This window comes from Pseudomethylobacillus aquaticus (assembly GCF_003730115.1).
Classification (GTDB): domain Bacteria; phylum Pseudomonadota; class Gammaproteobacteria; order Burkholderiales; family Methylophilaceae; genus Pseudomethylobacillus; species Pseudomethylobacillus aquaticus.
The window spans coordinates 57,066-114,736 of sequence record NZ_RJVP01000007.1; the positions used below are offsets into that span (position 1 = coordinate 57,066).

54 protein-coding genes, 3 tRNA genes and 1 CRISPR repeat array (2 of these 58 cut by a window edge) are annotated in these 57,671 nt (G+C 57.5%); of the genes, 25 read left to right on the forward strand and 32 right to left on the reverse strand.

The window, feature by feature from the left end; genetic code table 11:
• On the reverse strand, positions 1-97 hold the 5' portion of the coding sequence (locus tag ED236_RS11280; RefSeq protein ID WP_123238089.1) for a zinc-finger domain-containing protein. The gene continues 92 nt to the left of window position 1, outside the view; only the first 97 of its 189 coding nucleotides appear in the window; it begins with the start codon at positions 95-97; its stop codon lies off the left edge, out of view.
• Between the two features lie 62 nt (positions 98-159).
• Entirely contained in the window at positions 160-1,074 is a 915-nt protein-coding gene (locus tag ED236_RS11285) for a branched-chain amino acid transaminase (protein WP_123238170.1), read from the reverse strand.
• A gap of 234 nt (positions 1,075-1,308) precedes the next feature.
• On the opposite strand from ED236_RS11285, the gene ED236_RS11290 reads away from it, so the two are divergent.
• The 9 genes from ED236_RS11290 (at position 1,309) to ED236_RS11330 (ending at position 11,108) form a co-directional block, all read left to right on the forward strand.
• A complete protein-coding gene (locus tag ED236_RS11290; protein ID WP_162299619.1) occupies positions 1,309-2,163 on the forward strand; it encodes a PfkB family carbohydrate kinase in 855 nt (284 codons plus the stop codon).
• 169 nt (positions 2,164-2,332) lie between these two features.
• Positions 2,333-2,929 carry an SCO family protein gene (locus tag ED236_RS11295; RefSeq protein WP_123238091.1) on the forward strand — a complete coding sequence of 199 codons (597 nt, stop codon included), beginning with the start codon at positions 2,333-2,335 and terminating at the stop codon, positions 2,927-2,929.
• A 99-nt stretch (positions 2,930-3,028) separates the two neighbouring features.
• Complete coding sequence (gene ccoN, locus ED236_RS11300) at positions 3,029-4,474, forward strand: cytochrome-c oxidase, cbb3-type subunit I (RefSeq protein ID WP_123238092.1); 1,446 nt, start codon at positions 3,029-3,031, stop codon at positions 4,472-4,474.
• A gap of 48 nt (positions 4,475-4,522) precedes the next feature.
• Entirely contained in the window at positions 4,523-5,257 is a 735-nt protein-coding gene (ccoO, locus tag ED236_RS11305; protein WP_123238093.1) for a cytochrome-c oxidase, cbb3-type subunit II, read from the forward strand.
• Positions 5,258-5,268: 11 nt separating this feature from the next.
• A complete protein-coding gene (locus ED236_RS11310) occupies positions 5,269-5,454 on the forward strand; it encodes a cbb3-type cytochrome oxidase subunit 3 (RefSeq protein WP_123238094.1) in 186 nt (61 codons plus the stop codon).
• Positions 5,451-6,392 (forward strand): cytochrome-c oxidase, cbb3-type subunit III, encoded by a 942-nt coding sequence (ccoP, locus tag ED236_RS11315; RefSeq protein WP_123238095.1) that lies wholly within the window; start codon positions 5,451-5,453, stop codon positions 6,390-6,392. Before ED236_RS11310 ends, ccoP begins: the two co-directional genes overlap by 4 nt.
• Before the next feature lie 84 nt (positions 6,393-6,476).
• A complete protein-coding gene (gene ccoG, locus ED236_RS11320) occupies positions 6,477-7,907 on the forward strand; it encodes a cytochrome c oxidase accessory protein CcoG (protein ID WP_123238096.1) in 1,431 nt (476 codons plus the stop codon).
• Positions 7,908-7,911: 4 nt separating this feature from the next.
• The gene (locus ED236_RS11325) at positions 7,912-8,694 is read left to right on the forward strand and encodes a FixH family protein (protein WP_240032135.1); all 783 of its coding nucleotides are present in this window, start codon (positions 7,912-7,914) and stop codon (positions 8,692-8,694) included.
• 11 nt (positions 8,695-8,705) lie between these two features.
• Positions 8,706-11,108, forward strand: coding sequence for a heavy metal translocating P-type ATPase (locus ED236_RS11330; protein WP_123238097.1), 2,403 nt, complete (start codon positions 8,706-8,708; stop codon positions 11,106-11,108).
• A 708-nt stretch (positions 11,109-11,816) separates the two neighbouring features.
• Here ED236_RS11330 and ED236_RS11335 read toward each other — a convergent pair.
• The 13 genes from ED236_RS11335 to cas3 all read right to left on the reverse strand — a co-directional run bounded on the left by ED236_RS11335 (position 11,817) and on the right by cas3 (position 27,691).
• On the reverse strand, positions 11,817-12,071 hold the full coding sequence (locus tag ED236_RS11335) for a hypothetical protein (RefSeq protein ID WP_148042298.1): 255 nt from the start codon (positions 12,069-12,071) through the stop codon (positions 11,817-11,819).
• A 139-nt stretch (positions 12,072-12,210) separates the two neighbouring features.
• On the reverse strand, positions 12,211-12,444 hold the full coding sequence (locus ED236_RS11340; protein WP_123238099.1) for a hypothetical protein: 234 nt from the start codon (positions 12,442-12,444) through the stop codon (positions 12,211-12,213).
• A gap of 429 nt (positions 12,445-12,873) precedes the next feature.
• Positions 12,874-13,179 carry a phage virion morphogenesis family protein gene (locus tag ED236_RS11345; RefSeq protein ID WP_205125682.1) on the reverse strand — a complete coding sequence of 102 codons (306 nt, stop codon included), beginning with the start codon at positions 13,177-13,179 and terminating at the stop codon, positions 12,874-12,876.
• Positions 13,113-13,316 carry a phage virion morphogenesis family protein gene (locus ED236_RS12815; protein ID WP_148042299.1) on the reverse strand — a complete coding sequence of 68 codons (204 nt, stop codon included), beginning with the start codon at positions 13,314-13,316 and terminating at the stop codon, positions 13,113-13,115. The genes ED236_RS11345 and ED236_RS12815 overlap by 67 nt, the downstream gene beginning before the upstream one ends.
• A 313-nt stretch (positions 13,317-13,629) precedes the next feature.
• Positions 13,630-18,906: a CRISPR direct-repeat array (repeat unit 29 nt; unit sequence CGGTTCATCCCCGCGTCTGCGGGGAACAC).
• A gap of 60 nt (positions 18,907-18,966) precedes the next feature.
• A complete protein-coding gene (gene cas2e, locus ED236_RS11355; protein WP_123238102.1) occupies positions 18,967-19,263 on the reverse strand; it encodes a type I-E CRISPR-associated endoribonuclease Cas2e in 297 nt (98 codons plus the stop codon).
• The gene (gene cas1e, locus ED236_RS11360; RefSeq protein WP_123238103.1) at positions 19,244-20,164 is read right to left on the reverse strand and encodes a type I-E CRISPR-associated endonuclease Cas1e; all 921 of its coding nucleotides are present in this window, start codon (positions 20,162-20,164) and stop codon (positions 19,244-19,246) included. Before cas1e ends, cas2e begins: the two co-directional genes overlap by 20 nt.
• Before the next feature lie 67 nt (positions 20,165-20,231).
• Complete coding sequence (cas6e, locus tag ED236_RS11365; RefSeq protein ID WP_123238104.1) at positions 20,232-20,858, reverse strand: type I-E CRISPR-associated protein Cas6/Cse3/CasE; 627 nt, start codon at positions 20,856-20,858, stop codon at positions 20,232-20,234.
• On the reverse strand, positions 20,849-21,631 hold the full coding sequence (gene cas5e / locus ED236_RS11370) for a type I-E CRISPR-associated protein Cas5/CasD (RefSeq protein ID WP_338053178.1): 783 nt from the start codon (positions 21,629-21,631) through the stop codon (positions 20,849-20,851). The genes cas6e and cas5e overlap by 10 nt, the downstream gene beginning before the upstream one ends.
• Positions 21,528-22,655 (reverse strand): type I-E CRISPR-associated protein Cas7/Cse4/CasC, encoded by a 1,128-nt coding sequence (gene cas7e, locus ED236_RS11375; protein ID WP_123238106.1) that lies wholly within the window; start codon positions 22,653-22,655, stop codon positions 21,528-21,530. The genes cas5e and cas7e overlap by 104 nt, the downstream gene beginning before the upstream one ends.
• Positions 22,655-23,110, reverse strand: a complete 456-nt coding sequence (gene casB, locus ED236_RS11380; protein WP_123238107.1) for a type I-E CRISPR-associated protein Cse2/CasB — start codon at positions 23,108-23,110, stop codon at positions 22,655-22,657. Before casB ends, cas7e begins: the two co-directional genes overlap by 1 nt.
• Positions 23,107-24,627 carry a type I-E CRISPR-associated protein Cse1/CasA gene (gene casA, locus ED236_RS11385; RefSeq protein ID WP_205125684.1) on the reverse strand — a complete coding sequence of 507 codons (1,521 nt, stop codon included), beginning with the start codon at positions 24,625-24,627 and terminating at the stop codon, positions 23,107-23,109. Before casA ends, casB begins: the two co-directional genes overlap by 4 nt.
• On the reverse strand, positions 24,624-24,785 hold the full coding sequence (locus ED236_RS12475; protein WP_155522424.1) for a hypothetical protein: 162 nt from the start codon (positions 24,783-24,785) through the stop codon (positions 24,624-24,626). Before ED236_RS12475 ends, casA begins: the two co-directional genes overlap by 4 nt.
• A gap of 215 nt (positions 24,786-25,000) precedes the next feature.
• On the reverse strand, positions 25,001-27,691 hold the full coding sequence (gene cas3, locus ED236_RS11390; protein WP_338053179.1) for a CRISPR-associated helicase/endonuclease Cas3: 2,691 nt from the start codon (positions 27,689-27,691) through the stop codon (positions 25,001-25,003).
• A 335-nt stretch (positions 27,692-28,026) separates the two neighbouring features.
• Here cas3 and pcnB point away from each other — a divergent pair, with 335 nt between their 5' ends.
• The 10 genes from pcnB to ED236_RS11440 all read left to right on the forward strand — a co-directional run bounded on the left by pcnB (position 28,027) and on the right by ED236_RS11440 (position 36,242).
• Positions 28,027-29,376, forward strand: a complete 1,350-nt coding sequence (pcnB, locus tag ED236_RS11395; RefSeq protein ID WP_123238110.1) for a polynucleotide adenylyltransferase PcnB — start codon at positions 28,027-28,029, stop codon at positions 29,374-29,376.
• Positions 29,373-29,876, forward strand: coding sequence for a 2-amino-4-hydroxy-6-hydroxymethyldihydropteridine diphosphokinase (folK, locus tag ED236_RS11400; protein WP_123238111.1), 504 nt, complete (start codon positions 29,373-29,375; stop codon positions 29,874-29,876). The genes pcnB and folK overlap by 4 nt, the downstream gene beginning before the upstream one ends.
• Before the next feature lie 4 nt (positions 29,877-29,880).
• Positions 29,881-30,528: a deoxynucleoside kinase gene (locus ED236_RS11405; protein WP_123238112.1), complete on the forward strand. Its 648-nt coding sequence runs from the start codon at positions 29,881-29,883 to the stop codon at positions 30,526-30,528.
• On the forward strand, positions 30,525-31,328 hold the full coding sequence (gene panB, locus ED236_RS11410) for a 3-methyl-2-oxobutanoate hydroxymethyltransferase (RefSeq protein WP_123238113.1): 804 nt from the start codon (positions 30,525-30,527) through the stop codon (positions 31,326-31,328). The genes ED236_RS11405 and panB overlap by 4 nt, the downstream gene beginning before the upstream one ends.
• Positions 31,329-31,351: 23 nt before the next feature.
• On the forward strand, positions 31,352-32,185 hold the full coding sequence (gene panC, locus ED236_RS11415) for a pantoate--beta-alanine ligase (protein WP_123238114.1): 834 nt from the start codon (positions 31,352-31,354) through the stop codon (positions 32,183-32,185).
• An 83-nt stretch (positions 32,186-32,268) separates the two neighbouring features.
• Positions 32,269-32,649, forward strand: a complete 381-nt coding sequence (panD, locus tag ED236_RS11420; RefSeq protein ID WP_123238115.1) for an aspartate 1-decarboxylase — start codon at positions 32,269-32,271, stop codon at positions 32,647-32,649.
• Complete coding sequence (gene rsfS, locus ED236_RS11425; protein ID WP_123238116.1) at positions 32,649-33,011, forward strand: ribosome silencing factor; 363 nt, start codon at positions 32,649-32,651, stop codon at positions 33,009-33,011. Before panD ends, rsfS begins: the two co-directional genes overlap by 1 nt.
• Before the next feature lie 9 nt (positions 33,012-33,020).
• On the forward strand, positions 33,021-33,488 hold the full coding sequence (gene rlmH / locus ED236_RS11430; RefSeq protein ID WP_123238117.1) for a 23S rRNA (pseudouridine(1915)-N(3))-methyltransferase RlmH: 468 nt from the start codon (positions 33,021-33,023) through the stop codon (positions 33,486-33,488).
• 43 nt (positions 33,489-33,531) lie between these two features.
• Positions 33,532-35,007: a cryptochrome/photolyase family protein gene (locus tag ED236_RS11435; protein WP_123238118.1), complete on the forward strand. Its 1,476-nt coding sequence runs from the start codon at positions 33,532-33,534 to the stop codon at positions 35,005-35,007.
• Between the two features lie 206 nt (positions 35,008-35,213).
• A complete protein-coding gene (locus ED236_RS11440) occupies positions 35,214-36,242 on the forward strand; it encodes a S1 family peptidase (RefSeq protein ID WP_148042300.1) in 1,029 nt (342 codons plus the stop codon).
• A 114-nt stretch (positions 36,243-36,356) separates the two neighbouring features.
• Here ED236_RS11440 and ED236_RS11445 read toward each other — a convergent pair whose 3' ends face one another.
• Positions 36,357-36,578: a hypothetical protein gene (locus ED236_RS11445; protein ID WP_123238120.1), complete on the reverse strand. Its 222-nt coding sequence runs from the start codon at positions 36,576-36,578 to the stop codon at positions 36,357-36,359.
• Positions 36,579-36,839: 261 nt separating this feature from the next.
• On the opposite strand from ED236_RS11445, the gene ED236_RS11450 reads away from it, so the two are divergent.
• Positions 36,840-37,532, forward strand: coding sequence for a tetratricopeptide repeat protein (locus ED236_RS11450; protein WP_162299620.1), 693 nt, complete (start codon positions 36,840-36,842; stop codon positions 37,530-37,532).
• 53 nt (positions 37,533-37,585) lie between these two features.
• Here ED236_RS11450 and ED236_RS11455 read toward each other — a convergent pair.
• The 10 genes from ED236_RS11455 to ED236_RS11500 form a co-directional block, all read right to left on the reverse strand.
• Positions 37,586-37,662 (reverse strand) — tRNA-Pro (locus ED236_RS11455).
• 106 nt (positions 37,663-37,768) lie between these two features.
• Positions 37,769-38,152 (reverse strand): MerR family transcriptional regulator, encoded by a 384-nt coding sequence (locus ED236_RS11460; protein ID WP_123238122.1) that lies wholly within the window; start codon positions 38,150-38,152, stop codon positions 37,769-37,771.
• Complete coding sequence (locus ED236_RS11465; protein ID WP_123238123.1) at positions 38,133-38,435, reverse strand: integration host factor subunit alpha; 303 nt, start codon at positions 38,433-38,435, stop codon at positions 38,133-38,135. Before ED236_RS11465 ends, ED236_RS11460 begins: the two co-directional genes overlap by 20 nt.
• 107 nt (positions 38,436-38,542) lie before the next feature.
• On the reverse strand, positions 38,543-40,894 hold the full coding sequence (gene pheT, locus ED236_RS11470) for a phenylalanine--tRNA ligase subunit beta (RefSeq protein ID WP_123238124.1): 2,352 nt from the start codon (positions 40,892-40,894) through the stop codon (positions 38,543-38,545).
• 23 nt (positions 40,895-40,917) lie between these two features.
• Entirely contained in the window at positions 40,918-41,925 is a 1,008-nt protein-coding gene (pheS, locus tag ED236_RS11475) for a phenylalanine--tRNA ligase subunit alpha (RefSeq protein ID WP_420820424.1), read from the reverse strand.
• 295 nt (positions 41,926-42,220) lie between these two features.
• A complete protein-coding gene (gene rplT, locus ED236_RS11480; RefSeq protein ID WP_123238126.1) occupies positions 42,221-42,580 on the reverse strand; it encodes a 50S ribosomal protein L20 in 360 nt (119 codons plus the stop codon).
• Between the two features lie 11 nt (positions 42,581-42,591).
• Positions 42,592-42,789 (reverse strand): 50S ribosomal protein L35, encoded by a 198-nt coding sequence (gene rpmI, locus ED236_RS11485; protein ID WP_018985786.1) that lies wholly within the window; start codon positions 42,787-42,789, stop codon positions 42,592-42,594.
• Between the two features lie 115 nt (positions 42,790-42,904).
• Positions 42,905-43,447 (reverse strand): translation initiation factor IF-3, encoded by a 543-nt coding sequence (gene infC, locus ED236_RS11490; protein ID WP_123238127.1) that lies wholly within the window; start codon positions 43,445-43,447, stop codon positions 42,905-42,907.
• 39 nt (positions 43,448-43,486) lie between these two features.
• Positions 43,487-45,409, reverse strand: coding sequence for a threonine--tRNA ligase (gene thrS / locus ED236_RS11495; protein WP_123238128.1), 1,923 nt, complete (start codon positions 45,407-45,409; stop codon positions 43,487-43,489).
• Positions 45,410-45,572: 163 nt separating this feature from the next.
• A tRNA-Val gene (locus ED236_RS11500) sits at positions 45,573-45,649 on the reverse strand.
• A 217-nt stretch (positions 45,650-45,866) separates the two neighbouring features.
• Here ED236_RS11500 and ED236_RS11505 point away from each other — a divergent pair.
• From ED236_RS11505 to ED236_RS11520, 4 genes are all read left to right on the forward strand, one after another.
• The gene (locus ED236_RS11505; protein WP_123238129.1) at positions 45,867-46,091 is read left to right on the forward strand and encodes a hypothetical protein; all 225 of its coding nucleotides are present in this window, start codon (positions 45,867-45,869) and stop codon (positions 46,089-46,091) included.
• Between the two features lie 133 nt (positions 46,092-46,224).
• A complete protein-coding gene (locus ED236_RS11510; RefSeq protein ID WP_123238130.1) occupies positions 46,225-46,872 on the forward strand; it encodes a response regulator transcription factor in 648 nt (215 codons plus the stop codon).
• Between the two features lie 7 nt (positions 46,873-46,879).
• A complete protein-coding gene (locus tag ED236_RS11515; RefSeq protein WP_123238131.1) occupies positions 46,880-48,655 on the forward strand; it encodes an ATP-binding response regulator in 1,776 nt (591 codons plus the stop codon).
• An 84-nt stretch (positions 48,656-48,739) separates the two neighbouring features.
• A complete protein-coding gene (locus ED236_RS11520; protein WP_162299621.1) occupies positions 48,740-51,043 on the forward strand; it encodes a TonB-dependent receptor in 2,304 nt (767 codons plus the stop codon).
• Between the two features lie 244 nt (positions 51,044-51,287).
• Here the strand turns inward: ED236_RS11520 and ED236_RS11525 are convergent, their stop codons facing one another.
• The 3 genes from ED236_RS11525 to ffh form a co-directional block, all read right to left on the reverse strand.
• Positions 51,288-52,010, reverse strand: coding sequence for an alternative oxidase (locus tag ED236_RS11525; protein WP_123238133.1), 723 nt, complete (start codon positions 52,008-52,010; stop codon positions 51,288-51,290).
• A 283-nt stretch (positions 52,011-52,293) separates the two neighbouring features.
• Positions 52,294-52,369, reverse strand: a tRNA-Lys gene (locus ED236_RS11530).
• 74 nt (positions 52,370-52,443) lie between these two features.
• Positions 52,444-53,796, reverse strand: coding sequence for a signal recognition particle protein (gene ffh, locus ED236_RS11535; protein WP_123238134.1), 1,353 nt, complete (start codon positions 53,794-53,796; stop codon positions 52,444-52,446).
• A gap of 102 nt (positions 53,797-53,898) precedes the next feature.
• On the opposite strand from ffh, the gene ED236_RS11540 reads away from it, so the two are divergent.
• Entirely contained in the window at positions 53,899-54,705 is an 807-nt protein-coding gene (locus ED236_RS11540) for a cytochrome C assembly family protein (RefSeq protein WP_123238135.1), read from the forward strand.
• Between the two features lie 46 nt (positions 54,706-54,751).
• Here the strand turns inward: ED236_RS11540 and ED236_RS11545 are convergent, their stop codons facing one another.
• The 3 genes in view from ED236_RS11545 to ED236_RS11555 are tightly spaced (at most 58 nt apart) and all read right to left on the reverse strand, a layout consistent with a single transcriptional unit that may run on beyond the window.
• Positions 54,752-55,420, reverse strand: a complete 669-nt coding sequence (locus tag ED236_RS11545) for a histidinol-phosphatase (RefSeq protein ID WP_123238136.1) — start codon at positions 55,418-55,420, stop codon at positions 54,752-54,754.
• A gap of 58 nt (positions 55,421-55,478) precedes the next feature.
• The gene (gene yedA, locus ED236_RS11550; RefSeq protein ID WP_123238137.1) at positions 55,479-56,366 is read right to left on the reverse strand and encodes a drug/metabolite exporter YedA; all 888 of its coding nucleotides are present in this window, start codon (positions 56,364-56,366) and stop codon (positions 55,479-55,481) included.
• 10 nt (positions 56,367-56,376) lie between these two features.
• Positions 56,377-57,671, reverse strand: the 3' portion of a protein-coding gene (locus ED236_RS11555; RefSeq protein WP_123238138.1) for a 2-isopropylmalate synthase. It continues 238 nt past the right edge of the window; the window shows 1,295 of its 1,533 coding nt (coding positions 239-1,533); the start codon falls outside the window, past its right edge — the gene reads right to left on this strand; its stop codon occupies positions 56,377-56,379.

Genomic DNA, 57,671 nt, shown 5'->3' on the forward strand with positions numbered 1-57,671 from the left:
ACACACGTGGATGCGAGGCCCACAGAGCGACCTCTTTGGTAGGGCAGTGCAGTGGCAGGTCTTTTGCCGACACTTCGAATTCTTTAACGTCAGACATCGCTAACTTCTCCAGATTGCTCACTCGCTCATGCCCGCCATGGCAGGCATGAGCGCCCAGATTTATACCAGCGTTAGCCAGTGCTCGTGTGCTGGTGAACGACCCTTGACCACATCAAAGTACAGTGACTGCAGTTTTTCAGTGACCGGGCCGCGCTTGCCTGCGCCGATGGCACGGTTATCCAGCTCGCGGATAGGCGTGACTTCAGCAGCCGTACCGGTGAAGAAGGCTTCGTCGGCAGAATAGACTTCGTCACGCGTGATGCGCTTCTCGATCACGGTCAGGCCAAGTTCGCCCGCCAGTTGCACGATGGTGTCGCGCGTGATGCCTTCCAGCGCCGAGGTCAGGTCCGGCGTGTACAGCTTGCCGTTGCGCACGATGAACACGTTCTCGCCTGAGCCTTCCGCGACAAAACCATCCACGTCCAGCAGCAGGGCTTCATCGTAACCGTCCTGCGCCGCTTCCTGATGCGCGAGGATGGAGTTCATGTAGTTGCCGTTGGCCTTGGCTTTGCACATGGTGATGTTGACGTGGTGACGCGAGAACGACGAGGTCTTGACGCGGATGCCGCGCTCCAGCGCTTCGTCACCCATGTAAGCGCCCCAGCTCCAGGCTGCGACGATGACGTGCGTGGACAGGGTCTTGGCAGCGATGCCCATGGCTTCCGCACCGTAGAACGCCATCGGGCGCAGGTAGGCAGATTCCAGATTGTTCTCGCGCACCGCCGCGCGCTGCGCTTCGGCGATGGTGGCCTTGTCGTAGGGCAGCTTCATGCCGAGGATGTGCGCGGAACGGAACAGGCGGTCGGTATGCTCCTTGAGACGGAAGATCGCCGTACCCTTGTCGGTCTTGTAGGCACGCACGCCTTCGAACACACCCATGCCATAGTGCAGGGTATGCGTGAGCACATGCGTGGTGGCATCACGCCAGGGCACCATCTTGCCGTCGTACCAGATTACGCCATCACGGTCTGCCATTGATTTGGCCACAGCCATCTTCTTGTTTCCTTTTGCCTGAATGCGGGCCTGTCGGCCCTGTTATATATGAGCTTGTCAGCGCTGTTGTGCGTGGCTTGCCGTTCTGTGCTGTAGATACTCAGCGATTTTACAGGCCCGCAGCGGCCCGACCAGAGACTGGCTTGTCAGCTCAACGCCGAAAAGCTTTAATTGTAAACGAGCGCCTACTGGCTTGAACAGAAAAAGGAATCGATGATGGCGAATATTTTGCTGGTTGGCACGGCCACGCTGGATCTGGTGTTCACGCTGGACCATGCGCCCGGTGCCGACGAAGAGATGCGCGCCCAGCAATTACGCACCGTGCGCGGCGGCAATGCCGCCAACAGCGCCGTGGTGTTGAGCCAACTGGGGCACCAGTGTCATTTCGTCGGCACACTGGCCGATGCCCCGGAAAGTGCGGTGATCACTGAAGATTTCATACGCTATGGCATCGATTTCCAGCACAGTCCGCGACTGCCGGGCAAGCCGCCCACCTCCAGCATCTATCTTAGCCACCAGGCGCGCAGCATTGTGCATTACCGCGACCTGCCCGAACTGGCCGCCGATGCACTGGACCGTGTCGCGCTGGACGAGTTGGACTGGGCACACTTTGAAGGCCGCAATGTCCAGGCGCTCAGCACGATGATGCACACACTCAGGCGCCGTCGGCCCGCCTTGCCCATTTCACTGGAACTGGAAAAACCACGCCCGGGCATCGAGCAACTTTACACACTGCCAGACTGGCTGCTGTGCTCACGCGGCTTCGCCGAGCAACACAGCACTGGGCCACTGGCCAACTTTTTATGCCAGATGCGCAAGCTGGCTCCGCAGGCGGGTGTCATCGTCGCAGCGGGAAGCGAGGGCGCTTATGCGATGCAAGGCGAACAACTGCATCATGCCTCTGCGCAAGCACCCGGCCAGGTCATCGACACACTGGGTGCGGGCGACACCTTCAATGCTGCCATCATCGCGGCACTGCTGTCTGAACAAGCGCTGCCGGCCACGCTGCACTCTGCTTGTGCGCTGGCGGGGCGAAAATGTGGCATGCGCGGCTTCAACCTGCATTTGTGACAGAACGATAGCAAGGCAATCAGGGTCATATTGCGCGTTATCGATGTATTTTTTTGGCATGCCACCAAGCCTGACAAGCACTCAATTGCATAGCACCGAACTGCATAAAATTTGATGCTAGGGGCGTGATAACATTTGGGTCTATGTTTTCAGTATGGAGCCGGACACCATGAATAGAACTCTGAATGCCTTGCTTGTCCTGGTGCTGAGCGTCTTGTTATCGTCCTGCGACGCTGGCAAGCCTGCGCCGGCCGAGCTGAATGGCACGGATATCACCGGCGCCGAGTTCGCCAACACGCTGGCGCTGACCGACCATACCGGCAAGCCGCGCACCCTGGAGGACTTCAAAGGCAAGGCCGTTGCGCTGTTCTTCGGTTTCACGCATTGCCCGGAGATCTGCCCCACCACCATGGCTGACCTGGCGGCCGCACTGAAATTGATGGGCAAGGATGGCGAGCAGGTGCAGGTGCTGTTCGTCACCGTGGACCCGGAGCGCGACACGCCGGAAGTTTTGGCACAGTTCGTGCCTTCATTCAACCCCAATTTCATTGGCTTGACCGGGACGCCGGAAGAGATCGCCGCCACAGCGGCCAATTTCAAGATCTTTTATGCGAAGCAGGCAGAACCGGGCAGCGAGCACTACAACATCGACCACAGCGCTGGCATCTATGCGTTTGATAAATCAGGGAAAGTCCGGGTTTATCTGAAATATGGTCAAAAACCCGAGCTGATCGCGCATGATTTACAACAACTTTTATTGATGTAGCGCAATTTATATAAGATTTTTTTGCTTGTTCTGCCTAGTGGTAAGCACTTATAATTTTTGGTTTTTCGCATACGCAATTTAGATTTAGGGGACGTAGTAATGGCCACCGCCGCGACCAGCGCACCAATCAACGAACAGTACAATTACGACATTGTGCGGAAATTCACCATCATGACCTTGGTCTGGGGTGCGATCGGCATGTTTGTCGGTGTTTACATCGCCTCCGAACTGGCGTTTCCGTTCCTGAACTTTGACAACCCTTACATCACCTTTGGCCGTCTGCGTCCGGTACACACCGGTGCGGTGATCTTCGGTTTTGGCGGTAGTGCCCTGTTCGCAACCTCTTACTACGTTGTACAACGCACCTGTCAGGCACGCCTGCTGAGCGACGGCATGGCCAGTTTCACCTTCTGGGGCTGGCAGACGGTCATCGTCTGTGCCGCACTCGGCAACATGATGGGCTATAGCCAGGGCCGTGAATATGCGGAAATGGAATGGCCGATCGACCTGCTGATCCTGGTGGTGTGGGTCACCTACCTCATCATCTTCGTTGGCACCCTGATGAAGCGCAAACAGCCGCACATCTACGTCGCCAACTGGTTCTACCTCGCTTTCATCCTCGCCACCGCACTGTTGCACGTGTTCAACAACCTGTCCGTGCCAGTCGAACTGTTCTCCATGAAATCCTACAGCCTGTTCTCCGGCGCACAGGATGCCATGACGCAGTGGTGGTATGGCCACAACGCCGTCGGCTTTTTCCTGACCGCCGCCTTCCTGGGCATGATGTACTACTTCGTTCCCAAGCAGGCAGGCCGTCCGGTGTACTCCTACCGCCTGTCCATCATCCACTTCTGGGCCATCATCTTCCTGTACATGTGGGCGGGTTCGCACCACCTGCACTGGACTGCGATCCCGGACTGGACTTCCACGCTGGCCGCCACCTTCTCCATCATGTTGCTGCTGCCTTCCTGGGGCGGCATGATCAACGGCATCCTGACGCTGTCCGGTGCCTGGGACAAGCTGCGCACCGACCCCATCATGCGCTTCCTGATCGTGGCGCTGTCGTTCTACGGCATGTCCACCTTTGAAGGCCCGATGATGTCGCTCAAGGATGTGAATGCCCTGTCACACTACACGGACTGGACCATCGGTCACGTGCATTCCGGTGCTCTGGGCTGGGTGGCGATGATCACCTTCGGCTCGCTGTACCACCTGGTACCACGCTTGTGGAACACCCAGATGTTCAGCCTGCGCCTGATCAATGTGCACTTCTGGCTGGCCACCATAGGCGTGCTGCTGTACATCACCGCGATGTGGATCTCCGGCATCATGCAAGGCCTGATGTGGCGCGCTTTCGATGATTACGGCAACCTGCAATATGCCTTCGTGGAATCAGTGGCAGCAGCGCATCCGTTCTACATCATGCGTGCTGTTGGCGGTGCGTTCTTCCTCGCCGGCATGATTCTGATGTGCTACAACGTTTACAGAACCATCCGTCAAGGCAGTACCGAAACGCAAGCCGAACTGGCGCCTGCCGCGGCTTGAGTTAAGACACTGCCTGAGTAACAGACGAAACAGAAACACGGAGCACGTATGAAGCACGACAAGATTGAACGTAACCTTGGCATACTCGCCATCCTGACCATGCTTGCCATCAGTGCCGGCGGCATGGTGGAGATCGTCCCGCTGTTCTTTATCAAGGAGACGGTGGAGAAAGTGGAGGGCGTGCGGCCTTACACCCCGCTGGAACTGCGTGGGCGCGACATCTATATACGCGAAGGCTGCTACTTGTGCCACTCGCAAATGATACGTCCGTTCCGTGATGAAGCCTTGCGTTACGGTCACTATTCGCTGGCAGCTGAATCCAAGTATGACCATCCGTTCCAGTGGGGCTCCAAGCGCACCGGTCCTGACCTGGCACGTGTAGGCAACAAATACTCCAACGAGTGGCAAACCCAGCATCTGATCGCACCGCGTTCGCTGGTGCCGCAATCGGTGATGCCTAACTACCCCTGGCTGATCAAGAACGCGCTGGACTATTCCGATATCCAGAAACGCATGCTGGCCCTGCGCACCACGGGCGTGCCCTACTCCAACAGCCAGGCTGAATACGAGCGCAATGTGACCGAGTTCGGCGCAGATGTGGCCAAGCAGCTGCACATCCCGGATGCTGAAAAGAACCTGATCGGCCAGGAACAGTTGAACAACTACGACGGCAAGGCCGACCAGGTCACCGAGATGGATGCACTGGTGTCTTACTTGCAGGTGCTGGGCACCATGGTCGATTTCAAGAAGTACGCTGACGACGAATTCGTCAAGTATCGCTAAGGATCAGTTCGATGGAATGGTTGCTGTGGTTCACCCAGTTCGAGAACACCAAGCCGCTGGCACTGGTGATCTTTTTCACGGTGTTTTGCGGCATCCTGTTTTATGTATACGGCAGCAAGCAACGCGGTAGCAAGCTGGAAAGCTACAAGCAGATTCCGTTGCTGGATGATGAGCACGTCAAGGAAAAGCAGTCATGAGTCAGGATAACAACACCAACACCACCAACACCACTGGTCACGTCTGGGACAACGACCTGCAGGAGCTGGATAACCCCTTGCCGCGCTGGTGGATCTGGGGCTTTTACATCACCTTCGTGTTCACCATCGTGTACTGGCTGTTCTACCCGGCCTGGCCTATCGGTGACAACTACACCAAGGGGGTGCCTGGCCTGAACAGCATCACCTATACCGCTACCCAGCCCAATGGTGAGCAGGTTGAAAAAACCACCCACTGGAACATGCGTTCCAAGTTCATGGTGGAAATGAACGAGCTGCAGGAAGCGCAAAAGAAGTGGTTCGACAAGGTCGCCGCCATGCCGTTTGAAGACGTGCAGAAAGATGCCGAGCTGATGCAGTTCGTCAACTCGGTAGGCAAGACCATGTTCACCGACAACTGCGCTCCCTGTCACCAGCAGGGTGCGCAAGGCAAGATCGGCTTCTCGCCCAACCTGGCCGACGACCACTGGCAATATGGTGGTACTTATCAGAACATCGAAGAGACCATCGTGGCAGGGCGTAACGGCTACATGCCACCGTTCAAGGAAGTGCTGCAGGACGAGCAGATCACCCAGCTCGCCAACTATGTCCTGGAGATGTCCGGCGAACCGCATGATGCCGAAGCCAGCAAGGCAGGCGCTGCATTGTTCCGTAGCGAAACGGCGGCCTGTTACTACTGCCATGGCGAGAACGCACAAGGCAAGATCCAGATGGGCTCGGCCAACCTGACCGACAAGATCTGGCTGTGGGCAGACATCCCTGGCAGCAAGACCGACGCAGCCAAGCTGGCAGAAGTGAAGCGCGTGATCACTGGCGGCCTGAATCGCGGCGTGATGCCGGCATGGAGTGGTCGCCTGAGCCCGGCTCAGATCAAGCTGCTCACCGTCTACGTGCACGACAGCCTGGGTGGCGGCAAGTAAGCAGTGACCTGCGCCCCCTACTCCAGCACAGTGCGTCGCATGACGCATTGTGCTGACCTGATGTTCTGTTGCTGATAACGCATCATGCCGCAAACAGGCGCCGCCAAACCCTCCTCGCTGCTGCACAAGCAGATCCCGATCGTCACGCGCTCGGTCAAGGGCAAGTTCCGTAATTTCAAGACCGCCGTCATGGTGGTCGCCTATTCCATCTACTTCCTGCTGCCCTGGATGCCCTGGCAGCGCAACAGTGCTGCGGACCAGGCGGTGATGTTCGATCTGGAATCGCGCCGCTTCTTCATCTTTGACCTGATCGTCTACCCGCAGGATATTTTCTGGCTGGCCATGCTGCTGTTCATCGCCGCCGCACTGCTGTTCTTCACCACCGGCCTGATCGGACGCGCCTGGTGTGGTTATTTCTGCTTCCAGACCCTGTGGTCCGACCTGTTCATCTTCATCGAACGCATGATCCAGGGGGAGCGCCCGGCACGTTTACGCCTGATGAAACAGCCACTGGGGGCAGAAAAGATCCTCAAGATCGGCGGCTCGCATGCCTTGATGATCCTGGTGTCGCTGTGGACCGCCGTCACCTTCGCCGCCTACTTCAGCTATGCGCCGGATTTCGTCATCGCGCTGTTCACCGGCCACGCCGTCGAGGCCGCTTACATCACCGTAGGGGTGCTCACGCTCACCACCTACTTTGCTGCTGGCGTGATCCGCGAGCATGTATGCACGCTGGCCTGTCCGTATGCGCGCTTCCAGGGCGTGATGTACGAAGCGGATACCCTGGCCGTGAGCTATGACAGCAAGCGTGGCGAAGGCCTCAAAGGCCGCACCCTGCCCATCATCGGCCTGAAGACGCGCGATGAACGTCAGGAAAAGGGCCATGGCGACTGCATAGACTGCGGCTTCTGCGTGCAAGTGTGTCCGACCGGCATCGACATCCGCGACGGCCTGCAATATCAGTGCATATCCTGCGGCCTGTGCATAGACGCCTGCAACAACATCATGGATTCGGTAGGTTATCCGCGCGGCCTGATCCGTTACGATTCAGAGAAGAACCTGTCCAGCGACCAGCCCAAACCAGCCAGACTGGAATGGAAGCGCGTGAAGGTGATCGGTTATGCCACGGCGCTGCTGATCGCGGCCGGCATCCTGCTGTATAACATCGGCACCCGCAACGACACCGACGTCAGCGTGCAGCAGGTGCGCCAGCCCTTGTTCATCATGCTGTCGGACGGCAGCTACCGTAACCGCTATCAGGTGCACATCGTCAACAAGACCGAGCTGGATGCGCGTTATCAGCTGAGTGTGCGCGGCATCCCGGCCAGCTCGCTGGACCTGGGCAGCCTCAAAGAAGTACGCGTGCGCGCCGGCAAGAGCCTGATCATGAATGCCAAGGTCGATCTGGAACGCACCATCGCGCAACAGACCGAAAAATTCGAGTTCGTGGTGACCTCCAGCAACCCTGACACCGCGCCCGTTGTCGTTCCTGCCAACTTCAATAGCCAACGCTGAGCCCATGCTGATGTTATCCATGACTGAAACCCTGTTCGGCGGCCTGCTGCTGGCTGCCCTGCTGTTCTTCAGCAGCCGTCGCCTGGGCTTGTCCGGCTTCTGGGCAGCGGTACTGAGCGGCTTGCTACCGTTCGGACTTTACCTTGCCTATAGCAGCCAGCATTGGCCCGGCGGCGACGTGCTGGCCATCCATTTCGCGGTCTATCTCGCCAATGCGGGCCTGCTGTTCGTGTTTGGCGGCATGCAGCGCCACAAGCAGAAGATGCACTGGGCACCGCGCCTGATCATCGCCTTCTTCATGGGGCTGGTGGTACTGAATGCCGTGCTGTTGTCCATCGCCAGCCACGGCTTGCCCGGTATCATCGCCGACCTGCTGTTGCCACCACGCGATACGCAAAAGGTCTACACCGCCTTCCCCGGCGTGGTGCCACATGACAAGAACAAGAGTTACGAGCCGCATCTGCAACAGGTCATCCAGCAGCAGGAACTGGGCTGGCAGGCCGAGTTGCAAGGCCTGCAGCAACTCAGGAGCAGGCAAGCCAGCCCGGTCACGCTGCAGCTCAGCGACCGCAATGGCAAGCCGATCAGCCAGGCCGAAGCGCGTATCGAACTGTGGCGCATGGCCAATAGCCGCGATGACCAGACACTGGCCCTTGATGAAGCCAGCCCCGGGGTGTACCAGACCCGCTTGCGGTTACCGGATGCCGGACGCTGGGTGCTGATTCTGCAGATCAACCATGCGGACGGCAGTTACCGTAGCAGCCAACAGCTGTTCCTTGAAGAATAGCGGCTGCCTCGATGGCCGAGCTGAACCCCGACGGCTGCTACCACTGCGGCCTGCCCCTCCCCACTAGCGGCATCCGTTACACCCAGGTACTGGGCCAGGCACGCGCCATGTGCTGTCCGGGCTGCGCAGCAGTCGCTACCGCGATTGTCGATAACGGCCTCGAAGATTACTACCGCTACCGCACCGAACTGCCCAGAACGGCAGAAACGCTGTTGCCGGAAGCACTGGCAAAACTTGCGCTATACGACCATCCACAAGTACAGCGCAGCTTTGTGCGCCAGGAAGCAGGCGAACTGCGGCAAGCTTCGCTGATCCTGGAAGGCATCACCTGCGCCGCCTGCATCTGGCTGAACGAACGTCATCTGCAGCAACTGGACGGCGTGGTCGATGTGGCCATCAACTACGGCTCGCAGCGCGCACGTGTGCGCTGGGACGAAGGCGTGATCAAACTCAGCCACATCCTGGCCGAGATCGAAAAGCTCGGTTACCACGCCCACCCGTTCAGCGCCGCACAACAGGATGCGCTGCGCCAGCAGCAACGCAAGGCCGATTTCCGCCGCCTCGCCGTGGCCGGCCTGTGCGCCGGACAAGTGATGATGATCGCCGTGGCGCTGTATGCTGGGCCCACGCAGGGCCTGGACCACGCCACCGCGCAAATACTGCGCTGGTTCAGCCTGGTGCTGAGCATCCCGGCCATGAGTTACGCGGCACTGCCGTTCTACCGCGCCGCCTGGCGCGGCCTGCGTAATCACAGCATAGGCATGGACGTGCCCATCTCACTGGGCCTGATCACCGGCTTTATCGGCAGCATCTGGGCCACGCTGGCCGGCAGCGGTGAGGTCTATTACGACACGCTGACCATGCTGATCTTCTTCCTGCTGTGCACACGCTATCTGGAACGCAATGCGCGTGAAAAATCCGTGGAAGCAGCCGAGAACCTGCTGCGCCTGGTACCCGCCGTGGTGACGCGCATCGCGCCTGAAGGCAATCAGCTGACGGCAGTGGCAGACCTCGCTTGCGGCGATGTGTTACTGATCAAACCGGGCGAGACTATCGCCACCGATGGTGTGGTGATACAGGGCGAGAGCAGCGCGGACGAGTCCCTGCTCACAGGCGAAAGTCAGCCAGTACCTAAAAGCACAGGCAGCCACGTACTGGCCGGCAGCATCAACTACGAAAGCCCGCTGCAGGTACAAGTGACGGCGACGGGCGAAGACACCGTGCTGGCGGGCATCAGCCGCCTGCTGGACAGAGCGCAAGCCGAAAAGCCACGTCTGGCGCAACTGGCTGACCAGGTCGCGGCCTGGTTCACCTATGTGTTGCTGGCGCTGGTCGTGCTCATCGGGGCAGTCTGGTATGTGCTCGAACCAGCACGCTGCCTGGAGATCGTGCTGACCGTGCTGGTGGTGAGTTGCCCGTGCGCACTGTCGCTGGCGGCCCCGGCGGCGTTTGCCGCTGCCGGTTCGCATCTTATCCAGCGCGGCGTACTGCTGACGCGTGGCCATGCGCTGGAAACACTGGCGCGCATCACGCACGTGGTGTTCGACAAGACCGGCACCCTGACGCAGGGGCGCCCGGTGCTGTTGCAGACCGAGCCACTCGGCCCGCTGGATGCGGCCACCTGTCTGCAACTGGCCGCCAGCCTGGAGCACAACTCGGAACATCCGCTCGCGCGCAGCTTCCTCGCGGCCAATAGCCGAGCCCTGTTGCCCGTGGAAGACGCCAGCAACATCCCGGGCCAAGGTGTGACCGGCACCATCCATGGAAGACGCTATCGGTTGGGCAATGCCAAACTACGCAACACCAGGCTGCATGCAGCAAGCCCCAACCCGGTCGGCACGCTGGTGTGGCTCAGTGACGAACAACAGACACTCGCCATGTTCGTGTTGGCCGATCAGGTACGTCCACACGCCCAGGCACTGGTCACCAGCCTGCAGCAGCGTGGCTTGCAACTCGCTATCCTCAGCGGCGACAACACCGAAACCGTGCGTGACTTCGCAGCCACACTGAGCATCAGCGACTGGCAGGCCAGCCTTTCCCCGGCGGAGAAACTGGCAGCACTGCACCAGTTGCAACAACAGGGTGCCGTGGTGGCCATGGTCGGCGACGGCATCAACGATGCGCCCGTACTGGCCGGAGCGCAGGTCTCCATCGCCATGGGCAGCGGCACACAACTGGCACGTGCCAGCGGAGATGTGGTACTGCTGACCGAAGACCTGCGCGAGATCGCCCAGGCCATCGCCACCAGCCGCTTCGGTATCCAGGTCATCCGCCAGAACTTCGCCTGGGCACTGGCTTACAACGCTGTGGCGCTACCGTTTGCCGCTGTCGGCCTGCTATCGCCCTGGATGGCCGCTATCGGCATGTCCATCAGCTCGCTGATCGTGGTACTGAACGCGTTGAGGCTGCGCTGATTGCACGTAAAAATGCCCTAATACCGGCATGCCAAACAAGTCAGGCAGCAAATCAACGCAGCAATAGAGGTGTGGGCGGTGTGGGCGGTGTGGGATTCGAACCCCATAATGCGAACAATTTCAGCAATTGTACGCAACCGTTCCTTTTGGAAAAAGCCGCCCACCCGGTCAGCTTAGAATCATCCGGCTTGGATGGCAATCATTTGCCGCCCGATGCTGGATGGCATACAAGAACTGGGCTACCGCCTTCACCATCCATCGCCAGCTCAAGGGGCAGAAACTTTATCCAGGCCCTTCAAAAGCCAATCAACGCAGCTAAGCAAGACAGCCATTATTCACGCCATCCGTGCGGCAGGGCCTGCGTGGAGCCCTGACAAGAGTGCAGTCATAGCCAGTGTGTATAGTTGATATGCCCTGATGCTCTACCGGGCGCCACCAACATCTTGATTCCGATACCGCAATCCATCATGCTAAGCCCATGGGATATCTTCTTAAATTCAATGCCTTGATCACGGCTATGTTCTGCCTGACCCTTAACGTTTTCTTGATGTACGTTTTGATTGCAGGCTTTACGGTTCAGGCTATCTGGCTGGCATTTTCTTTACTGGAGTCGGTTTAGCGCATCAACCATCAGCCCGGTCGAAGGTGTTACACCAGCGCGATCATTGATCATCATCGTGCTATCCAGTAATGGCTGGCTGTTGCGCTTTAGTCTTGATTCAGTTTTGAAACTGGGTCATCTGGCGGGAGACCTCCCTGAGCAGGCAGTTCTTTGGCTGAGGGCTCTGCAAGCTTCGCCGCCCGCATGAGCTCCCTAACCTGCTTATGGATTTCGGCCTTGTATAGCCGAAGAGCGTGCAGCTCGACCTGAGTCAGCATCCTTGGTGCTGTAGAGGGATCTTGCTTCAAATTCTGCAAGAAGCTCGAAATCAGCTCTGAATTTTTAACATCATCCGTTTTCATGGCCTGTTCCATAATTGACACACAGCATTTGACACACAACAAAAAGAGCGCAACTGTCTTAAGCGCGAGCCTGGGTGAATCGTCTTTCCAGTAATACAACATCACGCTGCCATCAAGTGGCACAGAAATCATCGCGTCATCAGCCACCTTTTACAGTAGGAACCAACGATTCGACATTAAAGTCAGCCAGGCCGATATCTGCCAATGTCAGGCCCATGATTTCAGCAGTTTGCTGAGCAACCGAGAGTACATCGTAGTAGGCCATCATAGTGGCAACGCTAGCGCCTGAAGCCTGCGCCTCGAGCGCAGCATCTCGTGACGAGATTAGCACTGCCTCAAGAATCACTGCGTAATCAATCTGTGTTTTTGCCATGCTTTCGATTTCTGATCAATTTTAGAATAGCGTCTGAACACATTGGAGCCTATGGCCAGCGTTAGTGACCCCCACACCATCCTGGACGGCCAAGGGTGAGAACCTGCTAATTCCCCCCAATATAGCAACTCACCTGCTGCTAATGGCGGTTCATCCCCGCGTCTGCGGGGAACAATTTGCACTGCTGTTTGCAGTCGGCCTGACCATCGGTTCATCCCCGCGTCTGCGGGGAACAGGCCTGCGATGAAGTCAGGATCGCCAAGGGTGGCGGTTCGTCCCCGCGTCTACGGGGAACACACGGCACGATGCTGATGCAGTCAGAGCGTGATCGGTTCATCCCCGCGTCTGCAGGGAACACGCGTTAAATTCAACGCTAATGAAAATTGGCTACATTAGGGCGCTTGAACACTTTTAAAACGTCTGTGGCAGCTAGGTATCCATGAAGTATTTGTTAAGCACACTCAGGATGGATTGCTCGACATAGGGGGCTAGATCACCTTGGGAATTAACAGGCATGAATGGCCGGGCAGGCATACTGCTGCCAGGGTGATTAACCTTTGCCACTACTCGACCTCCAAAGGCCAATGCTTTTTTGTTTTTCGGCAAAATCACATGCGCCTTGGTCTGCCCGCCAAATTGGTGTATTGCAGCATAAACCCTACCGGCACTCAGCTCAGCAAAGTCAGATCCGTGGCTGGCATTGAGGCTCGCAGCCAGCAGCCCAGTATCCTGCAAGATTTTAGCACTGAGCCCCCCCCCCCGCGACGTTCTGAAGGATTCTGGAGAGGCTTCCACGGCAGGCCAAATGGAGATTGCTGCTGATCAAATGCATCTTCAGCTGATTCCAACAACAACTCAGAGATTTCGGACATAACAGGCGACAAATCGCCTGCCTTATCCTAGAGTACTGCCAGGGCACGCATAACCGCGTGGTCTTCAATGGTGATTTGGATCATTTGTGCTATTCTAATCGTTGACGGAAGGGGCGTACCTTGCATGTTGCCTGGAACATAATGCTCGGTACTGGAGTCTGTGAAACCAGAGCGTCATTTAGAGTCCCAGCCCCTTCTGCCACAACAACCCACCCATACGTTTCCCATTCAAATTCCGTAGTTCACTCATTGGCACTACATTCCAAAGCAGGCTGCCGTCTAGGTTAAGCCTGATTGCCAAGAATAAACCACGTGGTTCATCCCCGCGTCTGCGGGGAACACGGTCACGTGCCTGGTCAATCGGGCGGATGGTGGGGTTCATCCCCGCGTCTGCGGGGAACACTGCAGCGCGTTGAGTATCGGGCGCAGGGCGTACGGTTCATCCCCGCGTCTGCGGGGAACACTCCTTGCGCTGTTATGGCCCTTGATGAGGCTGCGGTTCATCCCCGCGTCTGCGGAGAACACCCCACCAAACATTGCGTTTTCAAACGAGTAGGCGGTTCATCCCCGCGTCTGCGGGGAACACTCGCCCTTGTACTTGGCCAGAATCGCGTTAGCCGGTTCATCCCCGCGTCTGCGGGGAACACAATGGCAACGTCTACATCACTAATACCCTGACCGGTTCATCCCCGCGTCTGCGGGGAACACCTTGGCGCGCTGGGTCATGTCGTAGAACTCGCCGGTTTATCCCCGCGTCTGCGGGGAACACCTCGATGTCGATGCGCGCGTGCCGGTCTTCGTCGGTTCATCCCCGCGTCTGCGGGGAACACGTACGTTGGCGGACTGGATCTTGATACAAGCACGGTTCATCCCCGCGTCTGCGGGGAACACATCAAGGTTCTGATTGCGTTCCTGGTTGCGTTCGGTTCATCCCCGCGTCTGCGGGGAACACTGCGTTGTGGTACTCCTGGCTCATGATGCTGACGGTTCATCCCCGCGTCTGCGGGGAACACTCTGACAGCCCCACCCAATTTAGCGTTATCGCCGGTTCATCCCCGCGTCTGCGGGGAACACGTTTAACGTTTCTTCCGTGAGGCTCAGCCAGTCGGTTCATCCCCGCGTCTGCGGGGAACACTGTAACGCAGCCGCTGCTGGATATGCCGACACCGGTTCATCCCCGCGTCTGCGGGGAACACCAACCATTCGACAAAAAAGCGGGTTTCCCCGCCGGTTCATCCCCGCGTCTGCGGGGAACACAGCCCATCCAAGATTTGTCGGTTGGCAGCGGCCGGTTCATCCCCGCGTCTGCGGGGAACACAGAGAAGCTGGTGTCAATCACAGCCCCGTTGTCGGTTCATCCCCGCGTCTGCGGGGAACACATGTGTTTTGGAAGTGCTCGTTGAATCTCACCCGGTTCATCCCCGCGTCTGCGGGGAACACAGCAGGCCATCATTGGCCGGGTCGATACTAGGCGGTTCATCCCCGCGTCTGCGGGGAACACCTTGATGCGGCTCTCAATCGCCGCCTTGTCATCGGTTCATCCCCGCGTCTGCGGGGAACACCCCATCCAGTACCTGCAAGAGTGGCTGCCAGGCGGTTCATCCCCGCGTCTGCGGGGAACACTTTGAGCACCTGCCGCGCATTGGTTTTTAGATCGGTTCATCCCCGCGTCTGCGGGGAACACTGAGGCACCGGACGTATTTTGCGGTGGAACACCGGTTCATCCCCGCGTCTGCGGGGAACACGTCACTTCGAGTTCGGTTAAGTCGGTGTAGACCGGTTCATCCCCGCGTCTGCGGGGAACACTCACTTGCTCGACAGCAAAAATAGCCAGGTCCTGGTTCATCCCCGCGTCTGCGGGGAACACATGACAGTTAACAAGATAAAGGTAACGACAACCGGTTCATCCCCGCGTCTGCGGGGAACACAACCTCGCTAATGATGATAGTGATATGGTGTCCGGTTCATCCCCGCGTCTGCGGGGAACACCTGTCAGATTTCGATATCTCTTTTTTCCACGGCGGTTCATCCCCGCGTCTGCGGGGAACACGCGGATCTGTTCTGGTGGTTGGCCGGTTTCTTCGGTTCATCCCCGCGTCTGCGGGGAACACTTCAATTGCCAAAAAGTCTGAAGTTATTGCACCGGTTCATCCCCGCGTCTGCGGGGAACACTCATAAACACGGCCATCAGCATCACGCACCCGCCGGTTCATCCCCGCGTCTGCGGGGAACACTCAATCACGTCAAGCTGCAACGGGCACATATGCGGTTCATCCCCGCGTCTGCGGGGAACACGGGCGCTGGCGGCGACAGAGCCCCACCTTTTACGGTTCATCCCCGCGTCTGCGGGGAACACTACACATGGAATTTATGGAAAAGGCTTGACTCCCGGTTCATCCCCGCGTCTGCGGGGAACACTAAAAAAGCCCGCACCAGAAAACCTGGGCGGGCGGTTCATCCCCGCGTCTGCGGGGAACACAGGGGGTGGCCGATGATCAGCATCGTTAAAGCCGGTTCATCCCCGCGTCTGCGGGGAACACGCGCTCGGAGTGATCGTCAGCCGTGTGTAGCGCGGTTCATCCCCGCGTCTGCGGGGAACACCTCTGCAATGAATACCTGATCGTATGGTGCTGCGGTTCATCCCCGCGTCTGCGGGGAACACCCAGATGGCAATCCTATCGAGCAGAAAAAAAGCGGTTCATCCCCGCGTCTGCGGGGAACACTGCACTGCCCTAGCGGATGATTTCAATATTCACGGTTCATCCCCGCGTCTGCGGGGAACACGCGCCGATGAGGTACGGGAACTCTGGCAGTGCCGGTTCATCCCCGCGTCTGCGGGGAACACGTGAATTGACCCTAGTCCGGGAATCGGATTATCGGTTCATCCCCGCGTCTGCGGGGAACACTACTGTAAAAGAGCACGCGGAATACAAGGGCGCGGTTCATCCCCGCGTCTGCGGGGAACACTGCGCATAGTACCCGTGTCAATCATAGGATTGCGGTTCATCCCCGCGTCTGCGGGGAACACGTTTCTTCCGCGACTCTTCGCTGACCGGCGGCCGGTTCATCCCCGCGTCTGCGGGGAACACCAAATGGCAGAATTGCTGGCGGCCATTATCGGCGGTTCATCCCCGCGTCTGCGGGGAACACAATGATTGTGAGGATTGGATGACTGACTGGAACGGTTCATCCCCGCGTCTGCGGGGAACACAATCGCCCTATTTGCGGTTTGGTTAGACCATCCGGTTCATCCCCGCGTCTGCGGGGAACACTCGGCAATCGGCAGCGTCGCCACTAGCGCTGGCGGTTCATCCCCGCGTCTGCGGGGAACACCACTACCAGCGCGCCAGGCGGAAATCCGTTTTCGGTTCATCCCCGCGTCTGCGGGGAACACGATTGATGACGGTGCGATTCATTTCACACCGCCGGTTCATCCCCGCGTCTGCGGGGAACACTGGAATGGCACAGTACCAGGCTGGTGCATGGACGGTTCATCCCCGCGTCTGCGGGGAACACAATCGCCCTATTTGTCGTTTCATTAACCCATCCGGTTCATCCCCGCGTCTGCGGGGAACACACGTCAGAGTCTATAATCATCCGGTCGCCAGGCGGTTCATCCCCGCGTCTGCGGGGAACACCGGGTGATCGCCAGCTGATTTTTGTTCGGTCTCGGTTCATCCCCGCGTCTGCGGGGAACACGCTGATTGCTCATAGCCTGCGCGTAGCTCAATCGGTTCATCCCCGCGTCTGCGGGGAACACACCCAGGCGAAGAAGTCGCGCTCAGCGTGAGGCGGTTCATCCCCGCGTCTGCGGGGAACACCGTCCCGACCATTTCGAACCCGCGCCCAGTGCCGGTTCATCCCCGCGTCTGCGGGGAACACACGTTTGCCGCCATCAGCAGGTTTAGTCCTGCCGGTTCATCCCCGCGTCTGCGGGGAACACTTGCTGTGGGCAATGTCATCAATGCCGATTCTCGGTTCATCCCCGCGTCTGCGGGGAACACCGCTCAATGCGCTCGCGATCTTCCTGCGACAGCGGTTCATCCCCGCGTCTGCGGGGAACACTCTGGATCTGTGCCGGGCTCGTACTCGTGGCACGGTTCATCCCCGCGTCTGCGGGGAACACAGCCTTGTTTTGAGCCTCTACAATGACAAGGGCGGTTCATCCCCGCGTCTGCGGGGAACACCAGCGCGATGCGCTTGCGGACGCCTCATATCGCGGTTCATCCCCGCGTCTGCGGGGAACACAGCTCGCGGACGTGGTGGACTAGCGGTATTTTCGGTTCATCCCCGCGTCTGCGGGGAACACACCAGTCTCCCTAGAAAGTCGGACAATTTAGGCGGTTCATCCCCGCGTCTGCGGGGAACACTTGTTTGTATTTCATACTTCCTCCAGAAAATCCGGTTCATCCCCGCGTCTGCGGGGAACACTCAGCAGCAGCATCAGACTCTGCCAGATCGCGCGGTTCATCCCCGCGTCTGCGGGGAACACAAAACGAGCAACGTTTCTCAACTTCCTCTAGGCGGTTCATCCCCGCGTCTGCGGGGAACACCCCGACTTCTTGGAAGCCATCTACGGCGACCACGGTTCATCCCCGCGTCTGCGGGGAACACATGGCTTCCAAGAAGTCGGGCAACGTGGACTGCGGTTCATCCCCGCGTCTGCGGGGAACACTCTTTGTATAAATCCCCTGTGCTAGTAACGGACGGTTCATCCCCGCGTCTGCGGGGAACACGATGGCGGGTGACAACCTGATAAAGCTCGCGGCGGTTCATCCCCGCGTCTGCGGGGAACACGCCGCCTCAATATCAGCGTCCATCTGCTCAATCGGTTCATCCCCGCGTCTGCGGGGAACACATCGACGACGTGCCAGTGATGCCAGAATCAATCGGTTCATCCCCGCGTCTGCGGGGAACACGCCATCGCGCGGTAACCGGCATCGCTGAAGGCCGGTTCATCCCCGCGTCTGCGGGGAACACGTCATTGGCAGCGCGAAGGTGCGGGGCGTTAGCGGTTCATCCCCGCGTCTGCGGGGAACACTACTTGTCCACGATGTAGGCGGCGGTGCGCGTCGGTTCATCCCCGCGTCTGCGGGGAACACTCTGTCGTCCAGCCGGTGAAGCCCTGCCACCACGGTTCATCCCCGCGTCTGCGGGGAACACCAGGACTGCGCCCGGCGCGCCAGCACCACCGGCGGTTCATCCCCGCGTCTGCGGGGAACACGGCGGGCAGATCGTCCACCGCGAGAACAAGACCGGTTCATCCCCGCGTCTGCGGGGAACACGCCGTGCCAGTGGTGGTTCGCCTCCAGGGCGGCGGTTCATCCCCGCGTCTGCGGGGAACACCCTGGCTGCGCCTAAAAACAACGGCATGAAGCCGGTTCATCCCCGCGTCTGCGGGGAACACTAGGATGACAGCGCCATCGCGCCGAATATTAGCGGTTCATCCCCGCGTCTGCGGGGAACACCGGCCCCTGGACCATCACGTCATACAGTCCGCCGGTTCATCCCCGCGTCTGCGGGGAACACATCGCCTGCACCCGCGCCCGCGAGAAAACCGACGGTTCATCCCCGCGTCTGCGGGGAACACACTTCTTCTATCTCACTGAATTATTAATAAAATTCAGCACTTAAAAATTCTACCGAATTTTTAAAGATCGTTATCTCCCTCCACAGGAAGAAAAGAAACTAATTTTGCACCATCCAATTCCACCGGAATTCGTCTGTTTTTTCCAAGCGTAACAAAATCAAAACCGGCTTCGTTATTACTTCTCCAAGCCATAACGGCGTTTCCATCTTCCAAGCCATTTTCAACTTGGTTCCAAATATGTTCCCTAACCTTGGCCGAGTAGTTCCCTACATAAACACCGGCCCGAATTTCCAGCAGCCAGATGGCCATTCGCCCCCTTAATCTGGGTGGAGCATTTTCAAGCACGATGACCAGCATCACCCAAGCTTTCTGGATTAGGAATAGCCGGAGGTACGGACTCTTCCGGCGGCACAGGCGGAACAACTTCTCCGGCAGCCAGCATTTCTTCAATGCCTGGAATAATTCGCTCCAACAATCTGCTTTCGCGGAAAATGTCTCGGCAGGCGATGCGGACCTGCTGTTCTGGATTGATGGGCTTTCTGGCTGCAATTCTGAATGCTACCGGCACTACAGTCTCAAACTTGTAGACATCCGCCACATCGTAAACAAAAGACAACGGTTTACCGGTGTGAATAAAGCCGATTGCTGGAGCATACCCTGCTGCCAGCACTGCAGCCTCGGTCACTCCATAAAGGCAAGCAGTGGCTGCGCTCAGGCAGCGATTAGGGATGTCTGCCTTATCCCAATCGCTGGTATCGTAATTACGTGCTTTCCATTCCACACCATATTTTTTGGCTATCAGCTTATAAGTTTCGCGCACGCGAGCCCCTTCAATGCCACGCAACTGCTCAACGCTGCGTCTTGCAGGAGGCTCTTCTCCAAAACGCATGGCATACATCTTACGCACAACCTTGAGACGCAATTTTTCGTCTAGGGCGAGCATGGCTTGGTAGAGTAATCGATCCGCTCTGGCACCGCCCGGTTGCCCAGATGAGTACAAACGCACGCCGGCCTCCCCCACCCATACCAGCAAAGTACCAACTCGCGCAGCCAAAGCCGCCGCTGCGTGAGAAACTCGCGTGCCAGGCTCCAACATCAGGCAGACAACACCGCCCACTGGAATATGTGTCCGCACACCAGTTTTATCGACCACAACAAACGCGCCATCCAGCACATCAAGGTGGCCCTTTTCAATAAACAAGATAGAAAGCCTGTCCTTGATTGGAATAGGCTTGAGCGGTGGTAATAGATCAGCCATTTTCCACCTATCTAATTCTGTTGACAGTGATCGCTTTCATGTCATTAGCTATCAAAGGCTAATGACATTATTCGATGCGACGTACTAGGAAAAGACCACAGCCAAAAGCTTTTGCAGTGCCAATCCCATTTTCCAGCAATCGTGTCAGCCCCTTTGGATTGTCTACCCTGATCACGCCTTCAAAAGTACATGTCACCAGCTTGCCAATATGCTTACCTTTGCGAAAATATAGCGGTGGGTGTGGCAGGATGTTTACACTTTCCAGCATGGCTATAGTGCCTAATTTACGTACCAGCCAGTCACGTTGAGCGTCTTCCTTGATAAGAGGGACACGGCATTTTTCTGATTGTTTGCCAGGCTTAGTATCACGATAGGTGTCTGTAATGGTTTTTACTGGATTAGCCGTAAGCACAAATGCCAATCGCTGCCCTGCAGTTGGGGCAGGCTGGATTTCACGACTGGCGAGCAATTGCAAACCGTCGTCTCGAACTGGAGCTTGGCGTGACTGCACGAGCAGTCGGGCCGGGCGACCTGTGCTTTGGTCTTCTATACGGAACAGGAACCCTTGCCGAGCCTCTTCACCATTGCTACGAGTTTCGCGCTCTTCACCGGGGAATAAGCGCCAGACTTGCCGGTGGATCTCGTAGGGGTTGCGCGCAGCCTCCCAAGGAATTTCTACACGGCTTATGAACATAGCACTCCCCTATGAAGATAGACAAGCCGTGTGCCAAACTGACGCTTGTTGCTGTGTAAAGGTACGTCACGCAGACGTAAGGCTTGCCCAGACTCCACACTGTCGCTATAAATCAATGCATCTTTAGCGCTGCTTGTCCGCAGTGCTAACACGCCGTCTGCCGCTTCGATTTCGCTATCGAGTAGAGGCCGAGCAGGCGGGCAGGCACGTCGACCCAAAGTAGGGGTATACAGCGGGCGGCGCAATGCGTCAGCGACGACCTCCAGCGTCACTGTCGCGTTGGGCCTCGCACCGACAGCAACGGTGAAAGCAGCATCGAATAGATATTCGCGACGTGACACCACCGGGAATTTGTTCACCTTACCGTCAACTTTGCGCGCGTCCATCACAGTGTGAAAATCCGGCAGTTTCACCCCCGGTTTTTTAATGCGCCGGTTGTGTTCAGGGCGGTCGACAGCGATATCGACGCGCACACTGAATTCCACGCTGGCTGCTAGCGCCGCCTGCTCAGCGTGGTCGCTGCGCTCGATACCAAGGCACGCCGCAAGCAAACCTAACAGGCCACTGCGCGTGGGGTAGAGGTTGGAAGGTCGGAGGTCCTCAAAGGTGTGTGTGCCCCAGGCTTGCATTGGGCCATCCAGCCGCAAGATCAAAAAGCGCGGCATGGTGTTAAGCCTGCCCGTCTTTGACAATCCAGTTTTCCAGATCGGCAAGCTTAGCAACGGTTTTCCCTTCGATCCCGCCTCCTGCTTGTAGAGAGAATGCTCGCACATGTTCGTCTAACCCATATGCCTCATTGATACGTGACCAATAGTCCGCCAACGCGGTGATTGAAGGCTTGAGAAAACCGCCGCTGCGGTCGCGCTTGATCGGCTCTTCAAACGCGTTAGCGAACGAAATCGGCTGATCGGCAAAGCTCGCCACGGCAAAGTCTGCGAGGTTATGCGCGGCGAACGATTGCTGCTTGGCCGACGGTACGACAGTCGCCAGCAGGTGCAGTACATGACGGGCGATGCTTAACGCCTGCGTGCGCGACTCGGAGGTTTCATCGCTCTTCATGTTGGCGATCAGGCCCAGGTTCAACTGCAATTGTTTTAGGTTTAGGCTGGCGTAACGGTAAAACACACCAGAAGAAAACTGCTGGGTATCAAGGTGGCCAGCACCTGTTTCGCCCGCTTCAGTCGTCAGATCGTCCACAGCAGTGAACCAGTCGACGTCCTGCGGCTCGACCGCGTGGGTGGTGATGGCGTGGGCGATGGCCATAGCACCATCGACTGGTAGATTACTCATCAACCCACTGGTCGCCATACGACCAGAGAGGGCAATGTCCACCGCCTGAGCAATCGCTGAGCGGAAGGGCTTGGCGTCCTTCTCGATCTGTTTTTCCAACTTCTTCAAATCCTGACCTTCCTCACCTAGCAGTTCGCAGAAATACGCGACCTCTTCAAGAGTCCATGGAGCAACTGCGTCGCCACCAACTCCCTCGGCAATTCCCTCCTTGCCAGACATCCACTCCAGCGCCTGCGTCACACGCGCCGCGTCATAACGGTCTCTCAGCGCATCGGTGAAGCGAGCCTGTAGCCGGGTCAGGTCACGTGTGCGAACCGAAGGCTCGCCTAGATACGATTCGTAATAGTCGCTTGTGCGCATGGCACGCTTGAGTGACTGACTGGACACCCGCACCCGGTTGACGCCGCCGAACACCGCCGTCTTCTGCATGTTCATGTCATCACGGTTCAGGCACGAAGGGCTATGAGAAATCAAGACGTGGAAATTGATGAAATTTTTAGTAGCCATTATTGATCTCCTTTGGCGGGGGTAAATTGGGCGAGGTAATATTCTTCGACGAGCTGGCGCTTGCTTAGTGGGTTCCAGAACCAGAGTGTTTTTCCGAACTCCGTCCAGTTCACGGCAGGCTCTATATGCGTCAGCAAACGGCGCAGTTGAATCAGATCCAGCGGCGACTGCGCCCGCGCGACCTGCAGCACACGCGCCTCGCTCACTTTGGCCTTGGCGAATTGCGCGCCCAGCGGCTTGGCCTTGGCGTCGTGCTTACAACACGGCAACAGAAACGCGAGCCGCAGGTGTCGGTCGTCCGGCTTCTGGCCGGGGAACAGGCGATACAGGGCGGGACACAACGCGACGGATTCCATATCCGGCAAACGGCGCAACTCGGCACGCGTGCCGTTCGAAAACGCCTCGCTATCAAAGCGCGCCCGTAGCGCGACAAAATCCGGCAGTTCGGCACTCATGCAGTTTCCTCCGTCAGTTTTTTCAGATCGATGTTGAGCGCGCGGCGCGACCAGGCAACCACTGGGATTAGCTCAGGTTTCAGGGTGTAGGGATCAGTCAGCTCTTCAAAAATGGCGCGGCAGTGCTCGGCAATCTGCTGCGCGTAGCGGCGGCGTGCTTCGCCCCATTCCGTGAACGTCGCGTCGCTAGAAAAGGTCTGGTGGATAAGGCTTTCTGTGCGCGCGTAGAACAGCTTCTCGGCGGTTTCATGCACAGCTGCCCCCAGGCCTTTCAAGCCCTTGTCCTTGTTTCCCTGCACGGCGAAATAGAGCTTGCCGCGCAGGGCTTTTTTGGCGTCCTTGCCGATATTGACGAGCTGGGACAGCCGCTGTTCTTTGCCCCAGCCTGGCGCGAGCCCAATCAATTCGTGACGGCGTTCAAGCACTGCAGCCTGATTTGTGCGGTAGCCCCCGACGAGGAGGTTAAGCCTTTCGTCGATGCTTGTCTCGTCAAACTGGCTGACTGGGCTAGCGGGCGAAGAGCCCTCTTTAGCGTCCTTGTCGTTCACCCCGCGCGGGATGACGAACTCGCTCAACAGCGTCCAAGGCGGCGCAGTTGTGGTGAAACTGGCGAAGCGTTGTTCCAGCGCGCCCTTTTTCAGCGTCATGCTCATCGCGCCATGCGGATGCGGCCACACACCTTCGACCGTAAAGTTGAATTTCTCCTTGAGAAATCCACTGTAGCCTGCCGCGGCTTCACCGCCCAGCACGTCACAGGCACGGGATTGTGCAGCCTTAACCAACTCGACGTGCGCAGGCTGCCAGAACAAGCCTCGCATCAGGCCAATCTGGTTCCAGTGAACCGTCGATTTCTCGATGACAGGAGCAACCCAGGTCGGGCGATCCTGTGCCGGGCCGGATACGTCGATCTGCCGTTTTTCCACGCGCGGGCGTGTCAGCACATTGCGCCAGACCATGCGACGTAAATCGCGGTCGAACACCAGCGTGGTGATCGGTGCGCCACCGCGCAGGCTGCCTTTGAAACCGCCGCCAAAGCTGGGGCAGTTACTCGCCTGATTGAACAAGGCAATCGCCGCGACCGACCCGCCGAGATGGCCGACTTCGCCCGCCTCGTTGAAAAATGCGTGGTTGTTGCCTTCTGGCAAACCGATCAGCATTTTCTGGATAGGTGTGATTTCCGCAGCCTTGACGCCGCGCGTTTGCATGAAAGGCTGGGTGGGGTGATCGAGGTCGAACCAATCGAGAAAAGGCGCAATGCCCGCATCGAAATCAGCTTGCGGCAATGGCGCTGCGAGGCGACTACGGAAGACCGCGTCATCGTCCGGCAGAAAAATCACCTGCGTCATGCACACCAGCAATTGCAGACAGGCCAGCTCCAGATCGTCGCGCGGCAAGCTAATCTGCCAATGCTGGCCAGGCTCGCAGAGCAGATCGCGGTAGGTCAGTAGCCGGAATGCGCCTGCACCATCATTGGCACGCACAGGGATCCATGCTTCGTTATCTCCAAGCAAATTCAAGGCTTTCCTCCCAATACCCAGATGGCGACAATTGCCACCATGCAGACCGCCAAGACAGCCACTACGGCTATGCCAGCAGACACCATCTCGTTGATTGTTTTAATCAAATCCATCAACGCATTCAAAAAATCGACCATGCCGCATCCCATCAGGCTCAAGCGATGACTCATCATAGAGTGGTGGGTATATCATGTAAATAATTTGTGAAAGCATGCTAGTGTTTTCAACTGTATTTTTAATTAAACTCTGCTTTGTCAGCAGCTTTTAGTGTTGGCCAACTTGTTCCCGCGTTGGTTAAGTAGTTTGTGGGATGAACCGCATGCCAGTGTGTTATTGCGTTATACGGCAAATTGTTCCCTACGCTAGTAGGGGGTTATTCAGGCGGGGGCTTCCCTGCCTGAATTTTTTCGAGACCGAAATCCTGTGAATAGGCAAAGCGCTTGTCCAGGGTCTGCCAGACGCCCGGTGCGGTTTCTGATACGACAAGCTGTCGCACACCGGCAAACGGGCCTTCTGTTTCCATGCTGCAGTGGTGGAGCAACTTGGTCCAACTGGCTGGTGCAGGAACAGTATCCAAGTTGAGCGCTTCAGCCAGCTCGTGCTCTGAAATAGCGTTGATGCGTCGCCCGTCAACCAGGCATCCATCTGCAGTCAGCAGCAGCACGGCAAGGCTCATTTCGCCGTCGCGGGTGAGGCTGGTGATGCGCCCATCTTCGTCGCGGAAACTCGCAACCGTCATACTGGTCAGCTGCAGTGCATCCTTTTCACGACGTAGTTGTTCCGAGCTGAACTTGGTGAAATCGCAAGCGATTCTTTCGGGCTCATTGGGCCAGTCGTCATGCTGATAAACCTGTTCGAGATAGTCACGGTAGGCCTCGGGAAACACCAGTGAGCCCTGTCCGCTCAGCAGCTCATCCGTGCGCCACAGTACGCGCGCATTGCCATAGATCAGTTCGAACACGCCGTAATCATCGCGCTCCACGGTCAACACAGTGCAGCGTGGTGTTTCGAAACCTGGCGGGCGGTGTTCGCGTTGATGACGGTGCAACCGACCGAGGCGCTGGAATAGCAAATCGACCGGGCATATCTGGGTAATCAGCCAGTCGAAATCGAGATCGAGACTTTGCTCGACGACTTGCGTGGCGACCAGAATCCGACCTGCCGTGCGCGAGGCCTGGCGGCCGTAGTGAGTGAGAGCAGCGACTTCCTTATCCTGACGGTCAGTGAAGCGGTAGCGAGCATGAAACAGATCAACTTCGACTTCGGGACATTCGCGTACGCGTTCGCGCAATGCACGCGCCAGCCGCTGAGCGTCATCGACCAAATTGACGACGACGGCGACGAGCGCCCCAACCTTAGCTGCAGCAACGATGCGAGCTTGCAAGCCTTCATCCGGATAGGCTGCGGCCAGCCGGAGACATTCCTTGTCGACTTCGCGGCGCGGTGGTCGGTGTTCATATGCCACGGTCAGCGGCACGGTAGCGCCACCGGTAGCGTGCCAGAGCGCGGGATAAGGTGTATCAGCTTCGTGAACCGCATGCGAACTCCATGCAGCCAGCAGCTTGTCACGGAGCAAGGTGGTGAGCGTGGCAGAAAGCAGCACGGCACTGCCGCCACAGGCCTGCTGATTTTTGAGCACCTCACCAAGCAAACCATACATGTAAGCGTCATAGGCGTGCACTTCGTCGACAATAAGTACCGATTTGTTAAGGCCGAAGCCACGCACGAATTTGTGCCGCACCGGCAATACCGAAAGCAGAACCTGATCGACGGTGCAGACGCCGACTTGCCCAAGGAAAACCCGCTTGCGGCTGCTGGCGAGCCAGGCGGCACATTGGACACTGGCTTCGATGTCACCTTGCCGAGTGCGGCGCTGGCCGCGTTCAACAAGCTGCTGGAACCCTGTATTGAAGTCGCGCTTGCCATGCGCAAGCACGACGTTGGCTTGTCCGTAGAGCTTCGCAGCGAAAGCTTCCACGCGGTCGAACATGGCATTGGCGGTAGCTTGCGTCGGCAGGGCGAAGACAATACTGTCGGCCACGCCCGCCGCAAGCAATCGCCAAGCATACGCTAGCGCGGCCTCCGTCTTACCGCTGCCGGTGGGCGCTTCGATGAGCGTCAGGCCAGGTACAGAGGGCAGGATATCAATCTGCGTCTGCACACCACGCGGGGCTTCGTCGTTAGCGAGCAAGGCCATCAATCCGGCATAGTCATGCACGGATGCGAGCAAGCCGTAGCGGCTCAGCATCCGCCTCGATTCGATCTGTGCCAGCCGTTCGCGCAGGTAATCTTCCAGCGCCACGTCAGGAGTACGGTAATCGAATTCATCGATATTCGATCCCAGCCAGTCGCAGCTCGCGCAAAAGCCAGCCAACAGGGCGCGAGCGGGGAGCGAACAAACCGGCGGAAGGTCTTGCAGGGTCAAGCCAACTGGCTGGAGAAACAGGGCTTCAAGTGCGGTGACAAGGCCGTGCCGGGCGATGCGGTCGCGGTCGATCAGCGCTTCGTCGGCTTCGATGTCGGCCAGACCCTCAAAATAGGGCTTGGGAAAGTCACCATGGTGCCCGGTCACAGCTGCTAGCCAGCTTCCCCAGTGCGACCAAACGGAATGATCGGCATCGGTCGTTGCCAGCCAGGCTTTGTACTCACGCGCTGCCCACGCCATCCCTGCGTGACCATGGTCAAATGTGCTGATTTCCTGTTGCGATATCTCGTGATCGACTCCCTTAATAATGTCGCGCCAAGCTACAACCGCTACTGCGATTGCCTTGAGCTGAAATCGGAGGTCGGCCTTGCCAAGATCGTGCAATGCGACAAAAAACAATATCCAGGCACGCAACTTTTGCGACCAACTTTCACCGTAAGCAGCCGAAAAATTCTGCTGTAAAGCGGGGCTTTTATCCATCCATATTGCAGCAACAGCTGCCACATCCAGGCAGTGATAAGGCAACGGGTGCCATTTTGGATTACCGGGGTATTTATCGTCTGCTTTTCCCCAATAAGCCATACAAAGTTGTATTAACGAATCAGAATGAATGATCTTCAAAGCCTTTCCCCCAATCATCACTAGCTTTTGATACGGTCATTATTGTTAAGCACCTTAAGCCATTTCTGGCTCATAGAGTGAGCCAGCTAATTCAGCATTTGAATTACCACCACCAATGACTGATACCAATACATTCTGGGGATATTAGCCTTTAGTGCACATCACCCGTTCGCGGGATTTCCGTCGATTACCCATTGTCTAGCGCTTGGTATGTTGCAATTGAAGATACAGCCCAAGCGCTTTTTCGTCCCAAGATAATTGTTGGATATGGTTAGAATTCCATTGCCTCTTGATACCAACCGGTTTGCGCTATAATTCAATGACTAGAAACCGGCCTTCAGAACCGACCCTTGATGATCAAAAAACTGCTGCAACGCGTTTTCCGCAAGCCCGCACCGACCAGCCGCAAAGCGAGTAATGACAGCGCCGTACTGCGCATCCCGTTCAAACAGCATCAGATCCAGCGTCAGCTGCTCAGTCCCGCCGCCTTAAAAACCATCGAAGGCCTGCAAAAAGCCGGCTTTGAAGCCTATGTGGTCGGCGGTGCCGTGCGCGACCTGCTGCTTAAGCAACGCCCCAAGGATTTCGATGTGGCCACCAATGCCACGCCGGAGCAGGTGCATCGCGTGTTCCGGCGTTCGCGCATCATCGGCCGCCGCTTCCGCCTGGTACATGTGATGTTCGGGGACGAAACAGTGGAAGTGTCCACCTTCCGCGGCAGCCACCTCGGTGATGACGGCGATGCCAAGATCGCCGATAGCGGTCGTATCCTGCGTGACAACGTGTTCGGCAGCCATGAAGAAGATGCGGTGCGCCGCGATTTCACGGCCAATGCGCTGTATTACAACCCGGCCAATGAAGAGATCATCGACTTCCATCACGGTGTTGCTGACATCCGCGCCGGGGTGCTGCGCATGATAGGTGACCCGGTCACGCGCTACCGCGAAGATCCGGTGCGCATGCTGCGCGCTGTGCGCCTCTCCGCCAAGTTGGGCCTCAAGCTGGACACCGACACCGAAGCGCCCATCCCCGAGCTGGCCGATGCCTTGAAAGATGTGCCGGAATCGCGCCTGTTCGATGAGATGCTGAAGCTGTTCTTGTCCGGGCATGCACTGGAAAGTGCGCATGCGCTGCGTCAGCACGGCCTGCACCATGGCTTGCTGCCCCTGCTGGACGTGGTACTGGAACAGCCGATGGGCGCGCGCTTCGTCACGCTGGCGCTGCAGAACACCGATGAACGCGTGCTGGCAGACAAGCCGGTATCGCCGGCCTTCCTGTTCGCCACCCTGCTCTGGCACGAAGTGCTGGCTGCCTGGCAAAAGTACGAGAACCTGGGTGAACGCAGCATCCCGGCACTGCATCTGGCCATGACCGATGTTTGCGACCAGCAGGCAGAAAAGCTCGCCATCCACAAACGTTTCAGCAGCACCATGAAGGAGATCTGGGGCTTGCAGCCACGCTTCGAACAGCGTGCGGGCAAGCGTCCGTTCAGCCTCATCGAACACCCGCGTTACCGCGCCGGGTATGACTTTCTGTTACTGCGTTGCGCCTCGGGCGAGTTGCCAGAAGAGCTGGGGGAATGGTGGACGGACTTCGCTGAAGCCAATGGCGAGGCGCGTCAGGCCATGTTGCAGCCAGACACCGAACCACGTAAACGCCCACGGCGCAGGCGCAGAAAACCAGCCGCCAGCGCAGGCGCATGAGCCAAGCCTTCGTTGCACTGGGCAGCAACCTGCATCACCCGGATGATCAGGTGCAGCGTGCCCTGGATGAACTGGCAGCCCTGCCGCAAACACGTCTGGTAAAAGCGTCCTCCCTGTACCGCACCGCTGCGCTGGGCGTCGCCAATCAGCCGCATCCGGAATTCCCGGATTTCATCAATGCGGTCGCCGAACTGGATACCGGGCTCGCAGCGCAGGATCTGCTGGCAGCGCTATTGGGCATCGAGGCAAAACATGGTCGTGAACGTCCGTTCGCCAATGCCCCGCGTGTACTGGATCTGGATTTGCTGCTGTACGACGAGCTGGTGCTGGATACAGCCACATTAACGTTGCCGCATCCACGCATGCATGAACGCGGTTTTGTGATGCTGCCTCTGGCCGAGATCGCCCCACAGCGCCGTGTAGGCCAACATGGCACGGCCAGCGCACTGGCAGCGGCCTGTGCCGATCAAGGCGTGCAACGCCTGCAGGCAGAAAGTTGAATTTATGCAATTGATGGAAAGATTCCCGTATATCGTCGTGGAAGGCCCGATCGGCAGCGGCAAGACCACGCTCGCCCGCAAACTGGCCGACCGTTATAACGCGCAGCTATTGGTGGAACAGGCCGAAGCCAACCCTTTCCTGACCCGCTTCTATCAGGAGCCGGGGCGCTATGCACTGCAGACCCAGCTGTTCTTTCTGTTCCAGCGCGCCAACCAGCTGCGTGAACTGGCCCAGCGCGACTTGTTCGGGGCCGCTACGGTCGCCGACTTCTTCCTGGAAAAAGACCCGCTGTTCGCGCGCATCACGCTGGATAATCAGGAATTCCAGTTGTATCGGCAGATCTTCCAGCACTTGCAAGTGCAAGCACCGGCGCCGGATCTGGTGATCTACCTGCAAACCCCGCTAGATGCGCTGCAAGAGCGCGTGCAACAACGCAATATCAGCTACGAACAGAACATCTCGCGTGACTATCTGCACAAGCTGTCGGACGTCTACAGCGAGTTCTTTCACCAATATGACGCCGCGCCGCTGCTCATCGTCAACAATGACAAACTCAACATCGCCACCGAAGAAGCTTCGCTGACGCTGCTGATTGAACGTATCATGCAGATGCGCGGCCGCCGCGAATTTTTCAATCCCAATCTGCAATGACCACATTACATTCCCTGCAACAGATGGTGAGCCGTGGCGAGAAGATCGCCACACTGACCTGCTATGACGCCAGTTTCGCGCGCCTGTGCGCTCAGGCTGGCGTGGACGTGCTGCTGGTCGGTGACTCACTGGGCATGGTGCTGCAAGGCGCAAACAGCACGCTCGCCGTCACGCTGCATGACATGCTGTATCACACGCGCTGCGTGGCACCTGCCGCCGCAGGCTGCTGGATCATCGCGGACATGCCGTTCGGCAGCTATCAGCAAAGCCCGGAGCAAGCCATGCGCAATGCCGCACGTCTGATGGCGGCTGGTGCGCACATGGTCAAGCTCGAAGGCGGCAGCGCCATGGTCGAAACGGTGCGTTTCCTGGTCGAACGCGGCATCCCGGTTTGTGGCCATCTGGGCCTCACGCCGCAATCCGTGCATCAGCTGGGCGGCTATCGCGTGCAAGGCAAACAGGCGGAACAGGCACAGCAACTGCTGGACGATGCACAAGGCCTCAGCGACGCCGGTGCCAGCATGCTGGTGCTGGAAATGGTGCCGTCCGCACTGGCTGCCACACTCACACAACAGACCGGGCTTGCCACCATAGGCATAGGCGCCGGGCCGGATTGCAGCGGCCAGGTACTGGTGCTGCACGACATGCTGGGCGCGTACAGCAACGGCAAACCGGACTACAAAGCACCGCGCTTCGTGCGCAACTTCATGCACGGCAGTGACAGCATACAGACGGCACTGAGCCGTTATGTGGCGGCCGTCAAGGATGGCAGCTTCCCGGCTGCCGAGCACTGCTTCTAATCCCGCCCCTGCAGGCAAGCACCATGCATATCGTCCACACCATCGCCGCGCTTTGGCAAGTACTCGAAACTGCGGAATCCATTGCGCTGGTACCCACCATGGGCAACCTGCATGACGGGCATCTGAAACTGGTGGAAACCGCGCGTGAATACGCGGACTGCGTGGTGGTGAGCATCTACGTCAATCCGCTGCAATTCGGCGTCAATGAAGACCTGGCACGCTACCCGCGTACCTTGGAGCAGGATTGCCAGAAGCTGCGGGAGGCCGGAGCAAGCGTGGTGTTCGCACCGCTGGATAGCGAGATGTACCCAAGCCCGCAAACCATGACCCTACAGCCCGGCCCGGTCGCGGACATCCTGTGTGGCGCAAGTCGGCCCGGCCATTTCAGCGGCGTGGCGACTGTGGTGCTCAAGCTGTTCAATCTGGTGCAGCCGGATGTGGCCGTGTTCGGCAAAAAGGATTACCAACAACTGCTGGTCATCCGCCAACTGGTGCAGCAGTTCAACCTGCCTATCCAGATCGTCGGCGTGGATACCGTGCGCACGGCGACCGGCCTGGCCATGAGCTCGCGCAACGGCTACCTGAGTGCGGCACAACTGGAGGCCGCCCGGCAACTGTACGCGGCGCTACAGCAACTGGTACGGTCTGTGCATGCTGGTGAACAGGATGTGGCTCTGGCACAGCAGGCGGCGCTGCAGTCACTGTCCACACAAGGCTGGCAGATGGACTATGTGGAAGTGCGCAGACAGCAGGACCTGGGGGTAATCAGCGCTGAAGATCGTGCGCTGGTGGTGCTGGCGGCAGGCAAACTGGGCAGCACGCGCCTCATCGACAATATCGAATTCGAGCTGGCCTGAGCCGCTCATTGATAAGCGCTGATTTATTCAGACGCCGGTTTACTTTATAATCACGACCTTACTGTTAAAACGACACGACGCTCATGCAGAGAACAATGCTCAAATCCAAGTTGCACCGCGTGCGCACCACGCATTCGGAGTTGGACTATGAAGGCTCCTGCGCCATCGACGAAGCCTTGCTGGAAGCCGCGGACATCCGCGAATACCAGCAGATCGACATCTACAACATCAACAATGGTGAGCGTTTCACCACCTACGCCATTCGTGCACAGCGCAATTCCGGCATCATTTCGGTCAATGGCGCTGCCGCACGCAAGGTGAGCCCCGGCGATCTGCTGATCATTGCCAGCTTTGCCACCTACTCCGAACTGGAACTTGAAAAATTCAACCCTCAACTGATTTACGTGGACAACCTCAACCGCATCAAGGATCAACGCCAGGCCATTCCGGTGCAGGCAGCCTGATGCTGGACCTCGAACAACTCAAGCTGGCCGTCATCGACGCGCTGGAAGACATCAAGGCATTCGACATCACCACCATGGACGTGCGCAAGCTGACCTCCATGACCAGCTACATGATCGTCGCCAGCGCCAATTCCACACGCCAGGCAAAAGCCATCGCCGATAATGTGCGTGAAAAGATGCGTGACAACGGCATCCCGCTGCGTGGCACCGAAGGTGAAAAAGACGGCGAATGGGTGCTGGTCGACCTGGGCGATATCGTCGTGCATGTCATGATCCCCAGTGCGCGTGCCTATTACAATCTGGAACAGCTGTGGGGCGCGACCGAAAGCCGCCGCAACCCACCACCTCAGGCCATCGCCTAACTCCGCACCATGAAACTCAGGATCATCTCGGTCGGCCATAAAATGCCCGACTGGGTTGAAACGGCCTGCCAGGAATACCTCAAACGCATGCCACGCGAAGCCAGTGTGGAGATCGTCGAGATCAAGCCGGATAAACGCGCTGCGGGCAAGAACAGCGAAGTGGTACAGGAAGCCGAGGCCAAGCGCATCATGGAAGCCGTAGGCCGCGACCTGCTGGTGGCGCTGGATGAGCGCGGCCAGGAAGTCACAACGCTGCAACTGGCCGAGCGCTTCAGTGGCTGGCTGAGTGGCGGCCGCGATGTCGCGCTGGTGGTGGGCGGCGCAGATGGTCTGCATGCCAGCCTCAAACAGCAAGCCAACTGGTTATGGAGCCTGTCCAGGCTGACCTTGCCGCACGGCATGGTACGCGTGTTGCTGACCGAGCAACTTTATCGTGCCTGGTCAGTCATCAACCATCATCCCTACCATCGCGAATAAGCCGCTGTACGCCACAGCGACGCCCATCATGAACAACACCTCGATGACGTATCAACGATCCCTGGTCTGGTTCCGCCGCGATTTGCGCGATTTCGACCATGCTGCGCTGTACCACGCCCTCAAGCACTCACAGCAGGTATACGCTGTGTTCGTGTTCGACCGTGCCATCCTGGACTTGCTGCCTGACCCGGCAGACCGGCGTGTGGAGTTCATCTGGGAAAGCGTGAATGCACTGAAATCGGCGCTACAAGCCAGCGGCAGCGACCTCATGGTGCTGCATGACAAGGCGGCTAGCGCCATCCCACTGCTGGCAGAACGTTTGCAGGTGGAGGCCGTGTACTGCAATCACGACTACGAGCCCAGCGCTATCGCACGTGACCGTGTGGTGGAAAGTGCACTGCAGGCGAACGGCATCGCCATGCACAGCTTCAAGGACCAGGTGATCTTTGAACGTGATGAAGTGCTCACGCAACTGGGCAAGCCTTACACCGTGTTCACGCCTTACAAGAACGCCTGCCTCAAAAAGCTCAACGACTTTTACCTCAATCCTTACCCGGTGGAACGCTACCGCGCGCATCTGGCCGTCTGCGCAGCCAGTGCGATGCCCAGCCTGGAAAGTCTGGGCTTTGTACGTACCAACCTCGCACAGCTCAAACTGCCTACCGGCATGGCAGGTGGGCAGCAACTGTTCGAGGATTTCCTGGAACGTATTGCCTATTACAAAGAGGCACGCGACTTCCCTGCGGTGAAGGGGCCGTCTTATCTCTCTGTGCATCTACGCTTCGGCACGGTCTCCATCCGACACCTGGCGCGCAGCGCCTGGCAACTGGGCGGTAAAGGTGCGGAGGGCTGGCTCAACGAGCTGATCTGGCGCGATTTTTACTTTCAGATCCTGCATCACCGCCCCGCCGTGGCGACCGGCCGTGCCTTCAAGCCGGAGTTCGACGCACTGGCCTTTCCCAACGATGCCGGGCTGTTCCGTGCCTGGTGCGAGGGGCGCACCGGCTATCCACTGGTCGATGCGGCCATGCGCCAGCTGAACCAGACCGGCTGGATGCACAACCGCCTGCGCATGGTGGCCGCCAGCTTCCTGGTCAAGGACCTGCTCATCGACTGGCGCTGGGGCGAGCAATATTTTGCCGACAAACTCATCGATTTCGACTTCAGCGCGAATAATGGCGGCTGGCAGTGGGCGGCCTCCACAGGTTGTGACGCACAACCCTGGTTCCGCATCTTCAACCCGATCACCCAATCAGAAAAATTCGACGCCCAGGGCAAGTTCATCCGCAAGTATGTGCCAGAACTGGCTGCCTGCAACGACAAGGAGATCCACGCCCCCTGGCTGATCCCGCCCTTGCGTTTGCAGGCCCTCAATCTGCGTCTCGATCAGGATTACCCGGCCCCGGTGGTCGACCATGCCACACAGCGTGCGCAAGTACTGAGCTTGTACAAAGCCTCGACCAGTGCTGCTCAGGCCGGTGCGCAAGCTGAACACATGGGCGAAGACCAGCCCGACTGACCCGCCGGACGACAGCCGCACAAGCAGACCTGCGGCATTCAGTTTGTGCACGAACTTTATTCGTGCCGCCACTCTCCTACTCGCATCATGGTTTACTGCTGTGATCGCGGTTGCACAGCGCTTGCTGCGCGCTCAATACCAGCTGAGTCACGCATCCATCATTAAACAACAACAGCTTGGTCGAGGATGATTTCGGGGAGACACACATGTTAAGAACATACGCGCTGGCATGGGCAGGTTTGCTAGGCAGCCTGAGCTTGCTGACGTCTGGTCTGGCCCATGCCGGGCTTTCGAACGAAGAACTGACCCACCTTAGCAGCTCGGTAGTCAAGGTGCGCACGGAGACGCGGCTTGGCGACCAGGGCATAGGCTCAGGCGCAGTGGTCAGCCCCAATCACGTCGCCACCAGCTGCCATGTGATCGCCGGTGCGCGCGGTGTCTCCATCTCCAAATTCGGCAAGAGCTTCGCCCCTGTCGCCGTCAAGGCTGACTGGAAACGCGACCTGTGCATCCTCAAATTCGACGACCTGCCGCTGGCAGCCATTCCGCTTGGCGATAGCGAGGAGCTGCGTTACGAGCAGGAAGTGATCGCGGTGGGCTTCCCTAACAACGCCCGCAAGCCACAACCCTCGTTCGGCAGCATCAAGGCGCTTTATCCCATGGATGACAGCGTGATCATCCGCACTTCGGCCGGCTTCAGGATAGGCTCCAGCGGTGGCGCTTTGCTGAATGATGAAGGCAAGCTGATCGGACTGACCACGTTCAAAAGCCCGGGGCGCAGTAGCTATTTCTACAGCTTGCCAGTGGCCTGGGTGAAACAGCTGCTCGATGCACCGGATAGCACGCTGACGGCCGCCGACCAGCCGCCGTTCTGGGCCAAGCCCGAGGCAGAGTGGCCTATGTTCATGCGCGTGGTGACGCCGTTGATGACGGAACAATGGGCGGCGCTGGAGCAACTGGCCCAGCAATGGCAGCAGCAGGAACGGACCAACGCCGAGGCGCATTACTACCTGGGCCTGGCACAACAACAGCAGCAAAAGCTGAACAGTGCGGAACAGCACCTCAAGCAGTGTATCGCGCTGAACAGCCTGCATGCAGGGGCTTACTATCAGCTGGGCTTGATCGCACTGGCACGCGGCAACCAGCATGAAGTGACGCGTATCGCAGGCATATTGGACACACTGGATAGCGAAGCCGCAGCAGCGCTGGGCAAAGCACAGGAAAAGCCGATTTGAGCACTTGTCTACTACGGAAAGCGCATGGGCACAAAAGCGTGAACGGGGTGAGCACGCAGTGCGTGTCTACCACGCCGCGTGGTGTTGCCAGCGCAAGCGCCGGCTTGAGTCTGGCTAGTAGTCTGCGCTACGGCCAGTGGCATAGCCGGGGGTCACATCCGCCTGCCATTCACCACAGTCATCGCACATATGATCGTGCATGGTCGGGCTCAGCGTCAGCCGGGTGCTTTGACAGAAACGACAGCGCAATACCGCTGACGTATTTTCCGCTTTCAGCTGCGCATCATGATGCTCGTGGGCCACTTTACTGCTACCCAAGCCATATTTGTTATCCATCGCATGTCTCGCAAATAAGTACGCTGATAAAGCCGGCCAGGCGAGTTAGACTTGTCGCGGATGAGCATGTCGCTTAGCCCATCCAGCGGCAATGAGGCCTGAAAACCGTTTATATACTTTAATCCAGCCACGCGCTAATGACTATGGTTATAGTGCTTATGCCGCACGTGGCTAAACCGACCAGGAACCATCATGCCCTCTTCTGCACTGTCCTTACGCCGCCATACTCTACACAGTTATGGCATAGCGCTTGTTTTTGCCATGCTGGCCTCGACCAATGTCTACAACGCGCAGGCTGCAACGCTGAGTGAGGCCAAAGAAGCGGCGGCCAGCGGCCGCATAGCAGATGCCCTGGCCATCTATCAAACGCTGGCTGCCCAAGGCGACGCCAAGGCACAGTTCAACCTGGGTACCATGTACATGAACGGCGAAGGGGTCGTGGCAGACAAGCAACAGGCACTGGACTGGTACCGCAAGTCGGCTGAAGCTGGCTATGCAGAAGCCCAATACACGCTGGGCGTGCTGTATTTCCGCCCGGAAATGGTAGGCACACCGGATTACACCGGCGCCATCGCCTGGTACAAAAAGGCCGCAGAACAGGGCCATGAGAAATCCCAGCTCAATCTGGGCATCATCTATTTCCGTGGTGATGTGATCGAGCCTGACTACCCGCAATCAGCACGCTGGTACGTGATGGCCGCCGAGCAAGGCAATGCTGAAGCCCAGTACAATCTGGGTGTGATGTATGCCAATGCGGAAGGCATCCCGGCCGATCTGCCGCGTGGCTACATGTGGCTCAAGATGGCCAGCGAGAATCAGGATGCCTCAGCACGGCGCATGCAGAAACGCCTGCACATGCTGGCGTTTGTGGGCGCCAAAATGAGCGCAGAACAAAAAGCAGAAGGCGAAGCGCTGGCGCTTAAATGCAAACAGCAGCAGGGCCGTGCTTGCTGACTAGCATGACAATCTGAAAGCAGGATGACGTACAGAAAAACGAGAAGGGAAATTGGTCGGGGTGAGAGGATTTGAACCTCCGACCACTTGCACCCCATGCAAGTACGCTACCAGGCTGCGCTACACCCCGAACCGCTGCCTAGATTACGGCAGGAGCGTGATTATAGCCGAAAAGCCATGCTGGAGAAAACCCGGATGTGCTGTAAAGCCATGAATCGCAGGCCCTGCAGCCAGGCTTAGTTCGGTGTGAGTAGTTGAAGGATATCGCTGATCTCGCGGCGCAGGTCGGCGACATCGATACCATTGCCCGCAGCGGGTGCTGCAGCTTCGGCGGCGCTGACTTTCTCGGCCGCAGGCTCATCCAGACGATTGCGTGCGCCACTGATGGTAAAGCCCTGTTCATACAGCAGCTCGCGGATACGACGGATCAACAGCACCTCATGGTGCTGGTAATAGCGGCGGTTACCGCGACGTTTGACTGGCTTGAGCTGGCTGAACTCCTGCTCCCAGTAGCGCAGCACATGCGGCTTGACCCCGCAAAGCTCGCCGACCTCACCGATGGTGAAATAGCGCTTTGCCGGGATAGGAGGCAGCGGGGTCTTAGGCGTCTGCTCCAGCATACGCTTCCTCAACCTTGCTCTTCAGCTTTTGGCTAGTATGGAATGTGACGACACGACGTGCCGTGATGGGGATCTCTTCACCCGTTTTAGGGTTACGACCGGGGCGTTCGGATTTCTGGCGCAGTTCGAAATTACCGAAACCGGAGAGCTTGACGCTATCGCCCGCTTCCAGCGCCACTCGAATTTCCTCGAAAAAAGCTTCCACCATGTCTTTGGCTTCACGCTTGTTCAGGCCAACGCGTTCGAACAGCAAATCGGCCAGATCCGCTTTTGTTAATGTCATGATTTCTCTTAACCAGGTGTTTGTTTACTTGGTAGTCTTAATTATTTGAACTTATGTATCTCTGGTACATGGATTGGGTGTCCATGGGTTTCCCTGTCCGGTGCAATCTATCGGAGCACTGCACCGTGCTGGCTTGCAAGCAATTCCAGCAGTTTTGCCATTGCAGCATCTGCCTCGGCATCCACCAGCGTTTTTTGAGTATCTTGCATAAACACCGATAAGGCAAGGCTTTTTTTACCCTCAGGAATGCCTTTACCTCGATACAAATCAAACAATTGCAGGTCGACAACGTGCGAAATTTGTGCCTGCTTCAGCGTGTCCATCAAGGCCTGCAAAGGCACCACTTCGTCCACCAGCACCGCCAGGTCACGGCGCACCGGCGGGAACTTGGCCACCTCGCGATAGGCGGCCACAGCACGCTGCTGCAAGGGGCCCAGATCCAGTTCGAATAGTAGCGGGCTACTAGGCAGATCATACTGCTGCTGCCATTTGGGATGCAGCTTGCCCAGCCAACCTATCATGCGGCCATGCAGCCACACTTGCGCCGACTGCCCAGGGTGCAAAGCCGGGTGGCTTGCTGGCTCGTAACGCGCCATGCCGCCGGTCAAACGCTCTACATCCGCTTTGATGTCGTAAAAATCGACCAGACGTGCAGGCTCGGCCCATTGCTCTGGCGAGGCATCGCCATAGGCCAGGCCCGAGATGCGCGTATGCTCGGCGTAGCCGCCATCCTTGGCCGCGTACACGGCACCCACTTCAAACAGGCGCACACGGTCCTGTTTGCGATTGAGGTTGTAGCTCAGGGTATCCAGCAGCCCGCCCCACAAGCCGGAGCGCATCACACTGAGATTGCTGGCGATGGGGTTTTTGAGTGCGACAGGCGTCGCATTGCCCAGCAAGTCACGCTCCCAGCTCAGGTCCACAAAGCTGTAGCTGACGATTTCCTGATAGCCACTGGCAGTCAGACAGGCTTTGAGTGCCGCCGCAGGCAAGCTGGACTCGGCTGCGGGCAACATGTTCAGCGCGGCCTGTGGCGGCGTAGCCGGGATCTGGTCGTAGCCATGCAGACGCGCCACTTCTTCGATCAGGTCTTCCTCGATGCGGATATCGAAACGATAACTGGGCGGCGTGACCAGATAGTCGTCACCACGCACCGCATGCTCAAAACCCAGTTGCGCGAACATGCGCGTAACGGCAGCAGGTACCAGCGTGATGCCCAGCACCGACTCCATGCGTGCATGACGCAAGGTAACAGGCGCGCGTGCCGGCAGGGTGTTCAACACTTCGGTCACAGGGCCGGCCTGGCCACCGCAGATCTGCAGAATCAAGGCACTGGCATGCTCCAGCGCATTACGCGTATTAGCGAAATCCACACCACGCTCGAAACGGTAGGACGAGTCAGTGGAGAAATTCAGGCGTCTGGCCTTGCCGACGATGGCGGCTGGCTCGAAATACGCACTCTCCAGGAAGATGCTTTGTGTGTCATCGCTGACCGCACTGGCGTTACCGCCCATGATGCCAGCCAGTGCCAGCGGGCCCTGGCTGTCGGCGATCACCAGCATGTCGGTGTCCAGATTCACGCTCTGCTGGTTGAGCAGGTCCAGGCGCTCGCCAGCCTGAGCGAACCGCACCCGGATGTCACCATCGAGACCTGCCGCGTCAAACGCATGCAGCGGCTGACCCAGCTCCAGCAACACATAATTGGTGATGTCCACGATGACACTGATACTGCGCAAACCACTGCGCTCCAGCCTGCGCACCATCCAGTCCGGGGTTTGCGCACGCGCATCAACGCCGGTGATGACGCGGCCAGTGTAACGTGGGCATGCGGTCGACGCGTCCACCAGCACCTTGCGCTGCGCATCGCTCGTCACGGCCACCGCCGTGATGGCGGGCAGATTCAGCACTGTACCGGTCAGGGCTGCGACATCGCGGGCGATGCCCAGCAGGCTAAGACAATCGCTGCGGTTAGGCGTGAGTTTCAAGGTCAGCAACTGGTCATTGAGGTCCAGCCAGTCACGGATGTCCTGACCAACAGGCGCATCGGCCGACAACTCCAGCAGGCCGCTGCTCTCTTCCGCAAGCCCCAGCTCCTTGGCCGAACACAACATGCCAAAGGATTCGATGCCGCGTACCTTGGCCTGCTTGATATTGAAGCCGGGCAAGGCCGCACCCACCAGCGCGCAAGGCACCTTGATGCCGACGCGGGCATTGCTGGCACCGCACACGATCTGCAGCGGCGCTGCTGCGCCTGTATCTACCTTGCACAGCTGCAAGCGATCCGCATCCGGATGCTTGTCGGCGCTGACAATCTGCCCCACCACGACATGGCTGAAATCAGGCGCGAGCGCCTGCGTGTCTTCCACTTCCAGGCCCGCCATGGTCAGCAGATGACTCAGGGCGGCGCTGTCCAGCGCGGGGTTGGCATAGGTACGTAACCAGTGTTCGGAAAATTGCATGGCAGTCTGATTCGAAAGTCCGACTAGTTGAATTGCTTCAAAAAGCGCAGATCATTGTTGAAGAACAGGCGCAGGTCGTTCACGCCGTAACGCAGCATAGCCAGGCGTTCCACGCCCAGGCCAAAAGCGAAGCCACGGTATTTTTCGCTGTCGATACCGACATGGCCGAATACTTCGGGGTGCACCATGCCGCAACCGCCGATCTCCAGCCAGCCACCGTTCCAGCTCATGTCCATCTCGGCCGATGGCTCGGTGAACGGGAAGAACGAGGGACGGAAGCGTACCTGCAGATCGTCACGCTCGAAGAAGCGCTGCAGGAAATCCTGCACCACGCCTTTCAGGTTGGCAAAGCTGATGTTCTCGTCCACCCACAAGCCTTCCACCTGATGGAACATGGGGGAATGCGTGGCATCGGAATCCACGCGATAGACCCGGCCCGGGGCGATGATCTTGAGCGGTGGGCCGCTGTTGTTCTTGAGGGCTTGCTGCATGTAGTGCACCTGCACCGGCGAGGTGTGGGTGCGCAACACATGCTGCTCGTCGATGTAGAAGGTGTCGTGCATGGCACGTGCCGGATGGTCATCCGGAATGTTCAACGCGGTGAAATTATAGAAATCGGTTTCGATCTCGGGACCTTCGGCGACTTCAAAGCCGATGGAATGGAACAATTGTTCGACACGTTGCAAGGTCAGCGTCACCGGGTGCAAACCACCCTCGCCGCGCGCACGCGCTGGCAAGGTCACATCCAGGAGGGGCTCTGTTTTTAATCTTGCAGATAGTTCTGCATTTAGTTGTCTGGCTTTGTCGTCGTTAATATCTTTTTCAATTTCCTGCCTGCTAGAGTTAAGCCTAGCACCTTCGACTCTTCTTTGTTCAGGATCCAACTTACTGAGTAATTTTAATGATTCTGTTAATTCCGATTTCTTTCCAAGCACTGAAGCCTTAAAAGCATCTAAATCATTGATGGTTGTTTTATCGCTAACCTTATGTTCGGTTATTGTCTCATTAAGGTTTGGATGAAGCTCCCTCAGGCTTTGAACAGCAGCGTCCGAAGCAGCATCGCAACCACCATTCTTTACAACGTAATTAGAATTTAGTGTTGGAGACCCATTACTTAATACATACACTTTTGCGACACCATCGCGTGCGCTAGCCTCCCCAGGCAAGGCATCCCAAGCTCGAATAAAGTAGCTGTGAAATTCTTGAGAAGTTATATCTCCAGAGAATCGAATTTTCAAATACTTCATATCTTTAATGCCACTTAGTAGGTTTTAAAGAGTTTAAATAAAAAAGGAGGCACATGGCCTCCTTTTTTATTGCTGGGATTTAAGCAGCGAGACCGGATTTAGCCAACTCGACAAATTTGGCAAATGCCGCCTTGTCGAATACAGCCAGATCAGCCAGAACCTTACGATCCACTTCAACAGCCGCCTTTTTCAGGCCGTTCATGAAACGGCTGTAGGTCAGACCGAACTCACGTGCACCGGCGTTGATACGCGCGATCCACAGGGTACGGAATTGACGCTTCTTTTGACGGCGATCACGGTAGGCATACTGGCCTGCCTTCATCACCGCTTCTTTGGCGATACGGTAGACGTTCTTGCGACGGCCGCGGTAACCTTTGGCAGCGTTCAGAACCTTTTTATGACGTGCGCGGGCGATGACACCACGTTTGACTCTAGGCATGTCTTATCTCCTTATTGAGTCGGCATCATGGCGCGTACGCGCTTGACGTCAGTTGCGGAAATGATGGCCGTGCCGCGCAGCTTACGCTTTTGCTTGGTGGTCTTCTTGGTGAGGATGTGGCGCAGGTGCGAATGGGTACGCTTGACCTTGCCGTTCCCCAAGAACTTGAAGCGCTTTTTGGCGCTGCTCTTGGTCTTCATCTTTGGCATTTTGTTCTCCTTGAGAGTTGTTAAGAGTGCCTGGGCATGCCATTTCGCCGTATCACTCAGGATGCTACTTGTTGCTGGTTCTACTTGTTGCTGGTACTACTGATACATCGACTACTTATTTGTTCTTTTTGTGTGGAGCCAGCACCATCACCATCTGACGGCCTTCCATCTTGGGGAACTGCTCAACCACCGCGTGTTCCTGCAGATCGGCTTCCACGCGCTTCAACAGCGCCAGCCCCAGCTCCTGGTGGGTGATCTCGCGACCACGGAAACGCAGGGTGATCTTGGCTTTATCGCCCTCTTGCAGGAAGCGCGTCAAATTACGCAATTTGACGTTGTAATCGCCATCGTCCGTACCAGGACGGAACTTCACTTCTTTTACCTGAACCTGTTTTTGCTTAAGCTTGGCTTCGTGCTGGCGCTTGCTTTCGGCGTATTTGAATTTACCGTAATCCATCAAGCGGCACACCGGTGGTGCGGCTTGTGGTGCGATCTCAACCAGATCGATGTCGGCTTCTTCGGCCTTGGCAAAAGCCTCACTTAGACTGACGATACCCAGTGGTTCGCCATTAACGCCTACCAAACGAATCTGTTGTGCGGTGATGTCACCGTTGATTCGTACTTCTTTGTCTTGAGCTATCGCAGATTCTCCAGTTATTGATCAATGGGCAAAAAATTTGACCGCGCTACCATCAGCTTAAACCTTGGCTTTAATTTCATCCTGCAGACGCGCTATCAGCGCTTCTACCGGCATGGAACCCAGGTCTTCACCTTTTCTGGTACGCACGGCCACTTGCCCGCTTTGCATCTCACGCTCACCTGCAACCAGCAAGTAAGGCATCTTCTGCAAGCTATGTTCGCGTATTTTATAGGTTATTTTCTCATTCCTCAAGTCAGACTCGACGCGCAGGCCGTGGCGACGCAGCTCAGCCACCACTTTCTGCACATACTCGGCCTGATTGTCGCTGATATTCAGCACCATGGCCTGCACTGGCGCCAGCCATAAAGGCATGGCACCGGCATGGTTCTCGATCAGGATGCCGATGAAGCGCTCCATGGAACCGACGATGGCGCGATGCAACATGACCGGGCGCTTGCGCGTGTTGTCTTCCGCCACGTACTCGGCATCCAGACGCTCAGGCAAGTTGAAATCGAGCTGGATGGTGCCGCATTGCCACAGGCGTCCCAGGCTGTCTTTCAGGGTGAACTCGATCTTGGGGCCGTAGAAGGCACCCTCGCCCGGCTGCAGGTCGAAGGCCAGCTTGTTCTTGTTCAGCGCCGCTTCCAGGGAAGCTTCTGCCTTATCCCAGGTTTCATCCGAGCCGACGCGCTTTTCAGGGCGGGTAGACAACTTGACCAGCACTTCACTGAAGCCAAAGTCGCCATAGGCCTTGTACAGCATATCGATGAAGGCCGCGACTTCGGACTCGATCTGGCCTTCGGTACAGAAGATATGCGCATCATCCTGCGTGAAACCACGCACGCGCATCAGGCCATGCAAGGCGCCAGACGGCTCATTGCGGTGGCAGGAACCAAACTCGGCCAGACGTAGCGGCAGATCACGGTAACTGTGCAGACCACTGTTGAAGATCTGGATATGGCCTGGGCAGTTCATCGGCTTCACCGCGTAGTCACGGTTCTCGGATGAAGTGGTGAACATATTGTCGCGGTAGTTCTGCCAGTGCCCGGACTTCTCCCACAGACTGCGGTCCATGATGGTGGGCGTCTTGACTTCCTGATAGCCATAATCACGGAACATCTGGCGCATGTACTGCTCGACTTCCTGCCACAGCGTCCAGCCGCGCGGATGCCAGAACACCATGCCAGGCGCCTCGTCCTGCATGTGGAAATAATCCAGCTGCTTGCCCAACTTGCGGTGGTCGCGCTTTTCGGCCTCTTCCAGCATGTGCAGATAGGCGTCCAGCTCGTCCTTCTTGGCCCAGGCGGTGCCGTAGATACGCTGCAGCATCTCGTTATTGGAATCGCCGCGCCAGTAAGCGCCGGCCAGCTTCATGAGTTTGAATGCTTTCAGCTTGCCGGTGGACGGCACATGCGGACCACGGCACAAGTCGGTAAAGCTGCCTTCGCTATACAATGAAACGTCTTCACCCGCCGGGATCGAAGCAATGATCTCGGCTTTATAGTGCTCACCAATGGATTTGAAGTAGGCCACGGCTTCATCGCGCGGCAGCACTTTACGACTGACTGGCTCGTCTTTTTTTGCGAGCTCGGCCATCTTGTTCTCGATGGCGGTCAGATCGTCCGGGGTGAAAGGACGCTTGTAAGAGAAATCGTAGTAGAAGCCGTTGTCGATGACCGGGCCTATGGTGACTTGCGCATCCGGGAACAACGCTTTAACGGCATAGGCCAGCAAGTGCGCCGTGGAATGGCGGATGATGTCCACGCCTTCCGGGCTCTTGTCGGTGATGATAGCCAGATCGGCGTCCTGGCTGATCAGGTAGCTGGTGTCCACCAGCCTGGGCTCCTGACCGTCCAGGGTGACTTTCCCAGCCAGCGCAGCCTTGGCCAGGCCCGCGCCTATGCTCATCGCCACATCGGCGACGGTTACGGCTGCATCAAAATTGCGCGCAGAACCATCTGGCAAGCGTATGACCGGCATGGTGCCCTTTCTGTCTGACTGGCCGCCCCTGCGATTCAAACAACAGAAGCTTCTTAAATACAGCCTTAACTACGGCGCTCAAAAACAACAAAAGCCGCTAAACGGCTTTTTCGTGTGTCGTGCTTTTTATCATGCACAGCCTTCGCGGCTGCGGCTTCAGGTTTGGTAGAGAGAACTGGATTCGAACCAGCGACCTCCTCGATGTCAACGAGGCGCTCTAACCAACTGAGCTATCCCTCTACATGCCTCAAGCAGGCGCGCATTATAGTGCAATCGTCAGGCAGGGACAAGGTTATCCAAGCCCGGGCCGCATAAAATCCTGGTCGCACACCGCACCAATACGCCACAAAACCCGCACCTGATCCAACTTCATGCCAATTTCACAAAAGCTGGCCCGATATATGCTTCAATAGAAACAAGTGCCGGACTCGCTCCGCATTGATGCAGGAGTCATCACATGATACTGATTTTTCTGGTTTTATTACTCGCCGCCATTCCACTGGTGCTCAGCAACGCCTTCCCTCAACTGGTGCTGGTCAGCGTATATGCAGGCTTGGCACACGTGGCCGGCCTGGCCTGGGTGGTGCTGATCCTGACCATCATCGCGCGCCGTCAGCGCATCGCCGACTGGCGCGCACAGCGCAAGCAACGTCGCAGCAACGACTCGGTCGCAAGCACCTAGGCCTCTCACAAACGACTGATGTAATCGTTGGGTGACACCACATCAACCCCACGAAGGTGGGGTGCATCAACACTGGACGCTACAGGGAGTTTTGCACTATTGTGAGCATGCTAATTTACGGTGCGAGGACAATATGCGGATACTGGTTGTTGATGATCATGCCTTGTTTCGCGAAGGGCTGGGTTTGCTGCTCAAGCAACTTGATAGCCAGGCCCAGTTACAGCTGGTGGCAAGTGCTGAAGAGGCCATACAGCAGATTCATCAGGTCCCGTTCGACCTGGTACTGCTGGACTGGAACCTCAACGGCCTGACAGGCATGGCGGGCTTGCAAGCGGTCCGTGAAGCTGCAGAAGCCGCCCGTGTGGTCATTTTGTCAGCAGAACGCAACAGCCAGCTGATACGCAGCTGCATAGACGCTGGCGCTTCCGGCTTTATCCATAAAGACTCCAGCCCTGAACTGCTGATCTCGGCGATGCGCCTGATCCTGAGTGGCGGCGTGTTTTTACCCTCAGATGCGTTCCTGCACCCGACTGACAACGCGTTCGATACCGTAGACAACCATAAAAGTCTGCTGGAAGCGTTCCCCGATCTGACGCGCAGGCAGATCACCGCCATCCATGCACTGGTGCGTGGCCTGCCCAACAAACTCATCGCAAGAGAGATGAGCATCTCGGAGGACACGGTCAAACAGCACTTAAGTGCCATCTACCGCATTCTCAACGTTCAGAACCGCACGCAGGTGGTTTACGAGCTGGCAAAGCGCAAGATACAGCTGACTTAGGTGCGGCGTGTCAGAGCAAACCATCACCAACCGCCAGCGCGCGGAAATCATCCATGAGTTCCTGCAGCTGGCGGCCAAACAAAATCTGCGCACTTCGATCGGTAGCTTCACTGCCATCGCCGTGCTCACGGCCATTGCGTTCAATCAAGCCGACCAGCTTCCTGCCAAACTGTGGCTGGCGCTCGCGCTGATAGGCCAGATATTACGCATCAGCATCATCTACCTGCCGCGCCTCAAGGTTCGCATCAACATACTGGCCACCATGCGCGTCTATCAACTGGTGGCCGGGCTGGTCGGTTTGATCTTTGGCGCTTTCCTGATGTTCTTCCCGGCGCTGTCCGAGATCGAGCGCTCCATCGTCACCGTCATCTTTCTGGGCCTGTGTTCCGGCAGTGTCGCCAACACGCCGGGGCAGCGGGCCGTGTTCATGCTGTTTGCCACCCCTATTCTGGTTGGCCTGAGCCTGGCCTGGGGACTTACCGAGATCGCCAATTATCCAGAGTGGATCAGCCTGGCCATGGTGGGCCTGATTCTGCTATATACCTTCATGCTGTTCGAAATGAGCAAGAACTCCTGGCAGCTGATACAGGAAGGCTATCAACTCCGGTTTCGTGATCAGCAGCAAAAGCGCCTGCTACTGCAGGCCTTGAAAGAAGCCGAGGACGCCAACCGATCAAAGACACGCTTCCTGGCAGCCGCCAGCCACGACCTCAGGCAACCGCTGCATACCATCTCGCTGGTCAGCGCCACACTCGGCCTGCACCATCTTGGTGAAGAAAGTCAGCGACTGGTCAAGATACTCAACGAAGTCTCGATGTCGCTCTCTTCACAATTGAACGATCTTCTCGACATCTCCAAGCTGGATGCAGGCATCGTAGAAGCCCACGTGCAAGCCACCAACATCAGCGCCATCTTGAGCAATATCTATGCAGAATTCGAGCTGTCGATCGCAGACAAAGGGCTGAAAACCACCGTCAATCTGAGTTCCAACACCAAAAGCCTCACCGACCCGCAATTGATCCATCGCATTTTCCGCAACCTGCTGCACAACGCGATCAAATTCACGGATGAAGGCAGCATCAGCATCGACGTCTACGACGCGCCCTCTGGCCGCCATGTCTGCGTCGCCATCAGCGACACCGGACGGGGCATCGCACTGGAACACCAGCAGGAGATCTTCCAAGAGTTTTATCAGGTGGATAACGCCAACCGCGACCGCTCGCAAGGCTTCGGATTAGGCCTGTCCATCGTGAAACGTCTGGCGGACCTGCTACAGATCAAGCTGGAGATGGAATCCATCCCTGAGAAAGGCACGCGTTTCACGCTCAGTATCCCGGTCGAACCTGATCAATCTGCCAGCAGTGATGAAAACCATCATTCAAAAGATGACACCACGCTGTTTGATTTGCGTGTATTGGTGGTCGACGACGAGGAAATCATACGCACGGCCACCGAATTGTTGCTTGAAACCCTGGGCTGCGAATGCATGAGTGCGGCTTCGTCATTAGCCGCTCTGCAGATCGCCACGCACTGGAAGCCAGATATCATGCTGGCTGATTTTCGTCTCAGTGACGGAGACACTGGCATCAATGCAGCAAAATCGCTGCGCACACTTTACCCGGATTTACCCATCATGCTGATCAGCGGTGACACTGCGCCGGATTTGTTGCAAACTATCCGTGCCAGTGGATTCAAGCTGCTGCACAAACCCTTGTCACTTGGCTCCCTGAGGGCAGAGTTACATGCAGCCAAAGAGCATAAATCCACAAAAAAAATCAAATAATGCACAGCGACTGACACCAACCGACACATGGGCCAACCTAGCCGACTGCTACGATCGCATACTGCGATTCTTATAAGTGCTGGTTTGGCCTTGGTTGGAGGGCAATCAGTCAGTTTTGCCGCTTGCGAATCAGAGACCAGCACAAGCTGCCTGGAGAAGATCAGCGTCAGTGCCCGCAAGATACCGCAGGCCGAACAGGATGTACCAGTATCCACGCATGTGGTCAGCGGCGAGACGCTAGCCAAATCCAACATCTACCAGGCTCAGGAACTGCCACAACTACTGCCCAACTTCAGCGTGCAGTTCTTTCAACCACGCCAGACCAGCTTTGGTATACGTGGCATAGGCAACAACCCAGCCAATGACGGGCTGGAAGGTAGCGTCGGCGTGTATCTGGACAATGTCTACCTGGGCAGACCCGGACAAGCGATGTTCGACTTGCTGGATATCGAACAGATCGAACTGCTGCGCGGGCCCCAAGGCACCCTGTTTGGAAAGAACACCACGGCCGGCGTATTGAACATTCAAACTCGCGCACCCAGCTTCACTCCAGAGCATTCGGTACAAGCATCGTTCGGCGAGCGTGACTTTCGTCAGTTCAAAGCCAGCCTGTCTCAAGGCATCAACGATGTCGCTGCGTTTCGGGTTTCGGCCTATGAAACCAAGGAGGACGGCTGGATCAAGAACCTGTTCAATGGCCGCAATACCAATAGCGCTGACCGGGCCGGGATACGTGCGCAACTGCTGCTAGTCCCGAACACCGACTCCAGTTACCGCATCATCCTTGAACATAACAATGAGGATTCCAGTGCGGGGCGCAGCATCCCATACCGCTATGGGCCATGGAACATAGGCCAGACCGCAGGCAACCTGCCCATAGGCGCGCCAGGCAGCAATGCCACCACACTCCCCCAACACGCAGCATTGCTAGGTGCGACTGGCATCATCCTCGATCCGCAACGTTACGAGGTGAACGTGGACACAGCACAGCGCACCCGCGTAGACCAAAGCGCCATCTCGATGGAAGCCAACTGGGAGCTGGGCGCCTACAAACTGACGTCGATCAGCGCCTGGCGCGACTGGAAATACCGCCCGCAGGTGGACCTCGATACCACCAATCTGTTTGCCGTGAATGGCGGCTTCTTTACAGATGAACAGCAATTCACCCAGGAGTTACGCCTCAGCTCTCCGGATAACCAGCGTCATCAATATCAGGTCGGCGCGTATTACTATTTTCAGGACATCGATAGCAGAAATGACTTTCAGTCTGGTCCAAGCGCACTCGCTTTAACTGGCGCTTTTCCGAACAATCGCAGGCTGACCGGCACGGCCGATTCAACCCGCAACAGTTTTGCGCTGTTCGGGCAATCCGTGACGCATGTCACTGAACAGTTCGATATCACGGCAGGCCTGCGCCATACCACCGAGCATGTGGAAGCGCGTGTGATTCAGAATGAAGTGATGCCGGCTTTCCCAGTGAGTCCGCTGTTCCAGTTCTACGATTCCGGCAAACTATCCCGTACGGATAGCAGCTGGTCTACGCTGCTCACGGCAAGTTACCGGCATACCCCGCACTGGATGAGCTTTGCCACCCTCTCCAGCGGAGAAAAATCAGGCGGCTATAATCTCAACAATGTCACCAGCCCGGGTTCGGTACTGGGCAATGCCGCGCTGGATATCGAACCGGAAAAAGCGACTAACGTCGAGATCGGCTTCAAAACTGCCTGGCTGCAAGACCGCATACGTTTCAACGCCACCGCTTTTGTAAGCAAAGTACGCGACTATCAGGCGGTCACAAATACCCAGGTAGCGAATACCTTTGTCGGACTACTCACCAATGTCGGCGACCTCACCAGCAAAGGGGTCGAGTTCGACCTTAGAGCAAAAGCGACGCCCAGCCTGACCATGAGCCTCAGCGGCGCCTACACAGACGCCACCTTCGACTCCGGCACGGCGCCAACCCCGTTTGAGACATTCAATGGACCCGGGGGCACGCCAGATAGTGGCTATGGCAAGGGATTCCGCAGCATTGCAGGCAACCGCGTCAACAACGCCCCCCGCTTCTCCTATCAGCTTGGCGCACAATCGGAATGGTATCTGAATGGCACAACCAGGCAATATGCGCATGCTTACTGGAGCTGGCAGTCGTCAACGTATGGCGACATCAACAACTCGACCTACTCCCGCATCCCCAGTTACGGGCTACTCAATCTTTCCACGGGCCTTGCGTTCAAAACACGGCATGGCGTGATCGATGTCTCTGCCTGGATCAAAAATGCGCTGGACGAACGCTACTTTCCGTCGCTGTTCAATCTTGGCAGTGGGGTATATCTGGGCTATGCCGGTATGCCGCGCACAGCTGGCTTCACCATGCGTTATGATTTCTAAGCGGTTTACAATCCGATCCTGAATCACATTTTGGATAAAAAAAGCCCTGCGCAGGGGATGTCGCAGGGTCGAGTGGAGGTTACTAGCATGTCAGCCGAGTATGGCCTTAGCTTTACAATCACGCCATCCCCACAACGGGGTATGGGCTAACAAACGCCAGACGCACTCAAGCGCTATCCACTGCGTTTAGATCAAAGAAATTCCGCACCGGCTCCAGTTCACAATCACGCAGCAAGCAGCTGAATCATGTATCCAAACGAATCGTATCGGCATGCTCAGGGTAAGGTGCTGCTTGCTCATGCGCCCCCGGCCTGCCGGCCAACTGGTCAGACAAGCCGTGGTTGATATCGCGGTGATGCGCTTCATCTGCCCGCACCATCAGGATGACATCCCGCAAGCTGGCGTCGTCCGGCAGCTTCCAGTAGTGTTTGGCGATAGCCGGTGCCGCAACATTGGCTGAGCGACCGCTATCGATCTCTTGCAGATACAGCGTATAGCTAAGTACCGCTTCTTCTTCAAAGTAGCCAACGACCCGATGGGCAGTACGCGCAGAGATCAGGTACAGCAACATGAAACCAATGAAGAAGCCCCACTGCACCAGCAGTACGATGATGCGCTCGAAAGTGGTCGGTTTTGCGATTGCGATGAAGGTCATCAGATGCATGCGCTCGTTCTCTGCCTCTTCAAGCAGCGTGCGTATCCAGCCGTGATCGTCCTCCATGCGGCGTAAACTGCTTAGATGCACCATCATACCGCCCACTATGCCGGGCACCGCTGCCACCGTTTCCAGCACAACGGCGCGATGCCCGTAACGTTTGGCAAAGAAGGTGTCTGCGCACCAGCGCAGCACTTTGGTGAACATGAGCGCGAACCGGTCAGAAGCTCCGTCAGGGCGGTGATGCCTGTCAAGATGATCCAGGCTTGATGCATGCGCATCATCAAGACGATTTTCGATACTTTCAGACATAGCCTGATCCCTCACCTTTCTGCATCCAGAACACCTGGGCGATCCCGATACACGCAGTAAGGCATGCGCATGAAACTCACCCGTGACCCGATTATCCCGCCGACTATTGGCAGCTAGTAATCCGACCTTCACAGGATGCGGGTAGTTCGCTCAGTCACTATTCAAGTGTAGGCGGCTTTTATGTCAGATTGTGCGCGGGCATAAGCTAGTACGCTTTTCTCACACTTCACCCACGCCAAAAACAAAAACGGCTTAGGACAGAATCCTAAGCCGTTAAATGTTTTGGTAGGGTGTGCGGGGATCGAACCCACGACAAACGGATTAAAAGTCCGCTGCTCTACCAGCTGAGCTAACACCCCTCACCACGCTGACCTTAAAGGCCAGATGGAAAGCGCGCAATTATCCTGAAAAGGGCCCTGCGCGTCAACGACAACTAGCGCATACCGGGAAAGCGGCCTTGCATGGCACGCATCATCTTGGCCATGCCGCCTTTGGAGATCATCTTCATCATCTTCTGCGCTTCTTCGAACTGGTTGAGCAGTCGGTTGACTTCCTGCACCTGAACGCCAGCGCCAGCCGCGATCCTGCGCTTGCGCGTGGCCTTGATGATCTCCGGCTTGCGACGTTCGGAAGGCGTCATCGAGTTGATGATGCCTTCCAGACGGCGCATGGCTTTATCCCCCTGCTCACCCCCCATCTGCCCTGCCATGCCGGCCACCTGCGCCGGCATCTTGTCCATCAATGCAGCCATGCCGCCCATATTGCGCATCTGCTGCATCTGCGCCTTGAAGTCGTCGAGATCGAAGCTCTTGCCAGACTTGACCTTGTCCGCAAAGCGCTTTGCTTCGTCCAGGTCGACGTTCTTCTGCGCCTGCTCTATCAGCGACAACACATCGCCCATGCCCAGCACGCGTGAGGCCATGCGTTCCGGGTGGAACGGCTCCAGACCATCGACCTTTTCGCTGACACCAATGAACTTGATCGGCTTGCCGGTGATATGCCGTACAGACAGCGCAGCACCACCTCGCGCATCACCATCCAGCTTGGTCAGCACCACCCCGGTCAAGGGCAGGGTCTCGCCAAAGGCGCGCGCCGTATTGACGGCATCCTGGCCCTGCATGGCGTCCACCACGAACAGGGTTTCGATCGGCTTGAGCAGCGTGTGCAGCTTGCTGATCTCGGCCATCATGGCTTCGTCTATGCCCAGTCGGCCCGCCGTATCGAAGATCACCACATCGTAGTAGTGACGCCTGGCGTAATCCAGCGTGGCCGCAGCGATATCAAGCGGCTTCTGGGTAGCGTTTGAATCAAAACAGTCGACTTCCAGGCTGGCCGCCAGCGTTTTCAGCTGCTCGATCGCCGCCGGACGGTACACATCGGCACTGGCCAGCAGCACTTTCTTCTTCTGGCCTTTGAGTAACCGCGCCAGCTTGGCCGAAGTCGTGGTCTTGCCGGAACCCTGCAAACCTGCCATCAGCACGATGGCGGGCGGCACGGCAGCCAGATTCAGCTCGCTGTTCTGCTCCCCCATCAAGCGGGTCAGCTCTTCGTGTACCACCTGAATCACGGCCTGGCCAGGACTCAGGCTCTGTAACACTTCGCGCCCCTGCGCGCGCTCCTTGACCTGTGCGATGAAGTCCTTGACCACAGGCAAGGCCACGTCCGCCTCCAGCAAGGCCATACGCACTTCACGCATGGCATCACTGATATTGTCTTCGGTCAATCGCGCCTGACCACGCAAGGTCTTGATGACCTGCTGCAAGCGTCCGCTTAAGTTTTCTAGCATGATGCTGGTTCACCCATCAGCGGCTGTCGCCGCATTGTGTCTAATTGAAGATGTTGTAGTATGCTGTGTTGACCGATTTTAACCCATGTTCACGCCACCGCCATGCCATCCATCGCGCCCTATCTGCTGGTCATTGCGCTTTACCTGCTGATCGCCTTCGACTACTGGCGCCATGCGCGCCAGGCGCCCACTGCTGCCCGTATCCGCCTGCACAGCGTAGGCATCGCACTGGCGCTCATGTTGCATGGCTGGCTGCTTTACCACACCTTGCTGGATGGCGGCCTCAATCTGGGCTTTGCCAACGCCTTGTCGGCTGTGGCCTGGTTGACGGTACTGATCTACTGGCTCAGTGATGTACGCCACACCATGAACAGCCTGCAAGCCTTTGTGCTGCCTGTGGCGGCGATCCTGGTACTGATCCAGTACTGCCTGCCGGAAACCCATCTGCTGCCTTATGCAGGCCAGCCTTTATTCATGACGCATCTGGTCATCGCCTTGCTGGCCTACAGCTTGTTCACTTTTGCCGCCTTGCATGCTTTGCTGATGGCTGTCGCGGAACGTTCCTTGCACCAAAAGAGCACCCTGATCAAGCTGCCTGACTTCCCGCCGCTGATGGCGATGGAAACCCTGCTGTTCCGGGTGATCGCAATCGGCTTTCTGCTACTGACACTCACGCTGCTCAGTGGCGTCTTGTTCTCGGAAGCGTTGTTCCAGCAGCCAATGAAGCTCAATCACAAGAACATCTTCACCCTGGCTTCCTGGTTGATCTTTGGTGGCTTGCTGCTAGGGCGTGCCAGTTACGGCTGGCGCGGTCGCATTGCGATCCGCTGGACCTTGACCGGCTTCGTTATATTGCTACTGGCCTACGCGGGCAGCAAATTCGTGCTCGAGATCGTGCTCGGCAGATAATCCCTGCGCTTCAGCCAGCACCTGAGCTGCTGCCCTGACCCAGGCTTCAAGCGTGACGCAGGCTGATGATGGGCCAGCCGTGCGCTTCAGCGTAAGCGCGCAGCGTGTCATCCGGATCCACCGCCACCGGCTGGGCCACCAGCTGCATCAGTGGCAGATCGTTGTGAGAGTCACTATAGAACCACACCGTTTCATAATCGGCCAGTGACTGGCCACGTGCACTCAGCCATTCATTCAAACGCGTGATCTTGCCATGCTGGAAGCTGGGCGTGCCGGTGACGCCGCCCGTGAACTGACCGTCGATCTGTTCCGGCGTGGTGCCTATCAGCTGATCTATGCCATACGCTTTAGCGATAGGCGTGGTCACAAAGCTGTTGGTCGCGGTGATCACCAGCAACTCATCCCCCTGCGCTTTATGCTTGTCGACCAGCGCCTGCGCCAGATCCGTCATCATTGGACGCACTTTGCGTTCCATGTAGCGCGCATGCAGTTGCTCCAGCTCAGCGCGCGGGATCTCGCTCAGCGGCTTGAGCTGAAAATCCAGAAAAGCGTAGATATCCAGCTTGCCCTGCTTGTAGTCTTCGTAGAATTGCAGATTCCTGGCCAGATGCTGTTCACGGTCCAGATAGCCTTCTTCAATGAGGAATTGACCCCACTGAAAATCACTATCGCCAGCCAACAAGGTGTTATCAAGATCAAAAATAGCGAGACGCAAAGCAAGACTCCAAACAGGTTTAAGTGTCGCGCGGCTTATCACCACGCCATGAATGCCATCAACGGATACCCGGCCACTTGATCGGCAGCACCAGCAACACCCCCACCACGATCACGGCCAGTGCCAGATACTCGGTCGCATCGATGCTTTCGCCTGCCAGCCATACTCCCAGCCACATCGCCACCAGCGGATTGATGAACGCATAGCTGGTCGCTAATGCCGGACGCACTGTTTTCAGCAGGTAAAGATACGCGCTGTAGGCGACCAGCGAGCCGAGGATGATCAGGTAGATGATCGCAGCAACGGATGCCTGACTGATCTGCCGCGGCCAGGACTCCCCCGCCACCAGACTCGCCAGCACCAGAACAAGTCCGCCACCCAGCATTTGGGCCGCACTGGCCATGGCCCCGGTGGGCATGGGCAACACCTTGCCCCACACTGAACCGAATGCCCAGCTGGCCGCCGCCAGGATCAGCACCAAGGCACCCACCGGGCTGGCCTGCAGGCTTTGCCCCATGGTCAGGATCACCACCCCCAGCGTACCAACGGCGATGCCTGACCATTCACGCTTGTTCGGGGATTGCCCCCAACAGGCAGAGAACAGCGCCATCCATAACGGCACGGTGGCGATAGTCAAGGCTGACACACCGGTACTTACCGTCTGCTCCGCATAGGCCACGGCACCGTTGCCAGCAGCCAGCAACAAGCCACCCACTGCCGTGGCGCCCAGCCACTCGCGCCAGCCTGGCACTACCGCACCGCGCCAGCACAAGTACGCAAACAACAAGGCACCGGCGATCACGAAGCGCAGTGCGGCCATCATGAACGGCGGGAAACTGTCGATGGCGATACGCATCGCCAGAAAGGTCGAGCCCCAGATGAAGTACAGCGCTACCAGCGCCAGGACGATCAACAGCCGCTGGCTGGCTTTGCCATCAATACGCACAGGACATCGGCTACACCTGTGGGTGCGCGCGCTCGGCCTTGGAATGCAGCTTGTTCAGCCCATTCAAATAAGCCTTGGCAGAGGCAATGACGATATCGGTATCCGCGCCCTGACCGTTGACGATACGGCCGCCACGCGACAGACGTACCGTTACCTCACCCTGTGCATCGGTGCCACTGGTGATGTTGTTGACCGAATACAGCAACAACTCGGCACCACTGGCTGCGATCTGCTCGATGGCCTTGAACGCGGCATCCACCGGACCACCGCCGTCGGCTTCGGCACGCTGCTCTTTGCCGCTGACCGAAACACTGACCACGGCATGTGGCACCTCGCCGGTCTGCGAACATACCTGCAAGTAAGCCAGTTTGTAGTATTCAGCCGCTTCATCGATGAACTCGTCGCTCATCAAGGCATGCAGATCTTCATCGAAGATCTCTGACTTTTTGTCAGCCAAATCCTTGAAGCGTGCAAACGCCGCATTGAGGGCTTCCTCACTATCCAGCTCGATGCCCAATTCCTTGAGACGGCTGCGGAAGGCGTTGCGGCCAGACAACTTGCCCAAGGTGAGCTTGTTGGCGCCCCAGCCCACGTCTTCGGCACGCATAATCTCGTAGGTTTCACGGTGCTTCAGCACGCCGTCCTGATGGATGCCGGATTCATGCGCAAAGGCATTAGCACCAACGACAGCTTTGTTAGGCTGCACCGGATAACCGGTGATGGTGGATACCAGACGCGAGGTTGGCACGATCTGCGTGGTGTCGATGGTAGTGTCGAGGTTGAACACATCACGGCGCGTCTTCACGGCCATGACGATCTCCTCCAGGCTGGCATTGCCCGCGCGCTCACCCAGACCATTGATGGTGCATTCCACCTGGCGCGCACCGCCCATGACGGCTGCAAGCGAGTTGGCCACGGCCATGCCGAGGTCGTTATGACAGTGCGTGGACCACACCACCTTGTCGGCATTCGGCACACGTGCAATCAATTGGGCCATGCGTTCGCCCCACAAGGCCGGGATGGAATAACCCACCGTGTCCGGCACGTTGATGGTCTTGGCACCGGCCTGGATCACAGCGTCGAACACGCGGGTCAGGAAATCCATATCGGAACGCACCGCATCCTCGGCGGAGAACTCGACATCCTCGGTATATTCAAGCGCCCACTTCACCGCCTGCACGGCACGCTCGACCACTTGGTCTTCGGTCATGCGCAGCTTGTTTTCCATGTGGATCTTGCTGGTCGCGATAAAGGTGTGGATACGGCCCGACTTGGCCGGACGTATGGCCTCGCCAGCACGGCGCA

Coding starts and splice junctions, on each gene's coding strand:
- ED236_RS11310 (WP_123238094.1), top strand. CDS start 5,269: ATGGAATGGTTGCTGTGGTTCACCCAGTTCGAGAACACCAAGCCGCTG.
- pcnB (WP_123238110.1), top strand. CDS start 28,027: ATGATCAAAAAACTGCTGCAACGCGTTTTCCGCAAGCCCGCACCGACC.
- ED236_RS11450 (WP_162299620.1), top strand. CDS start 36,840: ATGCTGGCCTCGACCAATGTCTACAACGCGCAGGCTGCAACGCTGAGT.
- ED236_RS11445 (WP_123238120.1), bottom strand. CDS start 36,578: ATGGATAACAAATATGGCTTGGGTAGCAGTAAAGTGGCCCACGAGCAT.
- ccoP (WP_123238095.1), top strand. CDS start 5,451: ATGAGTCAGGATAACAACACCAACACCACCAACACCACTGGTCACGTC.
- rplT (WP_123238126.1), bottom strand. CDS start 42,580: ATGCCTAGAGTCAAACGTGGTGTCATCGCCCGCGCACGTCATAAAAAG.
- ED236_RS11540 (WP_123238135.1), top strand. CDS start 53,899: ATGCCATCCATCGCGCCCTATCTGCTGGTCATTGCGCTTTACCTGCTG.
- ED236_RS11510 (WP_123238130.1), top strand. CDS start 46,225: ATGCGGATACTGGTTGTTGATGATCATGCCTTGTTTCGCGAAGGGCTG.
- ED236_RS11285 (WP_123238170.1), bottom strand. CDS start 1,074: ATGGCAGACCGTGATGGCGTAATCTGGTACGACGGCAAGATGGTGCCC.
- ED236_RS11440 (WP_148042300.1), top strand. CDS start 35,214: ATGTTAAGAACATACGCGCTGGCATGGGCAGGTTTGCTAGGCAGCCTG.
- ccoG (WP_123238096.1), top strand. CDS start 6,477: ATGCCGCAAACAGGCGCCGCCAAACCCTCCTCGCTGCTGCACAAGCAG.
- ED236_RS11290 (WP_162299619.1), top strand. CDS start 1,309: ATGGCGAATATTTTGCTGGTTGGCACGGCCACGCTGGATCTGGTGTTC.
- rlmH (WP_123238117.1), top strand. CDS start 33,021: ATGAAACTCAGGATCATCTCGGTCGGCCATAAAATGCCCGACTGGGTT.
- ED236_RS11405 (WP_123238112.1), top strand. CDS start 29,881: ATGCAATTGATGGAAAGATTCCCGTATATCGTCGTGGAAGGCCCGATC.
- ED236_RS11435 (WP_123238118.1), top strand. CDS start 33,532: ATGACGTATCAACGATCCCTGGTCTGGTTCCGCCGCGATTTGCGCGAT.
- ED236_RS11460 (WP_123238122.1), bottom strand. CDS start 38,152: ATGCTGGAGCAGACGCCTAAGACCCCGCTGCCTCCTATCCCGGCAAAG.
- rpmI (WP_018985786.1), bottom strand. CDS start 42,789: ATGCCAAAGATGAAGACCAAGAGCAGCGCCAAAAAGCGCTTCAAGTTC.
- panB (WP_123238113.1), top strand. CDS start 30,525: ATGACCACATTACATTCCCTGCAACAGATGGTGAGCCGTGGCGAGAAG.
- ccoO (WP_123238093.1), top strand. CDS start 4,523: ATGAAGCACGACAAGATTGAACGTAACCTTGGCATACTCGCCATCCTG.
- panC (WP_123238114.1), top strand. CDS start 31,352: ATGCATATCGTCCACACCATCGCCGCGCTTTGGCAAGTACTCGAAACT.
- ED236_RS11525 (WP_123238133.1), bottom strand. CDS start 52,010: ATGTCTGAAAGTATCGAAAATCGTCTTGATGATGCGCATGCATCAAGC.
- cas6e (WP_123238104.1), bottom strand. CDS start 20,858: ATGTTCATAAGCCGTGTAGAAATTCCTTGGGAGGCTGCGCGCAACCCC.
- pheT (WP_123238124.1), bottom strand. CDS start 40,894: ATGCAATTTTCCGAACACTGGTTACGTACCTATGCCAACCCCGCGCTG.
- folK (WP_123238111.1), top strand. CDS start 29,373: ATGAGCCAAGCCTTCGTTGCACTGGGCAGCAACCTGCATCACCCGGAT.
- cas1e (WP_123238103.1), bottom strand. CDS start 20,164: ATGGCTGATCTATTACCACCGCTCAAGCCTATTCCAATCAAGGACAGG.
- rsfS (WP_123238116.1), top strand. CDS start 32,649: ATGCTGGACCTCGAACAACTCAAGCTGGCCGTCATCGACGCGCTGGAA.
- cas7e (WP_123238106.1), bottom strand. CDS start 22,655: ATGGCTACTAAAAATTTCATCAATTTCCACGTCTTGATTTCTCATAGC.
- cas3 (WP_338053179.1), bottom strand. CDS start 27,691: ATGATTGGGGGAAAGGCTTTGAAGATCATTCATTCTGATTCGTTAATA.
- panD (WP_123238115.1), top strand. CDS start 32,269: ATGCAGAGAACAATGCTCAAATCCAAGTTGCACCGCGTGCGCACCACG.
- ED236_RS11330 (WP_123238097.1), top strand. CDS start 8,706: ATGGCCGAGCTGAACCCCGACGGCTGCTACCACTGCGGCCTGCCCCTC.
- cas2e (WP_123238102.1), bottom strand. CDS start 19,263: ATGCTGGTCATCGTGCTTGAAAATGCTCCACCCAGATTAAGGGGGCGA.
- ED236_RS12815 (WP_148042299.1), bottom strand. CDS start 13,316: ATGTCCGAAATCTCTGAGTTGTTGTTGGAATCAGCTGAAGATGCATTT.
- ED236_RS11335 (WP_148042298.1), bottom strand. CDS start 12,071: ATGAAAACGGATGATGTTAAAAATTCAGAGCTGATTTCGAGCTTCTTG.
- cas5e (WP_338053178.1), bottom strand. CDS start 21,631: ATGTGCGAGCATTCTCTCTACAAGCAGGAGGCGGGATCGAAGGGAAAA.
- thrS (WP_123238128.1), bottom strand. CDS start 45,409: ATGCCGGTCATACGCTTGCCAGATGGTTCTGCGCGCAATTTTGATGCA.
- casB (WP_123238107.1), bottom strand. CDS start 23,110: ATGAGTGCCGAACTGCCGGATTTTGTCGCGCTACGGGCGCGCTTTGAT.
- ED236_RS11505 (WP_123238129.1), top strand. CDS start 45,867: ATGATACTGATTTTTCTGGTTTTATTACTCGCCGCCATTCCACTGGTG.
- ffh (WP_123238134.1), bottom strand. CDS start 53,796: ATGCTAGAAAACTTAAGCGGACGCTTGCAGCAGGTCATCAAGACCTTG.
- ccoN (WP_123238092.1), top strand. CDS start 3,029: ATGGCCACCGCCGCGACCAGCGCACCAATCAACGAACAGTACAATTAC.
- ED236_RS11465 (WP_123238123.1), bottom strand. CDS start 38,435: ATGACATTAACAAAAGCGGATCTGGCCGATTTGCTGTTCGAACGCGTT.
- ED236_RS11325 (WP_240032135.1), top strand. CDS start 7,912: ATGCTGATGTTATCCATGACTGAAACCCTGTTCGGCGGCCTGCTGCTG.
- ED236_RS11295 (WP_123238091.1), top strand. CDS start 2,333: ATGAATAGAACTCTGAATGCCTTGCTTGTCCTGGTGCTGAGCGTCTTG.
- ED236_RS11340 (WP_123238099.1), bottom strand. CDS start 12,444: ATGGCAAAAACACAGATTGATTACGCAGTGATTCTTGAGGCAGTGCTA.